This window comes from Streptomyces sp. cmx-18-6 (assembly GCF_046548915.1).
Taxonomy (GTDB): domain Bacteria; phylum Actinomycetota; class Actinomycetes; order Streptomycetales; family Streptomycetaceae; genus Streptomyces.
This window is the reverse complement of sequence record NZ_JAEBEP010000008.1, coordinates 1-55,458: the sequence shown is the minus strand read 5'-3', so window position 1 is coordinate 55,458 and position 55,458 is coordinate 1. Positions and strand designations below refer to the sequence as shown.

Here is a 55,458-nt window from a genome sequence, read left to right as displayed (position 1 = left end):
TCCTCGGTGAACTCGACCCGCTCGCTCTCCAGCAGCGTCACGGCGTCCTTGGACGAGCCCGGGGCGCGCAGCGTCTTCTTCGGGCCGATCGCCGCGTTCATGATGCGCCCGGTCCGCTGATCCACGACCAGCTCGATGCCGCTGTTGGAATACCACTCCTCGGCGAGGATCTGCGGCGTACGGGGCTTGCCCACGAGCACGCCCGGCACCTGGCGCACGCCGGTCCTGGTCGGCTCGACCGTGCCCTTGAACGCGTACCCCTCGTATCCCTGCACCTTCTTCTTGCCGGCGTAGTCGAGCCGGACGACACCGCCGAGGGTGCCGTCCCACCAGCGGTAGGCACGCTTTTCGACGTCGAAGGGGAACTTCAGATAAGCCTCCCCGTCGAACGACGGCGTCTCCTCGCAGCAGTGCACCGGTTCGTTGGTGGACCGGTCGGTCACCCAGCGCTCCAGGGTCCACTGGAGGGCGTCGCGGGGGTCGGAGGCGGGAAGGGTCTTGCTGTGGTCGACGGACGTGGACACGTCCCACACGGCGTTGCCGCTCTTGAGGCTGTCGGCCACGTCACCGCGGACCTGCCGCGTGATCGTGATCTCCTCGCCCTCGACCGTCTTCACCTGCGAGGTGTCGAAGTAGCTTCCCGTCCCGGTGAAGACCGTGGTGGTGTCGATGTCGATGGGGGTGCGCTTGGCCTGCGGCTGGACGTACCAGACGAGCAGTGGCGCGAGTACGAGCAGAAAAACCCCTGCACCCAGCAGGAAAAGGGACAGGGGTGAAGCATTGCGGCGCATCCGGGCACTCCTGAGTCGAAATTCTCTTCGCGGGAGGTGCACGGGCCCCGGGCCGGTCAGCCCTTGATTGGCGTGAACAGTAAGCAAGCCCTTGACGGCATGTCAATGGACTGTCGACACTGTGTGCCAGCCGGAGGGGCCCGGCCATACGGAGTGGGGATCGACTCCAGCAAGGAGCTGACCCGAACCATGCGCAGACTCATCGCCGCTGCCGCCACCTCCCTGGTGGCCGCCGCGCTCGCCGTCGGTGCCGCGATCGGCATCGTGGCCCTGCTCGACGCCACGCCCGAGCAGCCCAATACGCCGTTGATCAGCTACGAGACCGCCTCGGCGGGCTCGTGAAGCCTCGCGCCTGGCAGGAGGTGCCCCGGTCGAAGGTGGAGCGGTTCGCCTCCATCGCCCTGGCCGAGGCGCCGGAGATCGCCCAGACGATCCTCACCGAGATCCGGCAGGACTACCCCTACCTCCAGCTGGTCGAGGACGAGTCCGGCGAGCCGATGGCCCTCGTCGGGATCCGTCGCGCCATCGAGGGCTTCGTACGTCACCTCGGCGCCGGGGCCGCCGACCCCCGGGTGCCGCCGGAGGTGTTCCAGGAGTTCGGCCGGGGCGAGGGCCTGCACGGCCGCAGCCTCGACTCGCTCCAGGCCGTCTACCGGCTCGGGGTCCGGCTCACCTGGCGCAGGTTCGCCGAGATCGGCCAGCAGGTCGACATCGCCGCCCCCGCCATGTACGAGCTCGCCGAATCGGGATTCGAGTATCTGGACGGGCTCGTGGAACAGTCGGTACTGGGCTATGCCGAGGCGGCGGCCCGCCGCGCCAGCGAGCGGCTGCGCCTCCAGCGCCAGCTCATCGACCTGCTGCTGGTGGAGCCCCGGGGCGATTCCGCCCGGACGCTCGCCGAGCGGGCGGCCCGGGTCGGCTGGGAGCTGCCGGAGACCATCGCGGTGGGCGTGCTGATGCGCCCCGCCCGGGAGGCCGTCGCGCCGGCGGTGGGGCAGGGGATCCTGCTGGAGATGGAGAGCGAGCAGCCCCGCATCGTCATCCCCGAACCGGACACGGCGGGCCGGGCGGAGACCCTGCGCCGGGCCACCGCCGGCTGGTCCGGCGCGATCGGCCCGCCGGTGCCGCTGGCCGCCGCGGCCACCTCCCTGCGCTGGGCGGAGACCGCGGTCCAGCTGATCAAGAAGAACCTGCTGCCGCAGGGCGAGGTGCTGCACTGCACCGAACGCACCGAGGAGCTGGTGCTGCTGCCCTCCCGGGAGCTGATCGACGCCGCCGCCCGCCGCTGCCTCGCCCCGCTGGACGGCCTCGGCCCGGCCCAGGCGCGCCGCCTGGCCGAGACCCTCCTCGCCTGGATCGAGACGCCCGGCGGTGCGCCCGAGGTCGCCCAGCGGCTCGGCGTCCACCCCCAGACCGCCCGCTACCGGCTGCGGCAGATCCGGGAGCTGTGGGGCGACGCCATCGACGACCCCGACCAGCGCTTCGAGATGCTGCTGGTGCTCCGCTCGCAGCGGCTGAGGGGAGCACCGGCGCAGGGGGCGGAGTAGCGGCCCCGGGTGCAGCGGAGCAGCGGCTTGGGGGGCGTGCGGGCTCAGACCGGGGTGACGTACGCCCCGGCGATCCCGCCGTCCACCAGGAAGTCCGTCGCGTTGACGAACGAGGAGTCGTCGCTCGCCAGGAACGCCACGGCCGCGGCGATCTCGGTCGGCTCGGCGAACCGCCCCACCGGGATGTGCACCAGCCGCCGCGCGGCCCGCTCCGGGTCCTTCGCGAACAGCTCCTGGAGCAGCGGCGTGTTCACCGGCCCGGGGCACAGCGCGTTGACGCGGATCCCGTCGCGCGCGAACTGCACCCCCAGCTCGCGCGACATCGCCAGCACCCCGCCCTTGGACGCGGTGTACGAGATCTGCGAGGTCGCCGCCCCCATCCGGGCCACGAAGGACGCCGTGTTGATGATGGAGCCCTTGCCCTGGGCGCGCATGTACGGGATGGCGGCCTTGCAGCACAGGTACACGGAGGTCAGGTTGACCTCCTGGACCCGGCGCCAGGCGTCCAGTCCCGTCTCCAGGATGGAGTCGTCGTCGGGCGGCGAGATCCCCGCGTTGTTGAACGCGATGTCGACCGAACCGTAGGTGTCGAACGCGGCCTTGAAGAGGGCGTCGACCTGTTCGGCGTCGGTGACGTCGGTGCGGACGAACAGTCCGGCCGCCTCCACGGCGGCGGCCTTGCCGCGCTCCTCGTCCACGTCGGCGCAGACGACATGCGCGCCCTCGGCGGCCAGCCGCCGCACGGTGGCCAGGCCGATGCCGCTGCCGGCTCCGGTGACGACGGCGGTGCGGCCGACCAGGCGGCGGCAGACAGGGGAAGTGTCGGTCATGGTGCTCATGCCTCCGTGCTGATGAAGACGTTCTTGGTTTCGGTGAAGGCGGCCAGGGCGTCGGGACCGAGCTCACGGCCCAGGCCCGACTGCTTGTAGCCGCCGAAGGGGGTCGAATAGCGCACGCTGGAGTGCGAGTTGACCGAGAGATTGCCCGCCCGCAGGCCCTGGCCGACCCGCAGGGCGCGCCCGACGTCCCGGGACCAGATGGACCCGGCGAGCCCGTAGTCGGTGGCGTTGGCCAGGCGCAGGGCGTCCTCCTCGCCGTCGAACGGCAGCACCACCGCCACCGGCCCGAACACCTCCTCGACGGCCACGGGGGCGTCGGCCGCGACCCCGGCGAGCACGGTCGGCGGATACCAGAACCCGGGCCCCTCGGGGGCGTTGCCGTGCATCGCCCGTACGTCGCCGGCGCCCCGGCCCCCGTCGACGAAGCCCCGCACCCGGTCGAGCTGGAGGGCCGAGATCAGCGGGCCCATCTGCGTCTTCTCGTCGGCCGGGTCGCCCACCACCACGGCCGCGACGGCCGGGGCGAGCAGGTCGAGGAACCGGTCGTACACGGACCGTTCCACCAGGATCCGGGTGCGGGCGCAGCAGTCCTGGCCCGCGTTGTCGAGGAAGGACATCGGGGCGGCCGCCGCCGCGGCCTCCACATCGGCGTCGGCGAACACGATGTTCGGGCTCTTGCCGCCCAGTTCGAGGGTGAGGCGCTTCACGCGCTCCGCGCAGCGGGTCATGATGTGCTTCCCGGTCCGTGTGGAGCCGGTGAACACGATCTTCGCGACGCCCGGGTGCTCCACCAGGGCGCTCCCGGCCACCGGCCCCTCCCCGGGCAGGACCTGGAACAGCCCTTCGGGGAGACCGGCCTCCAGGGCGAGTTCGGCCAGCCGCAGAGCGGTCAGCGGGGTCGTCTCGGCGGGCTTGAGGAGGACGGCGTTGCCCGCGGCGAGCGCCGGCGCCAGACCCCAGGCGGCGATGGGCATCGGGAAGTTCCAGGGCGCGATGACGCCGACGACGCCCAGCGGCTCCAGGACCGTGAAGTCGATGCCGCCCGCCACCGGGATCTGCCGGCCGAGCAGCCGCTCCGCGCCCCCCGCGCTGTAGTCGAGGAGGTCGCGGACGTTGCCCGCCTCCCAGCGGGCGTTGCCGATGGTGTGTCCGGCTTCCCGGACCTCCAACCGGGCCAGTTCCTCGATGTGTTCGTCGACGACGGCGGCGAAGCGGCGCAGCAGCCTGGCCCGGTCGGCGGGCGCTGCGGCGGCCCAGGGGCGCTGCGCGGCGGCGGCGCGGACGACGGCCGCGTCCACGTCGGCGGCCGAGGCGGCGGGCACGGCGGCGATGACCTCGGCGGTCGCCGGGTTCAGGACGTCCAGGGTGGGCTGTGACACGTACGGACCTCGATCAGTGGGCAGCGGGGGTGGTCAGAGGCGTTCGAAGGAGCGGCGCAGCTCCCAGTCGGTCACCGCGGAGTCGTACGCGGCGAGTTCGACCCTGGCCATGTTCAGGTAGTGCGCGACGACCTCCTCGCCGAACGCCTCCTTCGCGATGGGGCTGGCCTCCCACAGCTCGGCCGCCTCGCGCAGGGTCGTCGGCACCTGGTCGTACGCGGCGGTGTAGGCGTTGCCCGTACACGCCTCGGGCAACGGCAGCCGGTGCTCGACCCCGTACAGCCCGGCGGCGACCAGCCCGGCGACGGCGAGATGGGGGTTGACGTCGCCGCCGGGCAGCCGGTTCTCGAAGCGCATCGAGCGGCCGTGGCCGACGACCCGCAGGGCGCAGGTGCGGTTGTCGACGCCCCAGGCGACCGCGGTGGGGGCGAAGGAGCCGGGCTGGAAGCGTTTGTAGGAGTTGATGTTGGGCGCGTAGAGGAGGGAGAAGTCGCGCAGGGCGGCGAGCTGTCCGGCCAGGAAGTGGCGCATCAGCTCGGACATGCCGTCCGGCCCGTCGCCCGCCATCACGTTCTCGCCGTTCTCGTCGGTGAGCGAGAGGTGGATGTGGCACGAGTTGCCCTCGCGCTCGTCGTACTTGGCCATGAAGGTCAGCGAGACGCCCTCCTGGGCCGCGATCTCCTTGGCCCCGGTCTTGTAGACGGCGTGCTGGTCGCAGGTGGTCAGCGCCTCGTCGTAGCGGAAGACGATCTCGTGCTGGCCGGGATTGCACTCGCCCTTGGCGGACTCCACCGTCAGCCCGGCCCGCTGCATCTCGTTGCGGATGCGGCGCAGCAGCGGCTCGATACGGCCGGTGCCGAGGATCGAGTAGTCGATGTTGTACTGGTTGGCCGGGGTCAGCCCCCGGTAGTCGCGGTCCCACGCCTCCTCGTAGCTGTCCCGGAAGACGATGAACTCCAGCTCCGTGCCGACCTGCGCCGTGCAGCCCAGCGAGGCCAGCCGGTCGAGTTGGCGGCGCAGGATCTGGCGGGGCGCGGCCACCACCGGGCTGCCGTCGTGCCAGGCGAGGTCGGCGATCAGGAGGGCGGTGCCCTCGTGCCAGGGGACCGGGCGCAGGGTGGCGGGGTCGGGGACCATGCCGAAGTCGCCGTAGCCGTTCTCCCACGAGGACATCGCGTAACCGTCGACGGTCCGCATCTCGGTGTCCACGGCCAGCAGGTAGTTGCAGCCCTCGGTACCGTGCTCCAGCACCTCGTCGAGGAAGAACCCGGCTGCGAACCGCTTCCCCTGGAGCCGGCCCTGCATATCGGGGAAGGCCAGCACCACAGTGTCTATCGACCCGTCCGCGACGCGTGAGCGGAGCTCGTCGACGGTGAGCGGGGATGTGCGGTCTGCCACGGGATTCCTCCTTGGGTGAACCGGGAGGCTTAAGGTATGACAGAGAACCATTGCTTGGGAAGGGGATCCGCGAGTGGCCACCAGGAGGAGAGCGGACGGCACCCGTCCGGCGGCGGTCGAAGGCGTCCCCGCCGCTGACGACGAGGTGACCGGCGGGGAGGCGGGTGACCGGGAGGCGGCGACGGGCGAGGAGGCGGCGGACACCGGGCCCGGTCCGCTGGTCTCCGTGCTGCGGCCCGTCCGCGCGGGCAACGGCTTCGAGGAGACCCTCGAACAGGTCCTGCAACTGCTCCGCCTCGGCCTCGTCCCGCCCGGCGACCGGCTGCCCGCCGAACGCGAACTCGCCCAGCACCTGGGCGTCAGCCGGGTGACCCTGCGCGAGGTGCTCAAGGTCCTCCAGGACCAGGGCATGGTGGAGAGCCGGCGCGGCCGCTACGGCGGAACGTTCGTCCTGCCGCGCGCCACCGCCCCGGACGGCGGTGACGGCAGCGACGAACTGCGGCGGCGGGTGGCGGCCGTCGACGTGGAGGACACCCTGCGCTTCCGCGAGGTGCTGGAGACCGGGGCCGCCGGGCTGTGCGCCGAAGGACTGGCGGCGGACGGCGCGATGCGGCTGCGGTCGGCGCTGGAGGCCACCCAAGGGGCCCGGCTGGAGGACTACCGCCGCCAGGACACCCTGCTCCACCTCACCCTCGCCGAACTCTCCGGCTCCCCCTCGCTCGCGGCGCGGTACGCCTCCGTGCGCGCCGCCCTCAACGAACTCCTGGACTGCATCCCGCTGCTGGTGCGCAACCTGGAGCACTCCCAGCAGCAGCACGCGGCCGTGGTGGAGGCGGTGCTCGACCGGGACGCGGAGGCGGCGCGCGAGATGATGCGCGAGCACTGCGGCGGCACGGCGGCGCTGCTGCGCGGCTTCCTGGCCTGAGGGACTCCGGTTCCTGGGCGCGGGGCGTCGGTTCCTGACCAGGGGCCCGGTTCCGGGCCCGAGCGGCCGCGAGGACGAATCCGTAACCGCTCTTTAACGCACGCCCCTTGTATTTCGCCCTGACGTTCCACAAAGGTATGCCGACGAACCTTTGATCGAAGCAGTTCCGTCGATGAAGCCGACAGACGTCTGGAGCGCCTCATGCCTCAGGGAACCGAGACCCCCGCCGGACCACCCGATTCCGCGAATCCGGGGGCGTCCGGCACAGCCGCGTACCTCAACCGCCGGACCCTGAGGCGAGGCAGCGCCGGCTGGCTGCTGCTGACCGGACTCGGCGTCGCCTACGTCGTCTCCGGCGACTTCTCCGGCTGGAACATCGGCCTCTCCAAGGGCGGCTTCGGCGGACTCGCGGTGGCGATGCTCCTGATGGGCGTCATGTACGCCTGTCTGGTCTTCGCACTGGCCGAACTCTCCGCCATCCTGCCGACCGCCGGAGGAGGTTACGGCTTCGCCCGGCGCGCGCTCGGCACCTGGGGCGGCTTCCTGACCGGCACGGCCATCCTCATCGAGTACATCCTCGCCCCCGCCGCCATCTCCCTCTTCATCGGCGACTACGTCGAATCGCTCGGCCTGTTCGGGCTGACCTCCGGCTGGCCCGTCTATCTGGCCTGCTTCGCGATCTTCATCGGGATCCACCTCTGGGGCGTCGGCGAGGCGCTGCGCTTCAGCCTGGTCGTGACCGCCATCGCGGTGGCCGCCCTGCTCATCTTCGCCATCGGCGCGTTCACCGAGTTCGACGCGGGCCGCCTCAACGACATCCCGGCGGACACCACCGCCTTCGGCTCCAACTCCTGGCTGCCGTACGGGCTCCTCGGCATCTGGGCGGCGTTCCCGTTCGGCATGTGGTTCTTCCTCGGGGTGGAAGGCGTACCGCTCGCCGCCGAGGAGGCCAAGGACCCGGTCCGCTCGATGCCGAAGGCGCTGGCCATCTCGCTCGCCGTGCTGGTCTTCCTGGCCCTCATCACCTTCGTCTCGGCCACCGGGGCCCAGGGCGCCAACGCCATCAAGGAGGCGGGAAACCCGCTGGTGGTGGCCCTGGAGGGCAGCGGGGAGCCGACCACGCTCAGCCGGTTCGTCAACTACGCGGGGCTCGCCGGACTGGTGGCCTCCTTCTTCTCCCTCATCTTCGCCGGCTCCCGCCAGCTCTTCGCCCTCTCCCGGGCCGGCTACCTGCCGCGCTTCCTCTCCCTCACCAACCGCCGCAAGTCCCCCTACCTCGGCCTGCTGATCCCCGGCGTCATCGGCTTCACCCTGGCCGCCTGGAGCGGCAACGGCGGCCGGATGCTCAACGTCGCCGTCTTCGGGGCCACCATCAGCTACGCCCTGATGGCCCTGTCCCACATCGTGCTGCGCCGCCGTGAGCCGGAACTGCCCCGGCCCTACCGCACCCCGGGCGGCGCGCTCACCTCGTCCGTGGCCTTCGCTCTGGCATGCTCGGCCCTGGTGGCGACCTTCCTGGTGGACCGGAACGCGGCGTTCATCGCGCTCGGCGTGTACGCGGTGGCGCTCGCCTACTTCGCCTTCTACAGCCGCCACCGCCTGGTCGCGGGGGCCCCGGAGGAGGAGTTCGCCGCACTGGCCGCCGCTGAGGCCGAACTCAAGCGCGGCTGACCGCCCGGGCCCCGTCATGACACCACGCACAGCCCGTCGATCCGTAACGAGACAACCGAAGGAGCCGTCCCATGTCCCGGCCCGTCATCGGCATCAGCACCTACCAGGACCCGGCCCGCTGGGGCGTCTGGGAGATGCCCGCCGTGCTGCTGCCCGCCGCCTATCCCCGGCTGGTCCGGGCGGCGGGCGGACTCGCGGTGCTGCTGCCGCCGGACGAAGCGCAGGACGCGGCACGCGAGACCGTCGCCGCCCTGGACGGGGTGGTGATCGCCGGGGGAGCGGACGTCGAACCGTCACGGTACGGAGCCGCGCCCGACCCCCGTACGGGGCCTCCGGCCCGTGAACGCGACGCCTGGGAACTCGCCCTGATCGAGGCGGCGATCGAGCTCCACGTCCCGCTGCTGGGCATCTGCCGGGGCATGCAGCTGCTGAACGTGGCCCTCGGCGGCACCCTGCACCAGCACCTCGACGGCCACACCGGGGGACTGGCCGTCTTCGGCGGCCACCCGGTGACCCCCGTGCCCGGCACGGCGTACGCGGCGGCCGTCCCGGAGCCCGCCACGGTGCCCGCCTACCACCACCAGGCCGTCGACCGCCTGGGCGCCGGTCTGGTCGCCTCCGCCCACGCGCCGGACGGGACCGTGGAGGCGCTGGAACTCCCGGACCGCGACAGCCTGGTGCTCGGGGTCCAGTGGCACCCGGAGATGGGCGACGACCCCCGGGTCATGGCGGCCCTCGTCCGGGCGGCCCGCCACCGCTCGCGCACCCCGGCCGCCGTGGCCGGAGCGGCGGCCGGACCGGCGGAGTACGCGGCGGGCTGAGGGCACGGCCCCGCGAGGGGGAGCCGGGTCAGTCCGCGACGAACGGCTTCAGGTCGATCTCCTCCAGCGAGTCGGCCTGGCCCACCCGATCCGCCAGCTCGGCCAGTGAGGCGTACTGGGCGCGGCTGAGGGACATGCCGAAGTACTCGACGACGTGGCACGCGTCGTCGACGGCGAGCTCCTCCTCGGCGTTTCGCGCCATGTTCAGCGACGAGAGCAGCGCCCCCACCCCCGCGGACCGGGGCTGGCGGGCGATGAGGCCGTGCACGAGAGCGGCGAAGTCCGCGAGCCATGCGTCGTCCGCGCCCGATGTGACCGTCATCCGACCGGCCTTTCCGTCGTCCCCGTACGTCCCCGGCGCGCAGGTCCGCGCCGCAGCCAGCATGCCGGACGCGGTCGCCGGGGTCAGCGGCGGGTGTCGGGGTTCCGCGCCGCCGGGACCGACCCGCTGAGCTCCTGGAGCAGGAAGGGCCTGATCCCCTTGTCGCGCAAGGCCGTTCGCCAGGTCTCCCGGGCGCGGTCGAGGTCGGCCGACCGGTCCACCCCGGGCGGTGCGCCGGGAGCCGACTGGAGCGCGGCGGTGCGGTAGAGGGCGACGATGCTGATCAGGGAGGTGGCCGCCGCGATGGCGAGACTGATCCAGCCGACCCGTACGAGAGTGCCGGACAGCGCCGCCAGACTGCCCGTCAGGCGCAGCCCGTAGCCCAGGACCAGAAAGGTCGCCGCGGCGACGGCTGCCAGGATCGGGGTCAGCACCCCGAGGACCGCCAGCGTCCCCGCGCCCGGCCGCTCCTGGTGCCCGGGCCCGGAAAGGGGCGGGGGCCCGGTGTCGTGGCGTCGGCCGTGGAGCTCGCGCCGCAGGCCCGCGTACGACCGGTACTCCGCCGCCGCGGCCGGCGCCGTGCGCGCCGCCGAGGCCAGGGCCCGGATGCGCAACTGCCCGCTGCTGAGGTCCGATCGCTCCAGCAGACGCTGGATCTCCGCCGAGGCGAGCACATCGTCCAGCACGCTCGCGTAGTCGGATCTGTCTTCGTCCCCGAGCCGGGAAGGACTGCCCATGCTCTCCCTCGATCGATGTGTCGCCGCGATAGGCCGTGGTGCGGGGGGCCGCGGGCTCCCCGTGGAGTTCCCGCGGCCCCCGGGCCGTGAGGACGGCGTTGCTACAGGTGCTGCGAGACGGCGGGCATCAGGTCCTGGAAGGTGCGCCCGTCAGCGGGTGCTCCGATGGCCGTCATCTGCCAGCCCGAGCCGGTCCGCTGGACCTTGGCCATGACCTGCGCGGTGTGCCGCCCGCCGCCGGTCAGCGTGTAACGCGCCAGCTCCTGGCCGTTGCTCTCGTCGACCAGGCGACAGAAGGCGGCCTCGACCTCCTCGAAGGTCTGCCCGGTGAAGGAGTTCACCGTGAAGACGATCTGGTCCACGTGGACGGGCACGCGCCGCAGGTCGACGACGATGGACTCGTCGTCGCCGCCCTGGCCCGCCCCGCCGACCCGGTTGTCGCCGGTGTGCTGCACCGAACCGTCGTCGCTGGTCAGGTGCTGGAAGAAGACGACGTCCTGGGGGTCCTTGCCTGCGAAGAGCACAGCCGAGGCGTCCAGGTCGATGTCACGGGCGGTCAGCCGGGCCAGGAGTCCCTTGCGGGGCGCGGCCTTCCAGCCCAGCCCCATCCGGACGACGCCGAGTTCGCCGCCGCCGGACTTGGTGAGGCTGACCTGCTGGCCCTTGGAGAGGTTGATCGTCATGATTCCGCCTTCGATGACTTCAGTGAGGTGACTTCAGTGAGGAGCGGTCGAGCGGTGCCCGGCTCGGCGCGGGCGGCTCAGAGACCGACGCCGAAGTCGGCGACGATGCCGCTCAGCCCGGAGGCGTAACCCTGGCCCACCGCACGGAACTTCCACTCGGCGCCGTGCCGGTACAGCTCGCCGAAGACCATCGCCGTCTCGGTGGAGGCGTCCTCGCTGAGGTCGTAGCGGGCGATCTCCGCGCCGCCCGCCTGGTTCACCACGCGGATGTACGCGTTGCGGACCTGGCCGAAGCTCTGGCCGCGCCCCTCCGCCTCGTGGATGGAGACGGGGAACACGATCTTGGCGACGGTCGCCGGTACGGCGGAGAGGTCGACCTTGACGATCTCGTCGTCGCCCTCGCCCTCGCCGGTGAGGTTGTCGCCGGTGTGCTCGACCGAACCGTCCGGGCTCTTGAGGTTGTTGTAGAAGACGAAGTGCTCGTTGGACAGGACCTTGCCCGACTCGTCGCAGAGCAGGGCGCTCGCGTCCAGGTCGTAGTCCGTGCCGGTCGTCGTGCGGACGTCCCAGCCGAGGCCCACGAGGATCGCGGTCAGCCCCGGAGCCTCCTTGCTCAGCGAGACGTTTCCGCCCTTGGCCAGGCTCACGCCCATGGTGTTCTCCCTTACGTCGTGACGGGTGCGTGGGTGGTGACGGCGCCGCCACGGGTGACGGTGCGGGCACTCTGCGGCAACACCATGAAATCTACAACACTGTAGATTTTTCCGGGTGGGTGGGAAGCGGTCGAAGGCGTGAGCGGTGGCTCGGCGGCGCGGCGGCTGGATACGCTTTCCCGGCACCCGGCAGGTGAACGGCCATGAGCGGGGCAGCGAAGGGAAAGGGGGCCGGACGGTGGACGCCGAAGGAGCCGGTGACGAGCGGGGAACGCCTGCCCGCAGGCGGGGCCAGGGCGAGCTGGAGGCCCAGGTGCTGTCGGTGCTGGGCGAGGCGAGCGAACCGGTGACCGCCGCCTGGGTGCTGCGACGGCTCGGCAACGGCCTGTCGTACAGCACCGTCATCACCATCCTGACCCGGCTGCACGCCAAGCAGGCCGTCACCCGTACCGGCCCGAAGCGGCCCGTTCTGTGGCAGCCCGTGGCGAACGAGGCCGGCCTCACGGCCCTGCGCATGCGCCGCCTCCTCGACAAGCAGCGGGACCGGGACGCGGTGCTGTCCAGCTTCGTCTCCGTCCTGTCGGCGGACGACGAGGAGCTGTTGCGCTCCCTGCTGGCGGAGAGCGGCCCCGAGGCTCCTGATGCCCTCCTGGCGCCTGATGCCCCCGTGGCTCCGGTCGACCCCCTCGGACCCGTGGACCCCGACGCCTCCCACGGCCCCTTCGGCCCCGACGACCCCCTCACCCTCGACGACCCCCTCGCTCCCGACGATCCCGGCGCTTCGACGGACCGGCCGGAGGGCTGACGATGGGCGTCTTCGTGTATCTGCCCCTGGTCCTGCCGCTGACCGCGCTGCCGATCGCGCGCCTGGCCGAGCAGCACCTGCACCCACGGAGAGCCGCACGCCTGCTGACCACCGTCGCCGTGATCCTCGCCGCGTGCAGCCTGGTCTGTCTCGGGCTGCTGGTCGTGGTCGGCACGGCGCAGCTCCCCGGCAACCCGCTGCCCGACAGCTGGTCCGACGAGGAGGTGCGCGACGCCGTGCCGCACGACGGCTTCGCCGGCAAGGCGTCCATCCTGGCGCTCGTCGCCGTGACGATGGCCTGCGGGATCACCCTTCGACGGCATTACGGCTTCCGTGCCCGGGCCCACCGGACGCTCGCCGGACTGCCCGGCGGAGGCGACCTCGCCGTACTGCCCGACGACGTGCCGTACGCCTACGCGCTGCCCGGCTCACCGGGCCGGGTGATGGTCTCCACGGCCATGCTCGCCTCCCTGGACCCGGCGGAGCGCCGGGCGCTGCTCGCCCACGAACGGGCCCATCTGGAGGGCCGCCACCACCGGCTGCTCCTCGCGACCCGGCTCGCCGGGTGCGTCAACCCGCTGCTGAGACCCCTGCGAGGGGCCCTCGTCTACAGCACGGAGCGCTGGGCGGACGAGGAGGCGGCCCGGATCACGGGCGACCGCCGGCTCACCGCACGCGCGGTCGGCAAGGCGGCGCTCATCTCCCGCGCGAGCCCCGCCGCCGCGGCCGTCGCCGGTTTCGCCGCCGCGGGACCCGTGCCGCGCCGGGTGGCCGCGCTCCTGGGCCCGGTGCCGCCGGACCGGGGCTGGCCGCCCGCGCTGACCCCGGCGGGGGCCGCCGCGTTCGTCGCCGCCGCCGGCACGACCGTCTCGGCGCTGTCCGCGCTGAACGCGGCCGTGGCGCTCTTCGTCGTACTGGAGGCGGCGGCGACACCGCTGTGACCTCCCGCACGGGGGAGGGAGAACGCCCGGCCCGCCGGATCGCTCCGGCGGGCCGATCTCCTGACGCCGGCGGGCCGGCGTCAGGAGATCAGGACGCGCCGGTGACCCGGGGCCGGGCCGTCCCGGGGTCGTGGGTCAGGACGCGCCGGTGTCCAGCGCGGCGAGGGCCTGGGCCCAGCGGACGTACTTCAACTTGGCCAGATCTGCCACCGTCTTCACGCCGAACGCCTCCTGGAGCAGCTCGCCGTCACGGTCCGAGACGCCCTTCAGTGCCGAGACGGGAGCCGCGAGGATGGTGGTCAGGTCCTTGTCCGCGTAAGCCTTGTCGAGCACCTTGTCCAGGTCGATCTGGGCCACTGCTGCCTCCTGAGAGCTTGCTCCTCCGCCATGACGGCGGGTGGCCCCGGGCGGGGCCGCCAGCACAACTGCGCGGGACGGCGCGGGAGTTCCCGAAAGGCCGTGGACCCGCTGGAATCGAGCCACGCGGCCTCCGGCGTCTTGAGGTCTACGGGGCTGTAGAGTTCGGGGGCCCGGCTATGAGGAGATACGCGTTGTCTGCCAGTCCGGGCCCTTCGGGGCCCACGGAGTTCGCACCTCAGGATCTTCGAGATCCTCAGAGGCCCAGCAGTCCCCGGGACCCTCGGAGCACAGAGCCGGTCCCCCACTCGGCGGGTGAGGGATGACCGCCGCCCTGCTCGGCCTCCTGGCCGTGTTCGTCCTGACCCTCGGGACGGGCTACTTCGTGGCCCAGGAGTTCGCCTACGTCTCCGCCGACCGCCTGACGCTCTCCCGGGAGGCCGCGGCCGGCGACAAGCGGGCCGCCCGGGCCGTGAACGTCCTGGAGCGGCTCTCCTTCATGCTCTCGGGCGCCCAGCTCGGCATCACCGTCACCGGGCTGGTCGTCGGCTTTCTCGCCGAACCGTCCGTCTCCACGCTCCTGCGGCCCGTACTGGGCTCCATCGGGCTGCCGGACGGGGCGGTGTCGGCCGTCTCGGTGGTGCTCTCGTTCGTCCTGGCGACCTTCATCCAGATGGTGCTGGGCGAACTCGCGCCCAAGAACCTCGCCCTCGCCGTACCGGAGCGGATGGCGAAGTCCCTGGCCGCCTCCACGCTGGTCTACCTGCGGGTCGTCGGCCCGCTCATCCACGTCTTCGACAGCGCGGCCAACCGGCTGCTGCGCCGCATCGGCATCGAACCGGTGGAGGAGCTCCACCACGGAGCCACCCTCGAAGAGCTCGGCCATCTCATCGGCGAGTCCCACGAGGAGGGCGAACTGCCCGCCGCCACGGCCGAACTCGTCGACCACGCCCTGGAGTTCTCCGAGCGCACCCTGGGCGCGGTGATGGTGCCGCGCGCCGACGTCACCTTCGTACGCCGCGACGCCATGGCCCTGGAGGCGGTCGAGCTGATCGCCCGGCACGGCCACTCGAACTACCCCGTGCTCGGCGACCACCCCGACGACCCCGCCGGAGTGCTGGGCGTACGGGAGCTGATGGGGCTGCCCGCCGCCGACGTCGGCCGCACCACCGCCGGCGAGCTGGCCCGCCGCCCGCTGTTGCTGCCCGAGATCCTGAGACTCCCGGCGGCGGTCGCCCAGATGCGCGAGCGGGACGACGAGTTCGCCGTCGTCCTGGACGAGCACGGCGGTGTCGCCGGCATCGTCACGTACGAGGACATCGCCGAGGAACTGGTCGGGGAGATCGCCGACGAGTCCGACACGGTCGTCGAACTCGCCGTCGCGGACGGCTCCGGCTGGGTGGTCGACGCGGGCCGCCGCCTGGACGAGATCGAGGAGGCCACCGGCATCGTGCTGCCCGAGGAGGGCGACTACGACACGCTCGCCGGACTGATCATCGACCGGCTCGGCCGCTTCCCCACGGTCGGGGACCGCCTCACCGTCTCCGGCGTCCGGATCGACGTCCGAACGCTCGACCGGCACGTGGCCGAGTACGTCCGTATCGAACAGGAGCCGCAGGCATGAGCTTCCCCATGGCGCTCTTCGTGACCGTCCTGCTGCTGATCGGCAGCGGCTTCTTCGTCGCCGCCGAATTCGCCCTGGTCGCCTCCAAGCGGCACCGCATGGAACAGGCGGTCCTGTCCGGGCAGCGCGGCGCCAAGGCGGCGCTCGCCGGGATGCGCGAGCTGTCCCTCATGCTGGCCGGCGCCCAGCTCGGCATCACCGTCTGCACCCTGGGCCTCGGTTCCCTCTCCAAGCCCGCCATCTCCCACGAGCTGGACCCGCTGCTGGAGCGGCTCGGGCTGCCCGCCGGACTGAGCTACGGCATCGCCTTCGCCCTGGCGATGATCATCGTGGTCTTCCTGCACATGGTGGTCGGCGAGATGGCCCCCAAGTCCTGGGCGATCGCCCACCCGGAGCGCTCCGCGATGCTCCTGAGCCCGGCGTTCCGCGCCCTGGTCAAGGTCGTACGTCCGCTGATCCGGTTGCTGAACGCGATCAGCAACGCGCTGGTACGGCTCTGCCGGGTGACCCCGCGCGACGAGCTCACCTCCGTCCACAACCGCGACCAGCTCACCCACCTCATCGAGGAGTCCGAGCGGCTCGGGCTGATCAGCAAGGGCGACTCCGGACTGATGACCCGGTCGCTGACCGAGCCGCAGACCCCGGTGGCCGAGTTCCAGATCCCCGCCGAGCGGATCGTCACCGTGCCCGCGGACGCGGACCTCGACCGGATCCTCGCCGTCGCCGCCGACGCGGGCCGCACCCGGCTGCTCGTACGGGACGGGGAGCACGTCCTCGGATCGGTCCACGCCCGTGACGCCCTGGTGGCCCGCGCCGGCGGCCGGCAGGTGTCGGCGCGCGCCCTGGCCCGGCCCGTACCGGAGCTGGCCCCGGACGAGACGGCCGCGCACGCGGTGGAGCGGCTGCGCGAGCGCCGCGCGACCATCGCCGTCGTCCGCGACGAACAGGGCCGGCTCTCCGGACTGGTCAGCCTCGACGACCTCCTCGCCCGGCTGCTGCATCCGCCGACCGCGTCGTAGGGGCCGCCGGCTCCCGGCCTGCCGGGTCACGACGCGCCCCGGCAGGCCGGGACGTAGCGTGAAGGGCATGGACGAGACGGCGGACCGAGCGGCGGCGGCCGACGACCGGGGGTTCCCGGCCCGGCACGCGCCCTCCTGCACCGGGCTCGCCGAACTCGACGCCCTCGTGTCGCACTGCCGGGCCTGCCCTCGGCTCGTGGCCTGGCGGGAGGAGGTCGGCGAGGTGAAACGCGCCGCCTTCCGCGACCAGGACTACTGGGCGCGACCGGTGCCGGGCTTCGGCCCGGCGGACGCCAGGGTGGCGGTGGTGGGGCTGGCGCCCGCGGCCCACGGCGGCAACAGGACCGGGCGGATGTTCACGGGCGACGCGACCGGCGACTTCCTCTTCGCCGCGCTGCACACGGTGGGCCTCGCCTCCCGGCCGTCCTCCGTCCACGCCGGGGACGGGCTCCGCCTGCACGGCGTACGGCTGACCTCGCCCGTGCACTGCGCGCCGCCGGAGAACCGGCCGACCCCCGGGGAACGGGACACCTGCCGCCCCTGGCTCGCGGCGGAGCTGGACCTGCTGAGTCCGGGGCTGAGCGCGGTGGTCGTCCTCGGCGGGTTCGGCTGGCAGGCGCTGCTGCCGGTCCTCGCGGAGGCGGGATGGGAGCTGCCGCGCCCGCGTCCCGCCTTCGGCCACGGCACCCGGGTCGTGCTGCCCGCCACCGCGCGCCGGCAGGAGTTGCACCTGCTGGGCAGCTACCACCCCAGCCAGCGCAACACGTTCACGGGCCGGCTGACCATGCCCATGCTGGTCGACGTGCTCCAGGAGGCCGCCGAGGTCGCCGGAATCGCGGCGCTTCCGTGAGGCCGATCGCAACGCCCGCCTGAGACCGGCCGATGGCCGCCCTCGCCCGCCCGCCGCGCGCTTTTCAGCGCCGTACACAGGGCCGCAGCGAAGCCGTACGCGGGTCCGTACGCTGGGTCCGTACGCCCCGGCTTCCCCTCAACCCCCGGGCAGCACCCGCACGGTGGCCTCCGGCAGCCGCTTCCACCAGTGGGCATAGCGCCGGTAGACCTCCGGTTCCCGGTCCGCGAGGAACCCCACCAGCGACCGGGCCTCGGCGGCGAGCGCCTCCCACACCCCGTCGGGCAGCGGGTGGAACGCGGTCGCCTCGATGCCCCCGGCGACCGGCCGCCACACCCCGGCCACGTATCCGTCGACCAGCAGTGTCGGCAGAACATCACCGTTCGCGCGGATCACGACCTTGCGGTACGCGTCCGGTATGACCCGGCCGCGATCCGCGTACGCCAGCAGGACGCTGTCCCACATCGCCATCAGCCGGGGCGGCGCAGGCTCCGCCCCGTCCGGCCGAGGGGCGCCCGGCAGATCGACCAGCGCCTCGCCCCCCGGCCCCTCCAACCGCTCCAGCTCCCCGGCGAGTTCCGCCAGCGCCGCCCGCGCCCTGGTCCGCGTGACCAGCGCGAACTGGGCCACGTCCGCCACCGAGGCCGGCCCGAACCCGGAGAGGTAGCGCAGCACCAGCGTCCGCAGGGACACGGCCGACGACTCCGGGTCCGTCCGCGGGGGAGAGGTCCGGGGCGCGATGTACGAGGGACGGTGGCCGAACGACCACGGCGGGGCGGTCGGCGCGTGGAGCAGCGGTGTGTACTGCCGCAGCCCCCACCACGCCCCTTCCTTCGCCGGCACGCCCAACTGCTCGCCCAGCCAGGCTTCGCACTCGGCGTTCGTACGGGGCCGGTCCGCGAACTCCAGCAGCCGGGGGACCAGGGCGTCGGCGTCCCGCGCCGTCAGCCCCGACGCGGTGAAGCGGCTGCCCAGCCGGGACGCGCGCACCACCGGGTGCATGGCCTCCCGGAAAGCCGGGTGGTCGTCCGCGTGCACGGCGTGGAGGGTGAGCCGCATCAAGGTCGCCTTGACCACCTGGTGATCCGTGAACGCCGTGTCGAGGCCGGCCGGGTCGAAGGCGGTGAGCCGGTTCCACAGCGCCACGTACGGCGAGGCCGGCTGCTGGGCCTGGAGCGCGACCACACGCCGTACGCCCTCGGCCGCGTCCAGCGCCTCCCGCCGCAGCAGCAACTGCCGGGCGAGGGTGGAGCGGTTGAGTTCCAGCGCGGTGAGCCTGGCGCGTGTCATCGGTTCGTTCCCCCGTGGTCGTCCATCGCCCGTGCGCGCCCGCGGCGCGGGCGCGGGGGGCCGACAGAACCGGGAGTATGCCACCAGGCTCCCGTCCTTATCCTCTCCTCACCGCCCGCCGGCACGTCCCGGCCTCGGTGCGGGCACGATACGGAACGCGGTGTTGAGGACGTGGTCGATCACATCCCGCGAGGGCTTGTCCGTGAGGTCGGTGAGCAACCGGGCCAGGGTGTTCAGGAGGAACGGCGAGTTCATGACGTACCGGTTCAGCACGGGCTGGAACCCCGAGCGGCTGAAGATCACGTCGGCCGCCGCGTTGCCCAGCCGGTAGTAGCGGCCCCAGCGGCGGTTCATCTCCACCGGGTAGCCGCGCAGCACCTGTTCGCGCCGGGGGCCCTCGGGGTGGGCCAGGGCGAGCGCGGCGGTCCCGGCGGCGACCTCACCGGCCTCCAGGGCCTGGCCGATGCCCTCGCCGTTCCAGGGGCTGACCATGCCGCCGGAGTCGCCGACCAGCAGGAGCCCGCGCGCGTACAGCGGGTGGCGGTTGAAGCCCAGGGGCAGCGCGGCGCTGCGGACCGGGCCCTCGGCGTTCTCCTCGCGCAGCCCCCACTCCTCGGGTGTGCGGGCCAGCCACTGGTCCAGGGTGGCCCGCAGGTCCGCCTTGCCGTGCCGGCGGTGGGGGAGCGCCCCCAGCCCGACGTTGACCCGGCCGTCGCCCATCGGGAAGATCCAGCCGTACCCGGGGAGGTACGGTCCCCTGTCGGGGAAGCGCAGGTCCGCCCAGAGCTCCAGGTACTCCTCCCGCGAGCGCTCCGGGCTGCGGTAGTAGCGGCGGGCGGCGGTCGCGATCTGCCGCCGGGGGTCCCGCTCCAGGCCCAGTGCCAGGGCGAGCCGGGCGGAGGCCCCGTCCGCGGCGATCACGACCGGGGCGAGGAAGCCGGCCGGTTCCGGGTCGTCCGGGGAGTCCGAGGTCGCGGTGACCCCCGTGATCCGGCCCGCCCGGTCCGTCAGCGGCCGTTGCGCCTTCCAGCCGCTGTAGAGGCGGGCCCCGGCCGCCACGGCGTGGTGCGCCAGGATGTCGTCGAAGTCGTGGCGGCTGCGGGAGAGCCCGAAGTCCGGGTAGCGGCCCAGCGCGGGCCAGTCGATCTGCACCCGGTGCTCCCCGGCCACCCACCGCATACCGCGCGAACGCGTCCAGCCCGGCGCGGAGATGTCCACCCCCATCCGGATCAGCTGGTGCACCGCACGCGGGGTGAGGCCGTCTCCGCACACCTTCTCCCGGGGGAAACGGGCCTTCTCCAGCAGGACCACGTCCACACCCGCCCGGGCCAGGTGGTACGCGGCCGACGACCCGGCCGGGCCCGCCCCCACCACGATCACCTGGGCGTCTCTCTCGCCCGAGCGCCCGTTCGCCGCCGCCGGATCCGATGCTGTCTCCCGCATGGAAACCTCTTTCCTGCCCGTCCGGTGCTCTGTTGGTGTTCGGGCGGGGCGACGGCCCCGGGCGACATCATCGACCAGGACGGGCCGGGGCGGAACCACGCGTCGGGCCTGGGCGGTTCCCGGCCGGGGTGGGACGAGGAGCTGTGCGGCCGGGGGGGGGGGGGGCTGTGCGGCCGGGGCGGGACGAGGCGTGGGGCCGGGATGGGCCGGGGCGGGACGAGGCGTGGGGCCGGGATGGGCCGGGGCGGGACGAGGAGTGGGGCCGGGATGGGACCAGGTCTCGGCCTCGGCAGTGTCTACGATCCCGGGGTGACCACACCTCCGCAGGATCCGATCGAGGCCGCTCTCGCCCGCGCCGACGCGGGCCGGCTCGCCCGGAGCCTCGACGCCCGGACCTGCGCCCCGGAGTTGCTCGGCCGGCTGGTCCGGCACGCCGATCCCCGTATGCGCCACCTCGGCCTGAGCCTCCTCGCCGAGCGCACGGACCGCCTGTCCGCCGCCGGGTCGGACCAACAGGAGCTGCTGGCCGTCCTGTTGCCCGACTCCACAGGGGCGACGCCGGAGGAGTCCCTCGCCCTGGCGGAGCTCTACGGGCGGCTGCGCCCCGAGCCGGGCCGCCGCGAGCCTGGCATCCCCGAGCCGGGCCGCCGCGAGCCTGGCATCCCCGAGCCGGGCCGCCGTGAAAGGGAGTTGCCCGACTGGCGTACGGCCGGGTGGCCCGCCCCCGTACGGATCGCCTGGCTGCGGACCGAACTGCTCACCGATCCCGCCGCCATCCGCACCGAACCGGCCGCGGAGCCGCTCTACCGGGCCGTCCACTCCACCGACATCGTGGACGCGCACCGGCCCGAGCGGCTCGTCGCCGAACTCGCCGCCACCGGGGACCCGGTCCTCCAGGACGAGGCGCTGCGTCTGGCCCGTGCCGGTCTGCACGCCGGTCTCCTGGCCCCCGCCTCCGTGCGCGCCCTGCTGCTGCGGCTGCTCGACGCCCTGGACACAGGGGTGGTGAGGGCCGCGCTGCTCGAACTGGCCGAGCCGTGGGCGGTGGTGGCGCCGCTGGACGCGTCGGTCCTGGGCGGGCTGGTGAGGGAGTGGGGTGCGTACGGCTCCGATGAATACGCCTCCCGTGAGGGTGAAGGCGAGGGCGAGGGCGACTTCTCCGACCCCGTGGCCCTCGCCGCCGCCGCGCTCACCACCGCCGCCCGGCACGGCCACCGCGACCTGCTCCTGCACACCGCCGGCGACGGGGCGGCGGCTCCCGCCCTGCGCCGCCGGGCCGTGGAACTCCTCGGCGGCCTGGCGGAACGCACCGACATCGGCCGCCTCCTGGAGCTGGCCGCCCCCGACCCACTGCTGTTCGCCGGGCCCGTACTGACCTGCCTGGGCGGCCTGCACCGGCGCGGCCACTTCCCGACCGCGCCGGACGTCCCAGCGGTGGTCGGCCTGGCCCTGGCCGACCACACGGTTCCGGCCGAGGAGATCGCCACCGTCCTCCACACCTGCCGCCGCACCTTCTTCGCCGCCCTTCTCGACGCACCGCTCACCGCCCCCGACTGGCCGCGCCGCCTCGACCTCCTGGTCGCGCTGGCCGGACAGGGCGCGGCCGACATCCCGGTCGGCGAGGCCGTGGCCCGGCTCCTGCCGGTCGTGCCCGCCCCCGTGCCGTTCCTCGACGCGATCCGGGTCCTGCGCCCCGAGTGCGCCGAGGAAGCGGTGCTCGCCCTGCTGCCCCAGGCCCCCGTCGAGGCGCTGGCCGCACTGGAGGCGACCGGCGGCGACCTGACGGAGGCGGCGCTGGCCAAGGGGCTCGGCGTGGCCGAGGACGGGAGCCGCGCGGGGGACTACGGGGCGGACGTGGCCCGATACGCACCCTGGGCCCAGGCCGGAGCTGGAACCGGAGCCGGAATCGCTCCCGCCCTGCGTGCCGTACGCGGCCGGGCGCTGGAACTCCTGTGGCACCTCACCACCGCCCCCGACCGGCGGCGGAACCTCCTCGCGCGGCTCGACCCGACCGACCTGCCGCCCCGCGTGGCGGCCGACCTCGGCGGTCCCGACGAACAGGAGCTCGCCGTCCTGCGCTCCCGCCCGGACGGGGCCGATCCGGTGGCGGCGCTGTGCCGCATCGCGGAACACGCGGGGACGGGAACCCCGCCCCTGGTCGCCGGCCTCCTCCTGCGCGTCGTGCGCGATCTCGTGGCTCCCCGGGAGCCCGCTCCCGCCGCGGACCGGCGGACCAGGTCGCGTGAGTACGGGCCGCGCCCGGACGGGGAACCGGAGCTGCCCGACGACGTACTCCACGCGATACAGGCACTCGGCCGCCGTCTGTACGCGCGGCGGCGGATCCGGCCCGTCTGCCTGCTGGACGCGGTGGACGCCCCCGACGCGGGCCACGCGTTCCTCGCCACGCTGCTGCTCGACCTGCTCGACCTGCTGCACCCGCTCGAACGGCCCGGACCGTCCGCAGGCGAGCAACCGACCGCCGGCGAGCACCCGCGCGTCAGCGAACAACCGGCCGGCGGCACACCACCGACCGGCGCTGAACAGGCGGTGCTGCTGAGGGCGTTGCTCCGGATACCCGCCACCGTCCACACCCGGCCACGCGTGCACCGCCTGCTGCGCAGCCGCGACCCGCAGGTGCGCAAGCACGTCATAGCGCTGCTGGCCCACGACGCGTCGGGAGACGACGCGCGCGCCCTGTCCGCGACGCTGCTCCCGCTCACCGCGTCGCCCGACATCCGGACCGTACGGCAGGCTCTTCGGGCGCTCGGGGCGGCGCGGGCCGACTGGGCGGCGGAACCGGTCGCCGCCTGCCTCGACCACCCGAACATGAACATCAGGAAGACCGCCGCCGAGACCCTGGTCCACGCGGGCGGACCTGCGGCCGTGCCACGGCTCCTGCGCCGGCTCGGCCGCGACGACAACCCGGGTCTGCGGGACGCGCTGACGCGGGCGCTGCGGGCCGTCCTGGGCGAGGCGTACGCGGCGACCCTCCTCGCCGCCGCCGAGGATGTCCGGGACGAACGGGCCCGCCGTCTGCTGCTGACGGGCCTGGACGGCGTGCTGCCGGCGCGTTCGGTGCTCGCCCTGCACGCCCAGGGGTCGCCGGTCGCGCCCGCCCTTCTGGCGCTCGTCGCCGAGCGCGGTGTCCGCCTCCGCTCGGGTTCCGTCCAGGATCTGGCCGAACCGCTGGCCGACCTGGGCCTCCCGTCGCCCCGGCCCGCCCTGGACGAGGGGCCGAACCCGGCCGACCGGGATGCCGAAGCCCTGCTGCGCGGCGGCTGGGACCCCTCGCTCGCCCTGCGCATCGCCCACCGCCCCGCACCCCCGGACCCGTCCGTGGCTCGCGAACTCCCCGGACTCCGCACCCAGTTGGAGCGCTGGCTCGCCCTGGCCGACAGCTCCCGCCCGGCCGGTCCCCGTGGCCGGCTGCTGCGGTGCGCGCTGCGTCTGTGCCCGGCCCCGTGGACGGCCGACGAGAGGGCGGTGCTCGCCCGGTATGCAGGGCTGGTGAGCGACGCGTTCGAGGAGGCCGTGAGCGGGGGAGGGCCTGAGGAGTTCGGCGTCGAGCTGCTCGACGTCCTGGACGCGGTCGCCCCGGCGCTGTCCGCCGTGCGGCGCTTCACCGTCGTCGAGCAGCTCCGCGCGCTCCCGCCCGCCGCCGTGGCGTTGCGGCGGACCCCCGCCCTCCCCGCCGCCACGGCCGGGCCCGGCACGCCTCCCGAGCCGGGGGCCCTGATGCTGTCCCTGCTGCGGCGCTGCGGGGCGGTGCTCGTCCGCGCCGACCTCGACCGGGCCCTCGCCGCCGTCCACCTGGGCCCGGACCCCTGGCGGGCGGCGCCCGGCGTGCTCCGCGAGGCCCTCGGCGTGACGGAGGGGGCGGCGGACTCCGACCTGCCCGCAGACGCGGCCGGAGCGTTGCGCGAGGCGGTACGGACGCCCGGCGCGCTGGCGGATTTCCGGCGGGGCGGCGTGGACGGCGTGGACGGCGCGTTCAGGAACACGTTCGGAAGTACGCCCGAAGGCACGCCCGGAAGGACGTTCGGGAGCACATTCCCGGGCGCTTCCCGGAACACCCCCGGCGCTCCCCGTTCCCGGCAGGTGCTGCACGCCCTCATCGACGCCTACCCGGCCGCCGGGCCCGACGTACGCGGTCCGCTGCTCGACTGGGTGACCGAGCTCCAGCCGCTCGGCGCACCGCCGTGGACCCTCGCCGGGACCCGGGAGCCCCCGAGCTCCGCCGCGCCGCGTACCGACCGGCCCGACGACCCGGACCAGCCGTACTCGGCCGCCCGGCAGGCCCGGCTGCTGGCCCTGCTGGAGGCCGACGACCCGGACCGCCGGAACACCGCCGCCCGGGCCCTGGCCGGCCGGCCCGAGCCGGAGGCGGCGCTCGCCGTGGTCCGGGCGTATCTGCGCGGCCGCGTCGACCGGGTGCCCGACGCCGGGATCGACCGCATCGCCCGTACGCCGGCCGGCCTGAGCGCGGCGGAGCTGGAGGCCGAAGGGGTGCTGCCGGAGCGGGCGTTGCGCTGTGCGGGACGCCTGGACCCCTGGTACCTGCCGCCGCTGGTCCCGATGCTGCTCGACCGGTGGCAGCACGGCCCGCCCGCCGTGCGCGAGGCCGCCCGTACGGTGCTGGAGCAGGTGCCCGCCGACGCCCTGGCACAGGCGCTGGGCCCGCGCGTCGAGGCGGGCGACCACGGCCTCCTCGACCTGCTGGCGGGCCGTCCCCTGCTGCGTACGCCCGAACTGGACCGCGTACGCCGCCGGTTGCGCGACGAGGGCCGCGACGCCCCGGCCGACCGCATCGTGCTCGTGGACGGCCCCCTGCGCGGGCCCGACGCCGAGGCCGAGGACGCCGCCGCTCTCGGCGTACTCCTGACTGCTCCGTCCCCGAGGGCCCCGGCCGCCCGGGACCACCGCCCGGCTCTGCCGGAACTGCTCGACCTGGCCCGTGAGGGGACGCCCGAGCAGATCCGCCGCGCCCTGGGCCGGCTCGTCGAGGAGTGCGCGCCGACGCCGGGCGGGGAGCCTGACCCGGCGCTGCACACGGTGATCGGGGAACTGCTGCGCCACCCGCGCGCCGGGGTGCGCCTGCACGCCCACCGGGTCTCGCGCGCCCTGTTCGACCGGGCCGCCCACGCCCGGTCGACGACGATCCTGCTCGACGACCCGCTCCCGGACGTCGTGCGCATGGCGGCGCGAACCCTCGGACGGGCGTCGTGGGAGCCCGCCCTGCCCGACCTGGTCCGGCTCCTCGGCTACCCGAAGCCGGCCGTCCGCAACGCCGCACGCGAGGCGGTCACGGGCTTCGGCGCGGCGGCGGTCCCGGCGCTCCGGCAGGCGGCCGCGCACGCCCGCCCCGACCGGCGGAGGCTCTACACGGACGTCCTCGCCGACGTCCTCACCGCCCCCGCCACGGGCGCCGAAGCGGACACCGGCCCCTGACCGAGCACGGACGCCCGTGGAGGAAGCGCCTCCGGCCCGTCACCCCCCGTCCCCCCGCGCCGCCGCCACCGCGACCTGGTGCAGCGTCCGTCCCGTACGCGCGGACCGGGCGTGGTACGGGTCCGGCGAGCCGGGCCGGTCGCGTACGGCCAGACGGTCGTTGGCCTTGATCAGCAGCCACGCCTCCTGGCCGCCGCTCTCCGGCTCATCGCCCACCCGGAAGCGGGTGAGCGCGAACTCGCCGTGCAGCTTGGAGCCGCGGAGCCAGAACGTGGCATGGCCGAGGGCCAGCGAATCGGCGAAGGGGACGGCGTCGCCCTCCCGGTCGTGGCTGAGCGGCTCGTAGGTGCCCTGGTCCCAGACGATGACCGTGCCGCTGCCGGACTCGCCCCGCGGGATGACCCCCTCGAACTCGCGGTACTCCAGCGGGTGGTCCTCCGTCTCCACGGCGAGCCGCCGGTCGCTCGGGTTCTCCGAAGGGCCGCGGGGCACCGCCCACGACTTGAGTACGCCGTCGACCTCCAGGCGGAAGTCGAAGTGCATGCGCCGCGCGTCATGGATCTGCACGACGAAATGAGGTCGCGGTACGCCGTCGAAACGGGGCCGCGGTACGCCGTCGTCCTGCATGCCGTGCTCCCTCCGCCCGCACCCGCCCGGGTCCCGCCGCGCTGTCCGGTGCAGCTCGGCCGCGCCGCCGGGTCGGTACCTCCAACTCTGCCGCCGTCCGGAGGGAACCGCACGGCGGACCCCGCCGCATTCAGATGCATATGCCCGTGGAACGGTCCGTTCGCTCTCCGGTCCGGACCAGGTTATTGACGGCTCCTGCGGCACTCCCTTAAATCAAGAATTGAAATATGCGCCCGAGGTGAGCGCCCCAACCGTTCACCTCTCGGTGTCGATCTGTCATGCGCATGTCCCCCCACGAAGCGATGTGATGACCGTGACCGTGCACCTTCCGCACCAGCCCGACCCCGTCCGTCCTTCCCCCACCCCTCCCGCCCGCGCTCGCTCGAGGCGTCGCCGTACCGCGCTCTACGCGGCCTCCCTGCTCTGCTGCTCCGCGATCCTCACCGCACTGCCCGGCGGAGCCTCCGCTGCACCCGCCCCCGTTCCCGCCCCGGCGGCCGTCTCCTTCGCCGACGAGTTCGACGGGCCGGCCGGATCGGCGGTCGACGGCGGCAAGTGGCAGCTGGAGACCGGCGACAACGTCAACAACCACGAGCGGCAGTACTACACCGGCGGCAACAGCAACGCCGCCCTCGACGGCCAGGGCAATCTGGTGGTCACCGCACGCAAGGAGAACCCCGGCAACTACCAGTGCTGGTACGGGTCCTGCGAGTACACCTCGGCCCGGCTCAACACCGCCGGCAAGTTCTCGGCGGCCTACGGGCACGTCGAGGCCCGGATGAAGGTGCCGGCCGGGCAGGGCATGTGGCCCGCGTTCTGGATGCTGGGCGATGACTTCGGCGACGTCGGCTGGCCGCAGAGCGGCGAGATCGACGTGATGGAGAACGTCGGCTTCGAACCCGGCACCGTCCACGGCACCCTGCACGGACCGGGCTACTCGGGCGCCGAAGGCATCGGCGCCGGCTACACCCTTCCGGGCGGAGCCGCTTTCGCCGACGACTTCCACACCTTCGCCGTCGACTGGGCCCCCGACTCCATCACCTGGTCCGTCGACGGCACGGTCTACCAGCAGCGCACCCCCGCCGACCTGGGCGGCAGGGAATGGGTGTTCAACAAGCCCTTCTTCCTCATCCTCAACCTCGCGGTCGGCGGCTACTGGCCCGGCGACCCCGACGGCTCCACCACCTTCCCGAAGCAACTCGTCGTCGACTACGTCCGCGTGACCACCGACGGCTGATCGGAGCGGCGACGGGCCGGCGAGCTCCTGCGACGTCACCGCCGACGAACCGGCCGTCACGGCGATCCTGGCCCATCCGGACCCGCGCGCCCGGATCGGCTCCGCGATGGGCGCCGGGGCCGGGCCCGCACAGCGGGCCCGGCCCGTGGACGACCCCTCCGCCGAGGTGCGGGCCCGCTCTCGCGTACGGACCCGAGTGGTGGAGCCCGCGTACGGTGGTCGCGCCGCTGCCGGACGCCGTACGCGCCCGCTTGCTCGACGACCCCGACGCCTCCGTGCGAACGGCTCCGCGAGGTCCTGCACCTCCCTGAACCGGCCTCCAGCGCGGGCGCCAACCCCGCGCTCCCCGAGGACGAGACGGCCGCCGTCCTGGACCTGGCCGGCGTTCCCGCACGACCGCCGGCCGGCTGACCCCCGGCAGCCCGCCCCCTGAGGGGCGACCAGGGATGTGGGCCCCCGACCGGAGAAGCGGAATAGCATGATCCTCATGGAACAGCGCACACTCGGCAGGACCGGCCGTGACGTCTCGGTCGTCGGACAGGGCACCTGGCAGCTCGGAGGCGACTGGGGCGAGGTCGAGGAGAACGACGCCTTCGACGTCCTCGACGCCGCCGTCGCATCCGGCGTCACCTTCTTCGACACGGCGGACGTATACGGCGACGGCCGCAGCGAACAGCTCATCGGCCGCTACCTCAAGAACCGCCCGGACGCGGACGTCTTCGTCGCCACCAAGATGGGCCGCCGCGCCGACCAACTGCCGGAGAACTACGTCCTGGACAACTTCCGTACCTGGAACGACCGTTCCCGCGCCCATCTCGGCGTCGACACGCTCGACCTCGTACAACTGCACTGCCCGCCCAGCGGCGTCTACTCCTCCGACGCCGTCTACGACGCGCTGGACACCCTGGTCGACGAGCAGCGGATCGCCGCCTACGCGGTGAGCGTCGAGACCTGCGCCGAGGCGCTGACCGCCATCGCCCGCCCCGGGGTCGCGAGCGTGCAGATCATCCTCAACCCGTTCCGCCTCAAGCCCCTGGACGAGGTCCTTCCGGCGGCAGCGGCGGCGGGCGTCGGCGTCATCGCGCGGGTCCCGCTCGCCTCCGGACTGCTCTCCGGCAAGTACACCGCGAACACGGTCTTCGGCCCCGACGACCACCGTACGTACAACCGCCACGGCGAGGCGTTCGACCAGGGCGAGACGTTCTCCGGCATCGACTACGCGACCGGGATCGCCGCCGCCGCCGAGTTCGCCGCACTGGCCCCCGAGGGCGCCACCCCCGCGCAGACTGCGCTGCGCTGGATCATCCAGCAGCCCGGCGTCACCAGCGTCATCCCCGGCGCCCGCTCGGTGGAACAGGCCCGCGCCAACGCGGCGGCCGCCTCCCTGCCGCCGCTGCCGCAGGCCACGCTGGACGCCGTACGGGAGTTGTACGACCGGTCGATCCGCCCGGAGGTCCACGACCGCTGGTGACGGCGGCCGTGGGTGGCGGCGGCCCCGGGTGGCGGGCGGCCCCGGGGTGACCGGCGGCAAGGCGAGCGGGACTCAGTCGTCCTGCCCGTCCTCTCCGCGGCCCCCGTCCTGCTGCCCGTCGTCCTCGCCGGCGTCCTGCGACGACGGGCTGGAGGAGGGGCCGGGCGTCGGGGTGTCGGCGGAGCTGGGGTCCGGCGAGAACAGGATCATCCCCAGATACACGGCGGCCAGGAACGTCGCCGTACCCGCGATGGCGCTCGCCACCCTCGGGCGTCGCCGGATCGCCTCCCGTGTGGAGCGCCGACGGGCCGGAGCCGACCGGGACGCGGTGCTGCGTCGTCGACCGGTGGGCTGCGGAAGCCGATACGTCGACTGGCCCGCCGGGCCCGCCGGGGCGGCCGGGGACGCGGGCGAGGAAATGGGCGAAGGAGCCCGGCGCGACGCGGACTTGGGCACCGGAAGGGGCTCCGCCCGGCCGCGCCAGGCGTCGGTACGGAACCAGTCGGCGACCTGCTGCGCGGTGGGCCGCTCCTCGGGCTTCTTGGCCAGCAGGCCCAGCAGATACGCGTCGAAGGCGGCCGAGATGTCCACGCCCCGCTGCCGCAGCGGGACCGGCGGGGAGTCGACATGCTGGTACAGCGTGGCGGTCGCCGTGTCGGACTTGAACGGGGGCTGCCCGAGCAGCAGTTGGTAGACGACGCAGCCCAGCGAGTACATGTCGGACGCGGAGTCGGCGGTACGTCCCAGAGCCCGCTCGGGCGCCAGGTAGAGGCTGGTGCCCACGATGTGCCCGGCCGTCGTCAGCGCGGTCGAGGGGTCGTCGACGAACTGGGCGATCCCGAAGTCGCCGATCTTCACCGAACCGTCCACGTCCAGCATCAGGTTGCCCGGCTTGATGTCCCGGTGGACGATGCCCTGGCGGTGCGCGGCGGCGAGACCGGCGGCGGCCTGGCCCGCGATCTGCGCGACCTGTTCGGGGTGGACCCGCTCCTGGGCGGCGAGCAGATCACCGAGGCTCTGCCCCTCGACCAGCTCCATCACCAGGAAGAACCGGTCCTCCCAGGCCCCGAAGTCGAAGACGGCCACCAGATGCGGGTGGCTCAGCCGGGCGGCGGTCTGCGCCTCCAGCCGGAACCGCGCGGTCGAGGAGGCGTCCGCCTGATCCCCCAGGAGCAGCTTCACGGCCACGGCCCGGCCCAGCACCTCGTCCGTGGCGCGCCACACCTCGCCCATGCCGCCACGGCCGATGGGGGATATCAACCGGTACCGACCAGCTACCAGCACCTGTTTCACCTATCTCGAATGGTGGCCCGCTCCGACTGCCGGTCCACCGCGCGTCGGTGGGCCCCTCAGGGCCCCGCACGGCGGGGTGATCGACATGATCAGGATATCGGTCCGCGGGGCCGCCCATGTCCCGAAGGCCCATCGCCGGGCGACGTCTGACGGTCCGGCATGTTCAGGACGCCGTACCCTGCCGGGGCGTCACGGCCCTGAGCGCGGCGCGGCGGTCCTGGCCATCCGGCTCAGCGGGCCTGACCACCCGGCTCGCGGGGGCTCACCGCCCGGCTCAGCGGGCCCAGCCCCCCCGGCTCAGAGGGCCTGCCCGTCCACCGCCCCCGGCTCAGGGGGCCTGGCCGCCCGCCGCCCGCCCCACGGATTCGACCAGCGGCAGCACCCGGTGCGCCACCCGCTCGCGCAGCGCCACGTCCGTCCGGGTCCGTACGACGCCCGGCAGCTGGATCAGCCGCTGGATCACGTCCTCCAGATGCCCGTTGTCCCGGGCCACGACCCGGGTCAGCAGATCCCCGCCGCCGGTGGTCGAGAACGCCTCGATGATCTCGGGGACGGCCGCCAGCGCGTCGCCGACCTCCACCAGATGTCCCTGGGTGACCTCCAGATGCACGAAGGCGAGGACGGGATGGCCGAGGGCGGCGGGGGAGAGGGTCGGCCCCGTACCGGTGATCACGCCGTCCCGCTCCAGCCGGTCCAGCCGGGCCTGCAAGGTGCCGCGGGCGACCCCGAGGATGCGGGCGTACTCCCGCACGCTGGTGCGCGGCTGCTCGATCAGCAGGCGCAGGATCCGGGTGTCGAGCGTGTCCACGGCCATGGTCCGCTGGTCTCCTTCTGCTTCGCGGGGTGCCCCTTTCGACTGTACCGATGGCCCAGTGCCCCGCGTACGGCTCCGAAGAGGCTTGGCAGTGCTGGTCGCTCCTGCCCCTGATCGCGGTCACCCGGTTCCAGGGCGGGCCGCCCCGCACGGGGGTCGTCCCGGCGCTCGCGCTCTCCGCCGGCGTCTTCTCCTACCTGTTCGGGGCCTCCGTCGCCTAGGTCCCAGCCTGCCGCCCGCCCTGCGGCGGCGGTGCTCATCCGGGTGGTCCGATGGCCCCTCCCCGGCCCACGGCGCGCGGAGCGGACTGTGCCATTGGCCCAGGCTTTTCGCCTCCGTTTGATCCATGGGCCTCCTGGATGCTGTGATAGTCCCGTCGATGGCGCTGCGGATCTCCGCGGCGCCTTTTTCATGCGGATCTCTGCAAGAGCCTCCGCGGATCCCGACGAGCATCCGCGGGTCTCCGTGGCTCTCCTCGGGCCTCCGCGGATCGCCTGCGGATCCCGCCGGGACGCGGAAGGGGCACAGTGTGCTGAAGAGGGTGTTCGTGGCGCCGGACCCGGGCCGGGTGCGGCTGCGGTTCGCGGGCCGGGCCGTCATCGGGATCGCGCTCGCGGTCGCGCTGTGCGGGCTCGTCGGCCACTCGCTCGTCGCCGCCATCACCGGCGGCCTCGCGGCGCTGCTCGCCCTCTTCACGGTCACCGACGCCACGATCCGGCAGCAGGCGGTCACGACCGCGCTGCTCCCCGCCGCCGGGCTGCCGGTCCTCGCCGTCGCCGCCGTGCTGCACGACCAGCCCGTCGCCCGCGACCTGGCCTTCCTCGCGGTCATGGGGGCCGGCGTCTACGCCCGGCGCTGGGGGCCGCGCGGGCACTCGCTGGGCGTCTTCGCGTTCATGACCTTCTTCGCCGCCCAGTTCCTGCACACGGTGCCGGGGCAGCTGCCCGAGCTGTACGCCGCCGTCCTGCTGTCCCTGTGCGCCTCCTCCACGGTGCGCTTCGGCGCGTGGTGCTACGAGCGGCGGCTCCCCGTCGTGGCCGCGCCCGCCCCTCCGGAAGGGCGGGGGCTGGCCCGGATCACCACCCGGCAGGCGGTGCAGGCCACACTGGGCGGCGCGTTCGCGCTCGGCCTGGGACAGGTGCTCTCGGACCAGCGGTGGTACTGGGCGGTGGGCGCCACCTGGTGGGTGTTCGTCAACACCACCTCGCGCGGCGAGACCCTCGTACGCGGCTTCCGCCGGGTCCTGGGGACCGTGATCGGCATCGTCGCCGGCTTCCTGGTCGCCATCCCGCTCGACGGCGCGGGCGTGCCGACCGCCGCCCTCGTCGCGGTGAGCGTCTTCGGGATCTTCTACACGGCGGCGGTCTCGTACAGCTGGATGATGTTCTTCGTGACCGTCATGGTCGGCATGCTCTACGGGGTCCTGGGCGTCCTGGACGCCTCGCTGCTGTGGCTGCGGGTCGCCGAGACGGCGGTCGGCGCGCTCGGGGCCGTACTCGCCGTGCTGCTGGTCCTGCCCGTCACGACCCACGCCATCACCGACGCGTGGATCCGCAAGGCCCTGCGGTGCGTCCACGCCTGCGCGGCCGAGGCCGCCGAGCGCCTCGCCGGCTCCCTGACCGCGGACCCCGCCCCCCGGGTCGCGGAACTCGACGTGCTGCTCGGCCGGGTCCGGCTCTCGCTCGCCCCGCTGGTGCACCCCCTGAGCCCGCTGAAGGCCCGCAAGGCGCGGGCGCGGCAGGTGCTGGCCCTGCTCGACGACTGCGTACGCGAAGTGCGCGGCCTGGCCTCCATCGCCGCCGATCCGGCCGCCTCGCACGACGCCCGGCTGTCGGCCGCCTGCTCCCGGGTGGAGTCGACCGTGGAGGAGCTCCTGCGGCAGGAGAGCCGGCAGGCGCGGGGAGCCGTCCGCGCGGGCGTGCAGCCCGCCGCCGCCCCCGACCACCCCGCACTGGCCCATCTGCACGGTCTGGAGCGCGCGCTGGCCGATCTCGCGACGCCCCTGCACAGCCCGCCGCAGGCCCCGATCGCCGCCTGAGCCCGCCCCCGCCCCACCGCCCGCGGATTGGTCCAGACCTGATCCGGGCCGCCTGCTAACGTCGGCCGTGGAGATCACGGCGACGGCGGAAGAGGGGCAGTGCGATGGACGGCAGCAGCGCCGAGCGGGCATTCATGGGGTCGTTCACTTCGGCGGGCGGCCCGGGAGTCACCGTCGCCGCCGTCGACCGGGACACCGGAGCGCTGACCGTGCTCGGAGCGTCGGACGCCGTGGCGGACCCGTCGTTCCTGGCGCTCGCACCGGGCGCGGCGGTCCTGTACGCGGTCGGCGAGAGCGCCCCGGGCTCTGCGGCCGCCTTCGACGTCAGCGGCGACGTACCGGCCCTCCTGGGCCCCGTACGGCCGGTCGAGGCGGACGGGCCCACCCACCTCGCGCTCGCCGCGAACCACCTGGTCACCGCCAACTACGGATCCGGCAGCGTCACCGTCCTGCCCGTGCTCCCGGACGGGTCGCTGGGCGAGGTCGCCTCGGTCGTCCGCCACGAGGGCGGCGGCCCGGACGGCGAACGCCAGGAGGGCTCGCACGCCCACCAGGTGCTCCCGGACCCGTCCGGCCGCTGGGTGATCAGCGTGGACCTCGGCACCGACTCGGTCCGGGTCGGCGCCATCGACCCCGCCACCGGCGTTCTGGAGCCGCACGGCGAGACGGCCCTGCGCCCGGGCTCCGGACCGCGCCACCTGGCCTTCCACCCCGCCGGCCGCCTCGCGTACGTCCTCAACGAACTGGCGCCGACCCTCACCGTGTGCCGCTGGGACGCGGGGGCGGGCCGTCTCGAACCGCTCGGGGAGACGCCGGTGCTGCCCGAATCCGCTGCGGCCGACAGCACCGTACGGACCTATCCGTCCGAGGTGGTCGTCGCGCACGACGGGCGCTTCCTGTGGACCGCGAACCGGGGACACGACAGCATCTCGGTCCTGACCCTCGACGAGAGCGGCGAGAAGGCCGCCCTGGTCGCGACGGTCGGCTGCGGCGGCCACTGGCCGCGCGACCTCACCCTCGCCCCGGGCGGCCAGTGGCTGTACGCGGCCAACGAGCGCTCCGGGAACGTCAGCTGGTTCGCCGTGGACGCGGAGACGGGAATCCCGCGGCACGCGGGCTCCGTCGACATCCCGGGGGCCTCCTGCGTCGTCCTGGGCTGACCCAGGACCGTACGCGCGCCGTCCTCGGCCGACCCGGGGCCGCACGCGGAGAGTCCTCGGCCGACCCGGGACCGTACGCGGGCAGTCCTCGGCCGACCCGGGACCGTACGCGAAGAGTCCGTCGCGAAGATTCCGTACACGGATCGCGCAAAGCCGTGGCCCGGACCGGAGAAGCCTCCGGTCCGGGCCACGGCTCTCGTGCGTCCGCGCCGCCTCCGTGAACCCGGGTCAGTGCGCCTGCGCGCCCTGCGGGGTCGCGGGCGTGATGCCCAGCGCCGTCGCGTACAGGGACAGCACCAGCTTGCCGATCGCCGGGTAGGCGCCCAGCGGCTCGGCGGTCGCGCAGCCCGCCTCCTTGGCGGCGGCGTCCAGCAGCCCGGGGTCGACCTCGGGGCCCACCAGGTACGGCGCCAGCGCGAGCTGCGCGGAGCCGGAGTTCTGGAGCTGCTGGGCGATCGAGGCGACCGAACCCTCCACGTCCAGCGCGGCGGCCATCACCGGCACGGCGAGCCGGGCGGCCAGCAGCATGCCGGTGATCCCGGCGGCCTGCACGGCCTCGTCGCCGCCCACCGTGGCCAGCACGATGCCATCGGCGGCGGTGGCGACGGTGAACAGCCTGGCGCGGTCGGCGCGCGCCAGCCCGGCCTCCGAGAGCCGTACGTGCAGGGCCTCGGCGAGCAGCGGATGCGGACCGAGCACGTCGGTCAGCTCGGCCTGCGTGCCGCTGTCCATCACGGCCTGCCGTATCCGCCGGATCAGCTCGCTGTCAGGACCCGCGAGCAGCGGGACCACGACGGCGGCCGGACCGGCCGGCTCGGCGACCTCACGGCCGGCGGCGAGGGCCTGCTCGTAGCGCGCGACGCGCTCGGCGGCGTTGTGGGCGAGAACAGCGGAAAGAGTGGGGTACTCGGCATCGTCACCGTCGAGATAGCCGATCCGGGCGTTGAGGCCGGGCAGCTCGGAACGGGCGATGCTGATCACCTCTTCGGCCAGGCTGCGCGTGGCCGAGGAGGGGGTACCGGGAACGGCGAGAACGAGCGCGGCAGCGCCCTCAGGCGCGACCACCGGCTCCGGGCGGCGGTGCCGTCCGGACTGGCGAGGTCGCGGCATTCGTACAGGCAGGCCGGAAGCGGGCCCAGTGGGGGTGCTCATGGCGCCGCATGCTACTGGTTTTACCTGCCCCTCTGTTCGGGGAGGGGCCGGTCGAGCGTTAACTATCCGCTTATGTCCGATGAGCGGCGAACCGGTGGAGTGTCCCCATCTGTCGGCGCCTTGGCCGGTGCGTTCGCCGGTCTGTCCTGCGGTACGTCGTCGAGGCCGGGCTCCCCGTTCCCCGCCGCCGCTCCCACGCGGTGCGAGGACTCCCCGCCGGTGGGCACGAACAGCATCGTCGGGTGGCGCGGCAGCCGTAGACCGTCCAGGGCCAGAGCCCGTGCGATCCGCAGTGCGCCGGTCAGCGGATCACCCGTGCCCGTGGTCACGCGCGCCTGCGGAACCCGCCGCGCCAACTCCTCGCGCAGTGGTACGAGCAGGGGCTCGCCCATCCGGAACAGGCCCCCGGTCAGGGCGACTTCGCAGCCCGCGCCGGACCCGTCCCCGGCCGCAGGACAGGCGGCCGCGGCAGCCTCGGCGATATGGGCGGCGGCCTCCCGGAGAATGCCCGCCGCGACCGGGTCCACGCCGGCGCACGCCGCCACTTCCGGAGCGAACGAGGCCAGCACGGCCGGGCGGTCGGAGCGCGGGTACAGCAGCCCCGGAAGCCCCTCGGCGGGGCCGAACACGGCATGCAGCCGGGCCAGCAGGGCGGGGGAGCCGCCGCGTCGTCCGTCGTGGGCGCGCATCGCCGCTTCGAGGCCCGCACGGCCGATCCACGCGCCGCCGCCGCTGTCACCCAGAAGATGACCCCAGCCATCGGTCCTGCGCCACTCCGTGAGGTCCGTGCCGAGGGCGATCATGCCCGTGCCGCCCGCGACGACCACCCCGGGCCCCTGCCCCACCGCCCCCGCGTACGCCGTCACCGCGTCGGCCGCCAGCGCCAGCCGGCGGACGCCCAGCGCGTCGGCGAGCGCACCGGGCAGCTCCGCCCGCAACCGCCCCCCGAGCGTGGCCATCCCGGCGGCGCCGATCGCCAGCGAGGCGACCGTCGCAGGGGCGTCGTCCGCGCCCCCCGCGCCGTCCCGGGCCGCCCGCTCCAGCAACTCCGCCGCCGAGGGCAGCAACTGCTCCAGCAGATGGGCGGCGTCGATCCCGCCCGCACCCGTGCGCACCGGCTCGGCGCAGACGGCCGTGAACAGCGGGCCGTCCGCGTCCACCCGGCCGAGCGCCACCCGGAGCCCCGACCCGCCGGAGTCGACCCCGAGGACATACGCCTCGGGGCCGGCCGGACGGGACGGGCCGTCCGTCACGGCAGACGCCAGTCGACGGGCTGTGCTCCCTGCCGCTCCAGCAGTTCGTTGACACGGCTGAACGGCCGCGAGCCGAAGAATCCGCGGTCGGCCGACATCGGCGAGGGGTGCGAGGACTCGATCGCGGGGAAGTCGCCCAGCAGCGGCCGGAGATTGCGGGCGTCACGCCCCCACAGGACCGACACCAACGGCGTTCCCCGGGCTGCCAGTGCCTTGATCGCCTGCTCGGTCACCTCTTCCCAGCCCTTGCCCCGATGGGCCGCGGGCCGCCGGGGCGCGGTGGTCAGCGCCCGGTTCAGCAGCAGGACCCCCTGCCGGGTCCACGGCGTGAGATCGCCGTTGGACGGCCGGGGCAGACCGAGGTCGGCGTTGAGTTCCCGGAAGATGTTCTCCAGACTGCCCGGCAGCGGCCGGACCTCGGGAGCCACGGCGAAGCTCAGCCCGATCGCGTGCCCGGGAGTGGGATACGGGTCCTGCCCGACGACGAGGACCCGCACCTCCTCGAACGGCTGCTGGAACGCCCGCAGGACATGAGCCCCGGAGGGCAAATACGTGCGTCCCGCGGCGATCTCCGCGCGGAGGAAGTCGCCCATAGCGGCGACGCGTTCGGCGACGGGTTCCAGGGCGTCGGCCCAGCCCGGCTCGATGATCTCTTTCAAAGGTCGTGCTGCCACGCGCCGCACTCTACTGGTGATACGACCACTCCGATCAACTGCGCTCAGCCGATGGCCACCGCCCGCACGCACAGCACGTCCGGCAGGTGCGAGGCGAGCTGCCGCCAGCTGTCGCCGTCGTCCGCGCTCGCGTACAACTCCCCGTTGCGGTTGCCGAAGTAGATCCCGGCGGGGTCGGCGTCGTCCGTGCAGAGCGCGTCGCGCAGCACCGTCCCGTAGTGCTCCCCGTCCGGCAGGCCCGCCGTGAGCGGCTCCCAGGTGCGGCCCGCGTCCCTCGTGCGGAAGACCCGGCAGCGGTGCTCGGCCGGGACCCGGTCGGCGTCGGCGTTGATCGGGAAGACGTACGCCGTGTCACCCCGGTGCGGGTGCGCCGCGGCGGCGAACCCGAAGTCGGACGGCAGGCCCGCGCCGATGTCGCTCCAGCTGTCGCCGGAGTCGTCGCTGCGGAAGACGCCCCAGTGGTTCTGGAGGTAGAGCCGGTCCGGGTCGGCCGCGTCCCGGGCGACCTTGTGGACGCACTGGCCGAACTCCGGGTCCGGATCAGGGAGGAAGACCGCGGAGACGCCCTTGTTCGCCGGGGCCCAGCTCTCCCCGCCGTCCTTCGTCCGGAACACGCCCGCCGTCGAGACCGCGACCGTCACCGCACGGGCGTCCCGGCGGTCGGTGAGGATGGTGTGCAGCCCCTCCCCGCCGCCGCCCGGCTCCCACTTCGAGCGCGTCGGGTGCTCCCAGAGCGGGCGGACCAGCTCGAATGACTCGCCCCGGTCCTCGGAGCGGAACAGGGCGGCCGGTTCGGTGCCCGCGTAGACCACGTCCGGCGCCTCGGGCCCGGCCGGCTGCAACTGCCAGACCCGCTCCAGCGACGCCCCGGTGAACTCGGGGAACCTCACCGCGGGCCGCTGCGGCTCCACCCAGCTCGCGCCGAGGTCGTCGGAGTGGAAGACGGACGGCCCCCAGTGCGCGCTGTCCCCGCCGGCCAGCAGTCTGGGGGTCGGACCACGGGTGTCGACGGCGACCGAGTAGACCGCCTGCGCGTTGAAGTGCGGGCCCTCGATCTCCCAGTCGCCATCGCGCCTGCGGCCGATGAAGAGACCTTTGCGGGTGCCCACGGTGAGGAGTACGTCGGTCATGGCGGAGACCTCCCGATACGCCGTTGTGCCGGATGTGTGCCAGTCTGCACCCGACCACCGACAGCGGCCCCCGCACGCGCCGAGCGCCCCCTCCGCCCTCTCTGTCCTAGCCCCGAACCGCCTGCGCGGCGGTGGACTCCCGGGGGCGTGTCAGCAGCCGCGTGGTGCTGCCGTCCTCCTCCTGGATGTCCCTGACGTGCTCGAAGCCGATCCGGCCCAGCACGGTCAGCGAGGCGGCGTTCTCGGCGGCCACGGTGGCGTGCACCTCCGTCAGCCCGAGGGTGTCGAAGCCGTGCCCGACGAGGGCGAGCGCCAGCTCCGTACCGAGACCCCGGCCCCATGCCCCGGGGGCGAGCGCGTAGATGATCTCGTGGCCGCCGGACGCCTCGGTCGGCTTGATCTCGGCGTGCCCGACGAGTTCGCCGTCGAGCCGGACCGCCCAGACCTCGAAGCGGTTCTCCGCGTAGACCGTGGAGAAGATCCGGCCGAAGAGGGCCCGGTCCTCGGCCTCCGTGGACGGTCCGTCGCCCATCCACCGGGACACCGAGGCGTCCTGGAACAGGGCGACGAACTCTTCCTCGTCGTCGGGCGTGTAGGGGGCGAGCAGCAGGCGGTCGGTACGCAGCAAGGGGTTCACAGGAGGTGAAACTATGGGTGCCCAGGCCGCCCGCACAACCGAATTCGTCCTGGTCACGGCAGGGCGGGCGGTATCCGGAGCGGCTGAGATGCTGGAGAGCGGCACACACTGCCGAACCGGGCACGAGGAGCAGACGATGGACAGCGGGATCACGGACGCAGACGGTCACGACGTGCCGGTGGCGGTGACCCCGGGGGAGGCCGGGCCCGATCCCCGTGTCTCCGTCACGCTGACGCCCCCGGCGGGGGAGCCGGTCAGCTGGACGGGCACCCCGGCCGCGGCCCGGGAGCTGGCCGCCGCGCTGGTCCGGGCCGCCGAGGAGACGGAGAACGCGTCCGCCGGCGGGCCCGTCACGGTCCCGGCGGGCGAGCTGCGCCGGGGTGACGTCCGGGACGGCGCGAGGGCCATGACCGTGGAGGGCGTACGGAGCGACGGGTCCACGGTCCACGTCACCTGGAAGTCCGGGGCCGGCCGCAACTGGACCCAGGGTTACGCCGCCGACGCCGCCATCACCCTCAGGCGCCGGCTGTCCGGCAGCCGCTGAAGCCCTCGCCCGCCGGGTCCGCGCGCCAATGCGCCGTCCGGGGGCGGCGGCAGCGGGCTTCGACGGGCTTCCCGCGTCGGTAGGCTGGCCGCGATGTTCACTCCACAGGGCCCCACCCTCCGCGAACTGGCCGTCCAGGCGCTCTCCTCGACCGAGCGCGGATACGACCTGCTCGCCCCGAAGTTCGACCACACGCCCTACCGGACCCCGGACCGGGTCCTCGACAGCGTCACCCGGGCACTGGCCCCGCTCGGCCCCTTCGACACCGGGCTCGACGTCTGCTGCGGGACCGGCGCGGGCGTGGGCGTGCTGCGGCAGGTGTGCCGGGAGCGGGTGACCGGGGTCGACTTCAGCGCGGGCATGCTGGCCCAGGCCCGTGCGACGCTGCCGCCCGCCGATGGCGGACCCGCGGTCGACTGGGTGCGGGCCGACGCCCTGGCGCTTCCGTTCGCCCCGGCCTTCGATCTGGCCCTGAGCATCGGCGCGTTCGGCCATTTCCTGCCCGCCGACCGCTTCGGGCTCTTCGTCGAGGTGTACGGGTCGCTGCGGCCGGGCGGCCGTTTCGTGTTCCCGATCGGCGCTCCGCCCGCTGTGGGGTCGCGCGCCTACTGGTCGCTCCTCGGCTTCGACGCGGCGATGCGGGTGCGCAACGCGCTGTGGCGCCCGAAGTTCATCATGTACTACCGCACGTTCCGGCTCTCCGACGTGCTCGACGACCTCACCGACGCCGGATTCAGCGTGCGGCTGGCGGCCCTGACCGACCTGGGGCAGCGACCGGACGGCTCCCCGCGCGCCCGTCTCGTGGTGGCGACCCGGGAGTGACGCCGAGGAGCTCCCAGCGGTCCTCGCGCGCCGGCCCCGACGCGGCCCGCGAGGACCGCTGGAAGCTCGGCTCACCGCTCCGGCCCTCACCCGTCCTCGCCCCGTGCCGCCGCCAGCAGCCCCGGCCAGTCGGGGATCTTCACCGGGCCCCTGCCCAGCGAGCGCCCCAGCTCCGCCTCCGCCCGCTCGATCGACAGCCAGCCGTCCCACCCCACCGGCCGCAGCCCCCACCCCCGCAGCACGGCCAGCGGGTCGTCGGCCGCCGGCCGCCGGGCTAGCAGGGGCGCGTCCTCGATCAGTGAGGCGACCGTCTCCTTCGCGCAGGACCGGTTCGAACCGATCACCCCGGTCGGCCCCCGCTTGATCCACCCCGCCACGTACTCGCCGGGCGAGGGCGCCCCGTCCCGCAGGACCCGCCCCGCCTCGTGCGGCACCGTCCCGCGCACCGGGTCGAAGGGCAGCCCCGGCAGCTCCACGCCCCGGTATCCGACAGCCCGCAGCACCAACTGCGCCTCGACGTCCTCGTACCGGCCGGTGTCCTGTACGCCCCCGGCCCCGTCCGGGACCGTACGGGCGAACCGCACCCCGGCGACGCGGCCGCCGCGCTCCAGCAGCTCGGCCGGCCGCAGGAAGAACCGCAGCCGGATGGTGCGTACGGCATCGGGCGCCGCGGATTGCCCCTGGGCCGCCCAGCCGTGCAGCACCTCCAGGTTCCGCCGCACCACCGAGGGCAGCGGCAGCCCGTCCGGGGCCGCGTACGCCGGGTCCAGCGCCAGTTCCGCCGGGTCGACGACGATCCGCGCCCCGGGCAGCGCCCCCAGTTCCCGCAGCTCCTTGGTGGTGAACCGGGCCTGGGAGGGGCCGCGACGGCCCGCGATGTGCACCTCGCGGACCCGGCTCCCGGCGAGCGCCCCGAGCGCGGTGCTCGGCACGTCGGTGGCGCGCAGTTCGTCGGCCCCGCGCGCCAGGATCCGGGCCACGTCGACCGCCACGTTGCCGACCCCGATCACCACGGCCGAGCGGGCCCGCAGCGCGAAGTCGCCGGGGGCGCTGTCCGGATGCGCGCTGTACCAGGAGACGAACCGGGTGGCGGAGCAACTGCCGGGCAGATCCTCGCCCGGCACCGCCAGCGGGCGGTCGGCCGCCGCCCCGACGCAGTACACCACCGCGTGGTACAGCTCCGCCAGACGGCCCGGAGGGACGCCGCCGGGCCCGCCGATCTGCACATGCCCGGCGAAGGTGACCCGCTCGTCCTCCAGGACGGCCCGCAGGCTGTTCTGGAGCGACTTGATCTTCTCGTGGTCGGGGGCGACCCCGTACCGCACCAGGCCGTACGGAGTGGGCAGCCGGTCCAGGACGTGGACGCGGACATCGGGCACGAGCGACTGGTTCAGCAGGGCCTGGGCGGTGTAGACCCCGCTGGGACCGGAACCGACGACGGCGACACGGAGCACGGCGCACCTCTTCCCGGAGGTTCCTTCCAGGATCGCACCGCCGGCCGGGACCGCACGGCGGCCCGGATCCGCGCCGCGGGCCGGGCCCGCACCGCGGGCAGGGTCCCGGCCGGCCCCCCGGGGGTCACTTCAGGAGCGCGCGCATCCGGTTGATCTCCACCGTCTGCTGGGCGGCGACATCGCTCGCCATCTCCTCGACGATCACGTCGTTCCCCTCGGAGAGCGCCTCCGTGGCCATGGTGATCGCCCCCTGGTGATGGGTGATCATCAGCTTCAGGAAGAGCTCGTCGAAGGTCTTGCCCTGGGCGGCGCGCAACTCCTTCAACTGGGCCTCGGTGGCCATACCGGGCATTTCGTCGTGGCTGTGGTGCTGCTTGCGGCCCTCGCCGTCGTTCCTTTTCAGCCACCCTTCCATCGCGCCGATCTCCGGCTTCTGGCCTGCGGATATGCGTTCCGCGAGCCGCTTGACGGCGGCGGCCGAGGCGCGGTCCGGGGCGAGTTCGGTCATCACGAGGGCCTGGCCGTGGTGCTCGATCATCATGTGCGCGTAGCGGAAGTCGGCGGAGTTCGCGGTGTCCCGGCCCGCCTCCTTCGCGGCTTCCTCGGCGGTGAGCGTCCTGGCCGGTTCGCCCGGCCTGCCGGGGGCCACCACGCCCGGACCTGGGTCCTTGCTCGCGGACGCCTTCGTATCGCTGCCGTCGCTGTCGCAGCCGCTCAGGACGAGCACAGCGGCAACCGTCGCCGCCGCGAGGGCGGTTGCGCGCGTACGGGCGGACGGGCGGTGGTTCAACACGGCGACCTCCTGTGCCACATCGGTGTAGTGCAGACCGTTCCTAGCACGCTTCCACAGGCCAAAGATCAAAAACTTTCATTACGTCTCTGTTGCCATCTGTTGATGTGTACATGTGAGGGACGATACTGCCGGGGTCCGTGAACCGTTCGACCCCGAACGGATACAAGGGAGGACGCAGTGATCTCGTTGCACACCACCCGCGTGCGGCGCAGACGTCTGGGCGTGGCAGCAGCCGCGGCCGGCCTCTTCGCCGCGCTGCTGACCGCCTCACCCGCGGCCGCGACGCCCGACCCGGGCGACGCCCCGCTCAAGCGCGGCTCCGTGACCACCAGTCAGCAGGCCGAGGCCCGCGCCGCGATCCGCGGCGGTGACATACCCGGCGTGGACGAGATCGTCCACAGCTCCAACATCAAGCACCTGACGAGCGTGCCGAAGGGGGCCCTGAAGGGCACCAACACGGACCTCGCGTTCCAGGGCAAGTACGCCTACGTCGGCAACTACGACGGCTTCGTCATCTACGACATCAGCAACCCGAAGAAGCCGAAGACCGTCTCCGAAGTCCTCTGCCCCGGCGCGCAGAACGACATCTCGGTCTCGGGGAACCTGCTGTTCCTGTCCACCGACTCCTCGCGCAGTGACGACTCCTGCTCCAGCACCACCCAGCCCGCCACGGAGAAGTCCTCCTGGGAGGGCATGAAGATCTTCGACATCAGCGACAAGCGCCACCCCCGGTACATCAAGTCCGTCGAGACCGCCTGTGGTTCGCACACCCACACCCTGGTGCCGGACGGCAAGAAGAAGAACATCTACATCTACGTCTCCTCGTACTCGCCGAACGAGACGTTCCCCGACTGCCAGCCGCCGCACGACGGCATCTCCATCATCAAGGTGCCGGTCAAGAAGCCCCAGAAGGCCCGGGTCGTGGACTTCCCGGTGCTCTTCCCGGACGGCGGCAACCCGGGAGCGCCCGAGAACCCGGGCGTCTCCAAGACGACCGGCTGCCACGACATCACGGTCCTGCCCTCCAAGGACCTGGCCGCCGGCGCGTGCATGGGTGACGGGATCCTGTTCTCCATCAAGAACCCGGAGCGCCCGAAGATCATCGACCGGGTCCAGGACAACGTGAACTTCGCGTTCTGGCACTCCGCCACCTTCAACCAGGGCGCCGACAAGGTCGTCTTCACCGACGAGCTCGGCGGCGGCGGCGCGGCCACCTGCAACGAGGAGATCGGTCCCAAGCGGGGCGCCGACGGCATCTACGACATCGTGGGCAAGGGCGACCAGCGCAAGCTGGTCTTCCGCAGCTACTTCAAGATCGACCGCCACCAGGCCGACGTCGAGGTCTGCGTCGCCCACAACGGCTCGATCATCCCGGTCAAGGGCCGCGACCTGATGGTCCAGGCGTGGTACCAGGGCGGCATCTCCGTGTGGGACTTCACCAACTCGGCCAAGCCCAAGGAGATCGCCTTCTTCGAGCGCGGCCCGGTCACGCTCGACCAGGTCACCACGGCCGGCCCGTGGTCCGCGTACTACTACAACGGCCACATCTACTCCAGCGACATCGCCAAGGGCTTCGACGTGCTGAAGCTGAACGACCGGCGCACCGACCCGGCGGACCGGGTCAAGCTGGACAGGCTCAACGTGCAGACGCAGCCGGACTACTTCGCCCGCTGACCCGTCAGCAGGCGAGATCCCGCAGGAGCGATCCGTGGGATGCGGTCTCCCGCCCGTCCCGCACTCGGGGGCCGGCGGTCTCCGGGCGGTTCCTCCCGCCCGGCGACCGCCCCCCCGCGCGCGTCACGGAATGCTCATTGACCGATGAGCCGGGCCGGGACATGCTGTACCCCTGTGTCGGCGGACTCCGCACATCCGGTCCCCGACGCGGTCCGCGGCCGTGACCTTGCGAGGTGCGGCCGAGGGGCGCGCCTGGATCCGGCGACGCGGGGGATCGCCGGAGTCAGACGTGTTCCAGGGGGCCGGGCCGGGCTCAGACGGCGGTACGGGAGCCGCCGGCGGTCGCGGCGGCCCACTCCACCAGCAGGCGCTGGTATTCCGCTTCGTCCTGCGGCGACAGGCACTCGCCCGAGCGCTGCCACAGGTCGCGGATGTCCGCGTTGACCTCTGTTGCGGAACGCACGGAAACGGACGACGACGACATCGGGGACATGCCTACAAGGCTACGGCCCCGATCCGGCCTCCGACCCCTTGTGGGACGGGATATCCCTCACACCGCGGAGGCCGTCCCCGACGCCCGGCGAGCCGTGTCCCACGTGTATCCGGCGACCGTGAGGGCCACCACCGCCCCGCCCAGCAGCACCCCGCCCACCACATCGCTCAGCCAGTGCACCCCCAGGTGGAGCCGGGTCAGCCCCACCCCGGCCACCGAGACCACCGCCACGCCCAGCGCCCCGGCCCACAGCACGCGGCCCGCGCCGTACAGCCGCAGGAGCCACACCAGCAGCCCGCAGCTCACGGCCGCCGTCATGGCGTGTCCGGAGGGGAAGGCCGCGTAGTGGGCCGTGTCCACGGGATCGGGCCACTCGGGACGCTCGCGGCCCACAGCGGCCTTCAGCCCCTGTTGGAGGAGGGCGGCCAGCAGGCTCGTCACGGCCACCCAGAGGGCGAGCAGCCGCGCGCCGCGCCACCACAGGGCGACCACCGCCGCCGCGACCAGCGCACGCATGGTGACGGGGTCCCAGGTCCAGTCCGTCATCACCCGGCTGACCCGGACCAGCCCGGGCCCGGCCACCGCGTGCCGGTGCAGGGCATCGGCGAGCGTCCGGTCCAGCGACATCAGGGGGGCCCACCGGGCCGCCACCAGGGCGAGCAGCACCACGAACAGGGCGGCGCAGACGGCTCCGCCCGCCAGGGCGGCCGTGGGGCGGGGGGAGCGGTCCGGTCGGGCGAGGTGGGGGGAGTGCATGAGCCGATACTCGCGGACGCCCCGGCCCCGGGGCTAACCCAGGGCGCGGAGTCCCGGAACGAATGCCACCACCAGGGGAACGACCGGCACCAGGGCGGCAGCCGCCGTCAGCCGCAGCCGGCGGCCCGCCGTCAGCCGGTCGACCGGAGCCAGCAGCCGGTTGACGCGCAGCGGCACCTGGGCGTCCGGCGTGGGGCAGGGGCCGAAGACCCCGCGGTCCTCGTTGAGCCCGACCAGCGCCAGCGCGGTCGTCAGCCGGCCGAAGCGGCGCGAGGCCACGTCGTCGGCGGCCAGTTCGACCAGCCGGTGCATCTCGTCGCGGAACGCGGCGAACACCGGGATCTGCGGGAAACCGACCGCCAGCGCCGACGAGCAGTGCAGCAGCCAGTCGTGCCGGGCCTGGGCGTGACCCTGCTCATGGGCGAGCACGGCGTCCAGTTGACGGCCCTTCAGACGGCCGAGGGCGGCGGTCGTGATGACCAGTTGGGGCGCCGCGCCGGGCAGCCACCAGGCGTCGGGGCGCTCGCCCTCCAGCACCACGAGGCGATCGGCGCCGGGCTCCTCGCCGGGCATCAGCGGTGAACGGACGAGCAGTTCCCTGCGGCGCTGCTTACGCCGCAGACGCGCCCGCCGGATCTCCCGCAGGAGCATCGCGCCGCTCCACAGCCCGCCCAGCGCCAGCAGCACCGCGATGACCGCCGACCAGGGGCCGTACGCCGCCAGGGCGTACGCCTCGACCACGGCGTGCGGGGCGGGGGCGAAGACATGGCCGCGCACCGCCTGCCAGGCGGCGGCCGCGCTGAGCGTCATCGACAGCGCGAACGACACGAGCACCCCGGCCACCACGCACTGCCAGACCCACAGCGCCACCACCGGCTCGCGCTCCGGCCACTCGGCCCGCGCCATCAGTCGCGGGGTCACCAGAGCGGTCAGTGCACCGAGCAGCAGCAGCGCGAGGGAGACCAGCATGGCGTCAGCCTATGAGGGGCGGGCGATCCACGGGTATGGCTGCGCCCGGCAAGTGACGCAGACCACGGCCTGAAGGGCTCGTGTCTCGCGGTTCGTCTCACAGAGTGAGCAACATGGCGAACATGGCGATGCCCATCGTCAGCCGACAGGCCATCGTGAGCTCGCTTCCCCCGCCCGCGGCGCCACCCGTGCCGCCGTCCACCGCGCCGCCCGCGAAGCTCGCGAGGCTCCCGCCCCCGCCCGCCGGTATGAGGCGCCCGGCGGAACGCAGCACATAGAACGCGTAGTAGACGAGCAGCGCCCCCGTGAGCAGCGGCAGCCCCCCGGCTCCTCCCGCGACTCCGGCTCCTCCCGCCACCCCGTGTCCGGCGTGGCCGCCGGCGCCCGCGGCCCCCGGAGCCATCGCCACGGCCATGTAGACCATCGCCAGCGAACCGACGAGGTGGTGGAGGTGATGGGCACTGCTCCGGGCCGACCACAACGCTCGCAGCGCGGCCGCGCCGAACACCACCGCGTACACCGCCCAGGCCCACTCCGGCGGGCTCAGCACCACAGTCGGCAGGGCCATCGCCGTCATGCCGAAGCCCATCAGCGCCTCGCCGCGCGCCGTTCTGCGCTCCTGCGGTGTGCCGCTGCGGGTGCGCAGCAGGCAGTAGGAGCCGCTCACCAAGCACAACGCCGTGAGCAGCCAGCCGGCCAGAGCCCCTCCGTGCACGACGAACCTCCCCCTCGGACGTACGGCAGCGCTGGACGGTCGACTAGTCGATGCCCAGGCCGCGGCGGCCGAATCCGGCGCGCAGGGGCGTGAAGGGGGTGCGCCGGGGCCCACAAGGGGCGCTCCGGGTCGCGTTACGCTCGACCCGCACCCGAGCGCGGCACGCGGAGAGCACCGGTGCGGCCCGCAGACGGCGAGAAGCAGCACGTGAGCAGCGAAGACCGAAGCAGCAAGAGAGCAGCAGAGAACGGAGCGTTCCCCATGGACACCGCCACGCCCCCCGGATCGCCCCGGCTGACCTTCCGTGACGCGACCGAGGAGGACGCCCCGGCGCTGGTCGCGCTCATCGAGTCCGCCTACCGCGGCGACTCCAGCCGCACCGGCTGGACCACCGAGGCCGACATCCTCCAGGGGCAGCGGACCGACGAGCGGGGCGTGCGCGAGGTGATCAACGCGCCGGCGGGCCGACTGCTGGCCGTGGAGCGGGACGGCGAACTGGTCGCCTGCTGCCAGCTGGAACACCGGGGCGAGGCCGCGTACTTCGGGATGTTCGCGGTCCGCCCGGGAGCCCAGGGCGGCGGCCTCGGCAAGGTGATCATCGCGGAGGCGGAGCGCGCGGCCCGGGAGAGCTGGGGCGTCGGCGAGATGCACATGACGGTGATCTCGGTGCGCGAGGAGCTGATCGCCTGGTACGAGCGCCGCGGCTACCGGCGTACGGGGCAGCTCACGCCGTTCCCGTACGGCGACGAGCGCTTCGGCGTCCCGCAGCGCGACGACCTGGCCTTCGAGCTGCTGGTCAAGAACATCGGCGGCGGCTAGGGAAGATCCCGGGCGCGGCCCTCAGGCGGTGAACCGGCACTCCTGGGCAGGAACCCGGGGCGCCGGCCTCAGGCGGTCACCCGCCCGTCGCCCCCTCGGCAGGAACCCGGCCCGGGGGCCTCAGGCGGTGAACCGGCCCGCCCGGCGGATCTCGGGGAAGTCCGTGGTCGCGCCGTCCAGCCCCAGCGCCCGGGCCAGCCGCAGGTGGTCCTGGGTGTTCACCACCCAGCCGAGCACCTTCACCCCCTCGGCGTGCGCCCGCTCCACCACCTCCAGGGTGAGCCTGCGGATGTTCAGCGCGAGCGTCGCCGCGCCCGCCGCCTTCGCCCGGTCCACCACGTCCCCGCCCCAGTGGCTGGCGACGAGGGCCGTGCGCACCCCCGGCACCAGCCGGGCGATCTCGGCGACGGCCTCGTCGTGGAACGAGGAGACCTCCACCCGCCCGACCAGATCGCGCGCCAAGATCACCTCCGCCAGCGCCTTGGCCGCCGCCACGTCCTTGATCTCGGCCTGGAGCGGGGAGGACACGGCGTCCAGCACCTCCTCGAAGACCGGGACCCGCTCGCCCTGGCCGGCGTCCAGCGCGCGCAGCTCCGCCAGGGTCATGCCGGCGATCGGGCCGGTGCCGTCGGTGGTGCGGTCCACGACCGCGTCGTGCATCACGGCCAGCGCGCCGTCCTTGCTGAGGTGGAGATCCAGCTCGATGGCGTCCATCCCCGCCGCTTCCGCGCGGACGAAGGACCTCAGGGTGTTCTCCGGCTCGACGCCCATCACTCCGCGATGACCCAGGGTGAGAAAAGACAAAGCGACCTCGTTTCCGTCTGCGGCTGCCCGCTGACTGCTCCTGCCCGCAGAGAGGTGGGCAATGCGGCACTGCGGAGGGTAATGGCCCTTGCTCCGGATGTCTGCCGTCGTGCGGGCCGGGTTGGCCGGGCACCGCAACGACTGTGAGAAGTACATGCCTGCCCGGCGTACGACAGGAAAAACAGCGGTGACAACCGAGGGTGGCCGCATAATTTTCAGGGCTTCACTTGTGTGAAGGAACCCCCCGCGGCTACGGTGACTGAACGCGAGGTTCTCCCGTGGAGGAAGTGTTATGACGGAAATTCTTGTGCACGATGCCGCCGAAGGCGCGATAGCTACTGCCCCGCGGGTGGTCGAGCACCCGGCGTGGCCCGCGCTCAGGGATGCCGTCGAGGAGCTCCGCCCCTGGCAGTCCAAGGACGGCTCGATCGACTTCGAGGCCGAGGGCGCCCCGTCCCCCGCGACCGTCGAGCGCGTCCTCGAGCGGGTGATCGGCGCGGTGGAGGAGCTCTCCCCGCTGCTGCCCCACGACGCCGCCTACCACCGCGCGCTCGTCGCCGACCTGCGCCGCTGGGCCGCCGACGGCTTCCGCGTACCCGACTTCCTGGACTCGCTGCTCGCCTTCCAGCCCGCTCAGAACCGTGTGGACGGCCTCCAGCACCTGGTCGTCTTCGCGATGTACACGCAGAACGGCAATCCGGACCGCAACCTCGAAGCGGTCGTGCTGAAGATGGTGTGGCCCGAGTGGCTCGCCGACCTCGAAGCCACCCGTTACGACAACCCGCTCTTCTGCGGGATCACCTTCGAGGACTTCACCGCCGGTTACGACACCAACTCCGCGGTCCTCTTCCCCGAGACCATCGCCGTGCGCGAGGCCCCCGAGCGCTTCACCTGGGGCGGCATCTTCTGCGACCGCGAGGCCGCCCGCTTCCGCCGCGTCACCGAGGCGTCCGTCGAGCTGCTCGGCCTGGAGCTGCCCGAGGACATCCGCGAGATGATCGGCGACCAGACCCGCTGCGAGCAGGCGTTCGTCCTGTGGGACATGGTCCACGACCGCACCCACAGCCACGGCGACCTGCCGTTCGACCCGTTCATGATCAAGCAGCGCCAGCCGTTCTGGATGTACGGCCTGGAGGAGCTGCGCTGCGACCTCACCGCCTTCAAGGAGGCCGTGAAGCTGGAGGCCGAGGGCAACGCCCACGGCCGCGACGTCCAGTACGCGGTCCTCTTCGACCGGATGTTCCGCTTCCCGGTCACCGGCGAGCGCGTCCGCAACTACGACGGTCTCGGCGGCCAGCTGCTCTTCGCCTACCTCCACAAGCACGATGTCGTCCGCTGGACCGACAACACCCTGAAGATCGATTGGGAGCTGGCCCCGCAGGTCACCAACCAGCTCTGCGCCGAGATCGAGAAGCTCTACCGCGACGGCATCGACCGCCCCAAGCTGGTCCACTGGTTCGCCGCGTACGACCTCGTCTCCGAGTACCTGGCCCCGCACCCCGGATCCACCTGGGCCAAGGGTCCCGACGCCCTGGACCTCGATCAGCCCCCTCGCAAGCTCGTCGACGACGTGCTTCCGGACGAATTTCCCCTGAGCATGTTCTATGAGGCGCTCGCCAAGAAGCTGAAGCACGTGATTGCCTCCACCAAGGGCATCACCGCAGCGAACGCCGAGCGGGCAGCCGCGTGAACGCATCTTCCGAGGAGGCGGTGGCCATGAACGGAATCGGCAAGGGCGAGGGGACGGGTGTGCTCGAAGGTGCTGTGATCGCGGTCGCCGGAGCGGCGGGGCCCGCGGGCCGCGCGACGCTGCTGCGGCTCGCGGAGGCGGGTGCGACCGTCGTCGGCTGCGACGCCAACCCCGAGCGGCTCGCGGAGGCGGTGGACGCCGCCCGCTACGCCCACGGCGGCGCGACCGTCACCGGGGAGACCGTCGACCTGTTCGACGTCGACGCCGCCCGGGACTGGGCCAAGCGCACCGAGGCCGAGTTCGGCCGGATCGACGGCCTGGTCCACCTCGTCGGCGGCTGGCGCGGCAGCCCCAGCTTCCAGGAGACCAGCCTCGCGGACTGGGACACCCTGGAGAAGCTGCTGATCCGCACCGTCCAGTCCACCTCGCTGGCCTTCCAGGAACCCCTCCAGCGCAGCGACAAGGGCCGCTACCTGCTGATCAGCGCCGCCGGCGCGGGCAAGCCCACCGCCGGCAACGCCGCCTACTCCGCGTCCAAGGCCGCGGCCGAGGCGTGGACCCTCGCGCTCGCCGACGCCTTCCGCAAGGCGGGGGGCGACGACGGCCCCGCGGCCGCTGCTGCGATCCTGGTGGTCAAGGCACTGGTGAACGACGCGATGCGCGCCGAGCGCCCGAATGCGAAGTTCGCGGGCTTCACCGACGTCACGGAGCTGGCCGACGCCATCGCCGGCGTCTGGGACAAGCCCGCCCCCGAAGTGAACGGAAACCGCCTGTGGCTGACCCCGCAAACGTGAGGACCGACGCGCGCCGCCACCACGACCCGCAGGTGCGCGGGTTCGCCAGCGACAACTACGCCGGCGCGCACCCCGAGGTCCTCGCCGCCATCGCCCTCGCCAACGGCGGCCACCAGGTCGCCTACGGCGAGGACGACTACACCGGCCACCTCCAGCGCGTCATGCACAGCCACTTCGGCCCCACCGCCGAGGCGTTCCCGGTCTTCAACGGCACGGGAGCCAACGTGGTGGCCCTCCAGGCGCTCACCGACCGCTGGGGCGCGGTCATCTGCGCCGAGTCCGCGCACATCAACGTGGACGAGGGCGGCGCGCCCGAGCGGATGGGCGGCCTCAAGCTCCTCACCGTACCCACGCCGGACGGCAAGCTCACCCCCGAGCTCATCGACCGGCAGGCGTACGGCTGGGACGACGAGCACCGGGCCATGCCGCAGGTCGTCTCGATCACCCAGAACACCGAACTGGGCACCGTCTACACCCCCGACGAGATCCGCGCCATCTGCGACCACGCCCACGAGCGCGGCATGAAAGTGCACCTCGACGGGGCCCGGATAGCCAACGCCGCCGCGTCCCTGGACGTGCCGATGCGGACGTTCACCAACACGGTCGGCGTCGACGTGCTGTCCTTCGGCGGCACGAAGAACGGCGCGCTGTTCGGCGAGGCCGTCGTCGTGCTGAACCCCGACGCGGTCCGGGCGATGAAGCACCTGCGCAAGCTGTCCATGCAGCTCGCCTCCAAGATGCGCTTCGTCTCCGTCCAGCTGGAGGCGCTGCTCGCCAAGGACCTGTGGCTGCGCAACGCCCGCCACGCCAACGCCATGGCCCAGCGGCTCGCCGAGGGCGTCCGGGCGATCGACGGGGTGGAGATCCTCTACCCGGTCCAGGCCAACGCCGTCTTCGCCCGGCTGCCGCACGCGGTCAGCGAGCGGCTTCAGGAACGCTTCCGCTTCTACTTCTGGGACGAGACCGCCGGGGACGTCCGCTGGATGTGCGCGTTCGACACCCGCGAAGACGATGTGGACGCCTTCCTTCAGGCGCTGAAGGAAGAGATGGCGCGGTAGCGAACGCCCTCCTTAGTTGCCTCTGCGCTGTATGAGTATGCGGCTGACCGGAAATCGATTGATCTCCGGTCGGCCGCTTCATACGCTCCGGTGCCATGGAACTGATCCAGCGATCCCCGGACATCGCCGCCTACCTGGCCGCTGATGAGGTCATCGACCACGAACACCCCAGGGTGAGGGAGACGGCGGCCGACCTGGCGCGCACAAACGCCGACGCATACACATACGCCCGTGCCGCCTTCGAGTACGTACGCGACACCATCCCGCACTCCGCCGACTCGGGCGATCCACGCGTCCCCTGGCGCGCCTCCGACGTCCTCGCCACCCGCAACGGCATCTGCTACGCCAAGTCCATCGCGCTCACCGCCCTGCTGCGGGCCCAGGCCATCCCGGCCGGGCTCTGCTACCAGCGGCTCACCGACGACGACGGCACGAACCCGGGGGTGCACGGCCTGGTGGCGCTGCGGCTTCCCGGCCACGGCCGCTGGGCCCGGGTGGACCCCCGGGGCAACAAACCGGGCGTCGACGCGCAGTTCTCCCTGGAGGTCGAGCGGCTGGCCTGGGCGGTACGCGAGGAGATCGGCGAGGTGGACTATCCGACGCTCCACGCCACGCCGCCCGCCAAGGTCCTCCGCGCCCTGCGCGGCGCCCGCGACCGCGCCGAGCTCTGGCGGATCCTGCCCACACAGCTCTGAGCCCCCCGGCGGGACGCACCGGAGGGCTCAGGGGGGCGGGGGGCCGGTCAGCCGCGCTCGCGCACCTCGGCGGGGGTCGGGGCCGTGCCGCCGAGATGGGCGGGCACCCACCACGTGTCGCTCGCGTCCTTCGGGCGCACCGGGTACGCCCGCTGGGCGGCCTCCAGCAGCTCCTGCACGCGCTCCCGCAGCCGCCGGGTGATCGCCCCCGCGTACTGGTCGGCGGGGGCCTCCACCGGCTCGCCGACCCGGATGGTGATCGGGATGTGGCTGCGCTTGAAGTTGCGCGGCCGCCCCTTGGTCCAGATCCGCTGCGTGCCCCACAGCGCCATCGGGATCAGCGGGACCCCGGCCTCCTGGGCGAGGCGCGCGGCGCCCGACTTGAAGCTCTTGAGCGTGAACGACTGCGAGATCGTCGCCTCGGGGAAGACGCCGACGATCTCACCGGAGCGCAGCGACCGCAGCGCGTGCGCGTACGCGTCCTCGCCCTGGTCGCGGTCGACCGGGATGTGCTTCATCCCGCGCATCAGCGGCCCGGAGATCTTGTGCCGGAAGACCGATTCCTTCGCCATGAAGCGGACGAGCCGCTTCTGCGGCAGGGCGCCCAGGCCGGTGAAGATGAAGTCGAGGTAGCTGATGTGGTTGCTGACCAGCACCGCGCCACCGGTCTTCGGGATGTGCTCCGAACCCTGTGTGTCGATCTTCAGGTCGAGCGCCTTGAACAGAGTGCGAGCGGCGCCGACGACCGGTCGATAGACGAGTTCTGCCATCTGGGGAAGACCCTTCTTCAGTGCCTGGGGAGGGTTCTCCCGGCGGAAGTTACGCAGCCGTAGGTTTTCGGCATTGTGGCGATGGTGCCCCATGGACGAGTCCCTGGCCAGTCCCGGTGAGCCCGCAGCGCGAGATTCTCATCACGTGCGCGTCGCCCCCAAGCTGCGGGAATGTCCTGCGGCCGACCGGTGCTGACATCCTGCGAGAAGCTCTGATCAGGAGGCGGCAGTGGACGGCGGAATATCCCGGCAGCGGCTCGACGCGTCCCAACTCGGTGCGGAACTGGGCGAAAGGGCGACGCTCGTCCAGTTCTCCAGCGCCTTCTGCCAGCCGTGCCGGGCCACCCGACGCACCCTCGGGCAGGTGGCCGCCATGGTCGAAGGGGTCGCGCACATCGAGATCGACGCCGAGGCGCATCTCACGCTCGTACGCCGACTCGACATCACGAAGACGCCCACCGTGCTCGTGCTCGACGGCACGGGCGAAGTGGTCCGCCGCGCATCCGGTCAGCCGCGCACCGCCGACGTCGTCGCGGCGCTGGGGCGGGCCCTGTGACGGGCCGTGACGCATCTCCCACATTGCGGGACGCCCCTTGACCGCACCCACCACGCATCGTCAGTCTGACGCTATGCCGCCGGAACTCCTTCTCTACGGCCGGGTCCACGTGGACCTCGTACGCCACGCGAGCGCGCGCTGTCCGGGTGCCTGAGCAACCACGGCCCCGTACGCCCCTCCCGCAGAAGGACACCCCCGTGACGGCTTCGCCCGAACTCGCCCCCTCCCTCAAGGCCACGCCCGAGCTCCTGCGCTCCGTCTTCCGCCGCCACGCCGCGGGCGTCGCGGTGATCACCGCGACCGGCGACCGGCCGGTCGGCTTCACGGCCACCTCGCTGAACTCCGTTGCCGCCGAGCCCCCGCTCATCTCCTTCGGCATCGGCACGTCCTCCTCCAGCTGGCCGGTGCTGGCCGAGGCCGAGCACGTCGGCGTCCACATACTCGGCGAGCACCAGCGGGAGCTGGCCGCCACCTTCGCCCGCAGCGGGGCCGACCGCTTCGGCCCGTCCACCGAGTGGAGCAGCGGCCCGGAGGGCGTTCCCCTGCTGGCCGACGTCTCGGCGTGGCTGGTCTGCCGCGTGGTGGCCCGCGTCCCCGCCGGGGACCACCGCATCGTGATCGCCGAGGTCGTGGCCGGCGACCCGTCCGGGGCCGGCCGCCCGCTGGTCTACCACCAGGGACGGTTCACGGCTCTGCGAGACTGAGGGCGAGCGGGCCGCGCGCGGGGCATGTCTGCGCCGTAGGCAAGGTCACAGTGCGGGGCGCTTGCTCAAGGGTGAGAGACTGGGTGTACTGGCGAGTAATATCGGCCCGGAGCCCGGTCGCCCCGACCGGAAACGGCCCTGTAAGGCGCCTATGCTGCGTGCAACAAGGCAGCCCAGAAATGACGATGCAGTAGGAGAGCCGGCGTGAGCTTGAGGATCGTTGTCTGTGTGAAGTATGTGCCCGACGCGACCGGTGACCGGCGTTTCGCCGATGACCTGACGGTGGACCGTGAGGATGTCGATGGTCTGTTGTCGGAGC

Annotated in this window: 52 protein-coding genes and 2 pseudogenes (1 of these 54 only partly in view); 27 read left to right on the top strand and 27 right to left on the bottom strand. The window is 73.2% G+C overall.

Annotation, left to right across the window (positions count from 1 at the left end; genetic code table 11):
• Positions 1-791, bottom strand: partial view of a DUF3068 domain-containing protein gene (locus ACLJPL_RS19940; protein WP_411082203.1) — the 5' portion only. It extends 193 nt beyond the left edge of the window; 791 of the gene's 984 nt are visible here — the first part of the coding sequence; its start codon is at positions 789-791; the stop codon falls past the left edge of the window.
• A gap of 189 nt (positions 792-980) precedes the next feature.
• On the opposite strand from ACLJPL_RS19940, the gene ACLJPL_RS19935 reads away from it, so the two are divergent.
• Positions 981-1,133: a hypothetical protein gene (locus ACLJPL_RS19935; RefSeq protein ID WP_411082202.1), complete on the top strand. Its 153-nt coding sequence runs from the start codon at positions 981-983 to the stop codon at positions 1,131-1,133.
• Complete coding sequence (locus tag ACLJPL_RS19930) at positions 1,130-2,338, top strand: helix-turn-helix domain-containing protein (RefSeq protein WP_411082201.1); 1,209 nt, start codon at positions 1,130-1,132, stop codon at positions 2,336-2,338. Before ACLJPL_RS19935 ends, ACLJPL_RS19930 begins: the two co-directional genes overlap by 4 nt.
• A 44-nt stretch (positions 2,339-2,382) precedes the next feature.
• Here ACLJPL_RS19930 and ACLJPL_RS19925 read toward each other — a convergent pair whose 3' ends face one another.
• The 3 genes from ACLJPL_RS19925 to ACLJPL_RS19915 are packed head-to-tail and all read right to left on the bottom strand — an operon-like array spanning position 2,383 to position 5,954.
• The gene (locus ACLJPL_RS19925; RefSeq protein WP_411082200.1) at positions 2,383-3,168 is read right to left on the bottom strand and encodes a 3-oxoacyl-ACP reductase; all 786 of its coding nucleotides are present in this window, start codon (positions 3,166-3,168) and stop codon (positions 2,383-2,385) included.
• Positions 3,169-3,173: 5 nt separating this feature from the next.
• Positions 3,174-4,556 (bottom strand): aldehyde dehydrogenase family protein, encoded by a 1,383-nt coding sequence (locus tag ACLJPL_RS19920; RefSeq protein WP_411082199.1) that lies wholly within the window; start codon positions 4,554-4,556, stop codon positions 3,174-3,176.
• A gap of 33 nt (positions 4,557-4,589) precedes the next feature.
• On the bottom strand, positions 4,590-5,954 hold the full coding sequence (locus tag ACLJPL_RS19915; RefSeq protein WP_411082198.1) for a glutamine synthetase family protein: 1,365 nt from the start codon (positions 5,952-5,954) through the stop codon (positions 4,590-4,592).
• A 73-nt stretch (positions 5,955-6,027) separates the two neighbouring features.
• Between ACLJPL_RS19915 and ACLJPL_RS19910 the strand changes: the two genes are divergently transcribed.
• The 3 genes from ACLJPL_RS19910 to ACLJPL_RS19900 all read left to right on the top strand — a co-directional run bounded on the left by ACLJPL_RS19910 (position 6,028) and on the right by ACLJPL_RS19900 (position 9,371).
• On the top strand, positions 6,028-6,879 hold the full coding sequence (locus tag ACLJPL_RS19910; RefSeq protein WP_411082197.1) for a FadR/GntR family transcriptional regulator: 852 nt from the start codon (positions 6,028-6,030) through the stop codon (positions 6,877-6,879).
• 201 nt (positions 6,880-7,080) lie between these two features.
• Positions 7,081-8,550, top strand: coding sequence for an ethanolamine permease (eat, locus tag ACLJPL_RS19905; RefSeq protein ID WP_411082196.1), 1,470 nt, complete (start codon positions 7,081-7,083; stop codon positions 8,548-8,550).
• 71 nt (positions 8,551-8,621) lie between these two features.
• On the top strand, positions 8,622-9,371 hold the full coding sequence (locus ACLJPL_RS19900; RefSeq protein ID WP_411082195.1) for a gamma-glutamyl-gamma-aminobutyrate hydrolase family protein: 750 nt from the start codon (positions 8,622-8,624) through the stop codon (positions 9,369-9,371).
• A gap of 28 nt (positions 9,372-9,399) precedes the next feature.
• Here ACLJPL_RS19900 and ACLJPL_RS19895 read toward each other — a convergent pair whose 3' ends face one another.
• The 4 genes from ACLJPL_RS19895 to ACLJPL_RS19880 all read right to left on the bottom strand — a co-directional run bounded on the left by ACLJPL_RS19895 (position 9,400) and on the right by ACLJPL_RS19880 (position 11,766).
• On the bottom strand, positions 9,400-9,693 hold the full coding sequence (locus ACLJPL_RS19895) for a hypothetical protein (protein ID WP_411082194.1): 294 nt from the start codon (positions 9,691-9,693) through the stop codon (positions 9,400-9,402).
• 83 nt (positions 9,694-9,776) lie between these two features.
• On the bottom strand, positions 9,777-10,430 hold the full coding sequence (locus ACLJPL_RS19890; RefSeq protein WP_411082193.1) for a hypothetical protein: 654 nt from the start codon (positions 10,428-10,430) through the stop codon (positions 9,777-9,779).
• A gap of 101 nt (positions 10,431-10,531) precedes the next feature.
• Positions 10,532-11,113 carry a TerD family protein gene (locus ACLJPL_RS19885; protein WP_411082192.1) on the bottom strand — a complete coding sequence of 194 codons (582 nt, stop codon included), beginning with the start codon at positions 11,111-11,113 and terminating at the stop codon, positions 10,532-10,534.
• Positions 11,114-11,190: 77 nt separating this feature from the next.
• Positions 11,191-11,766, bottom strand: a complete 576-nt coding sequence (locus tag ACLJPL_RS19880; protein WP_411082191.1) for a TerD family protein — start codon at positions 11,764-11,766, stop codon at positions 11,191-11,193.
• Between the two features lie 238 nt (positions 11,767-12,004).
• On the opposite strand from ACLJPL_RS19880, the pseudogene ACLJPL_RS19875 reads away from it, so the two are divergent.
• Together ACLJPL_RS19875 and ACLJPL_RS19870 are read left to right on the top strand one after the other, a co-directional pair.
• Positions 12,005-12,433 (top strand): annotated as a pseudogene (locus tag ACLJPL_RS19875) (BlaI/MecI/CopY family transcriptional regulator); the annotation flags it as partial.
• Positions 12,434-12,573: 140 nt separating this feature from the next.
• The gene (locus ACLJPL_RS19870; protein ID WP_411082190.1) at positions 12,574-13,512 is read left to right on the top strand and encodes a M56 family metallopeptidase; all 939 of its coding nucleotides are present in this window, start codon (positions 12,574-12,576) and stop codon (positions 13,510-13,512) included.
• A 135-nt stretch (positions 13,513-13,647) separates the two neighbouring features.
• Here ACLJPL_RS19870 and ACLJPL_RS19865 read toward each other — a convergent pair whose 3' ends face one another.
• Complete coding sequence (locus ACLJPL_RS19865; RefSeq protein WP_411082189.1) at positions 13,648-13,869, bottom strand: hypothetical protein; 222 nt, start codon at positions 13,867-13,869, stop codon at positions 13,648-13,650.
• Positions 13,870-14,191: 322 nt separating this feature from the next.
• Here ACLJPL_RS19865 and ACLJPL_RS19860 point away from each other — a divergent pair, with 322 nt between their 5' ends.
• The 3 genes from ACLJPL_RS19860 (at position 14,192) to ACLJPL_RS19850 (ending at position 17,362) form a co-directional block, all read left to right on the top strand.
• Positions 14,192-15,493, top strand: coding sequence for a hemolysin family protein (locus ACLJPL_RS19860; protein ID WP_411082188.1), 1,302 nt, complete (start codon positions 14,192-14,194; stop codon positions 15,491-15,493).
• Positions 15,490-16,512, top strand: a complete 1,023-nt coding sequence (locus tag ACLJPL_RS19855; RefSeq protein WP_411082187.1) for a hemolysin family protein — start codon at positions 15,490-15,492, stop codon at positions 16,510-16,512. Before ACLJPL_RS19860 ends, ACLJPL_RS19855 begins: the two co-directional genes overlap by 4 nt.
• A gap of 67 nt (positions 16,513-16,579) precedes the next feature.
• Positions 16,580-17,362: a uracil-DNA glycosylase gene (locus ACLJPL_RS19850; protein WP_411082186.1), complete on the top strand. Its 783-nt coding sequence runs from the start codon at positions 16,580-16,582 to the stop codon at positions 17,360-17,362.
• A gap of 138 nt (positions 17,363-17,500) precedes the next feature.
• Here the strand turns inward: ACLJPL_RS19850 and ACLJPL_RS19845 are convergent, their stop codons facing one another.
• Entirely contained in the window at positions 17,501-18,652 is a 1,152-nt protein-coding gene (locus tag ACLJPL_RS19845; RefSeq protein ID WP_411082185.1) for a winged helix DNA-binding domain-containing protein, read from the bottom strand.
• A 108-nt stretch (positions 18,653-18,760) separates the two neighbouring features.
• Positions 18,761-20,095 (bottom strand): geranylgeranyl reductase family protein, encoded by a 1,335-nt coding sequence (locus ACLJPL_RS19840; RefSeq protein ID WP_411082184.1) that lies wholly within the window; start codon positions 20,093-20,095, stop codon positions 18,761-18,763.
• Positions 20,096-20,404: 309 nt separating this feature from the next.
• Here ACLJPL_RS19840 and ACLJPL_RS19835 point away from each other — a divergent pair, with 309 nt between their 5' ends.
• Entirely contained in the window at positions 20,405-25,543 is a 5,139-nt protein-coding gene (locus ACLJPL_RS19835; RefSeq protein ID WP_411082183.1) for a HEAT repeat domain-containing protein, read from the top strand.
• A 39-nt stretch (positions 25,544-25,582) separates the two neighbouring features.
• On the opposite strand, the gene ACLJPL_RS19830 is transcribed toward ACLJPL_RS19835, so the two are convergent.
• Complete coding sequence (locus ACLJPL_RS19830) at positions 25,583-26,170, bottom strand: DNA polymerase ligase N-terminal domain-containing protein (RefSeq protein ID WP_411082182.1); 588 nt, start codon at positions 26,168-26,170, stop codon at positions 25,583-25,585.
• Positions 26,171-26,477: 307 nt separating this feature from the next.
• Between ACLJPL_RS19830 and ACLJPL_RS19825 the strand changes: the two genes are divergently transcribed.
• Both ACLJPL_RS19825 and ACLJPL_RS19820 read left to right on the top strand, forming a co-directional pair.
• Positions 26,478-27,407, top strand: coding sequence for a family 16 glycosylhydrolase (locus ACLJPL_RS19825; RefSeq protein ID WP_411082181.1), 930 nt, complete (start codon positions 26,478-26,480; stop codon positions 27,405-27,407).
• A gap of 478 nt (positions 27,408-27,885) precedes the next feature.
• Positions 27,886-28,878, top strand: a complete 993-nt coding sequence (locus ACLJPL_RS19820; RefSeq protein ID WP_411082180.1) for an aldo/keto reductase — start codon at positions 27,886-27,888, stop codon at positions 28,876-28,878.
• A 72-nt stretch (positions 28,879-28,950) separates the two neighbouring features.
• On the opposite strand, the gene ACLJPL_RS19815 is transcribed toward ACLJPL_RS19820, so the two are convergent.
• A complete protein-coding gene (locus tag ACLJPL_RS19815) occupies positions 28,951-30,111 on the bottom strand; it encodes a serine/threonine-protein kinase (protein WP_411082471.1) in 1,161 nt (386 codons plus the stop codon).
• Positions 30,112-30,499: 388 nt separating this feature from the next.
• A complete protein-coding gene (locus ACLJPL_RS19810) occupies positions 30,500-30,985 on the bottom strand; it encodes an Lrp/AsnC family transcriptional regulator (protein WP_411082179.1) in 486 nt (161 codons plus the stop codon).
• A 50-nt stretch (positions 30,986-31,035) separates the two neighbouring features.
• On the opposite strand from ACLJPL_RS19810, the gene ACLJPL_RS19805 reads away from it, so the two are divergent.
• The 3 genes from ACLJPL_RS19805 to ACLJPL_RS19795 all read left to right on the top strand — a co-directional run bounded on the left by ACLJPL_RS19805 (position 31,036) and on the right by ACLJPL_RS19795 (position 34,183).
• Entirely contained in the window at positions 31,036-31,206 is a 171-nt protein-coding gene (locus ACLJPL_RS19805; RefSeq protein WP_411082178.1) for a hypothetical protein, read from the top strand.
• A 308-nt stretch (positions 31,207-31,514) separates the two neighbouring features.
• A complete protein-coding gene (locus ACLJPL_RS19800; protein ID WP_411082177.1) occupies positions 31,515-33,023 on the top strand; it encodes an FUSC family protein in 1,509 nt (502 codons plus the stop codon).
• 104 nt (positions 33,024-33,127) lie between these two features.
• On the top strand, positions 33,128-34,183 hold the full coding sequence (locus tag ACLJPL_RS19795) for a lactonase family protein (protein ID WP_411082176.1): 1,056 nt from the start codon (positions 33,128-33,130) through the stop codon (positions 34,181-34,183).
• A gap of 228 nt (positions 34,184-34,411) precedes the next feature.
• Here the strand turns inward: ACLJPL_RS19795 and ACLJPL_RS19790 are convergent, their stop codons facing one another.
• The 5 genes from ACLJPL_RS19790 to ACLJPL_RS19770 all read right to left on the bottom strand — a co-directional run bounded on the left by ACLJPL_RS19790 (position 34,412) and on the right by ACLJPL_RS19770 (position 39,029).
• Positions 34,412-35,335 carry a sirohydrochlorin chelatase gene (locus tag ACLJPL_RS19790; protein WP_411082175.1) on the bottom strand — a complete coding sequence of 308 codons (924 nt, stop codon included), beginning with the start codon at positions 35,333-35,335 and terminating at the stop codon, positions 34,412-34,414.
• A 62-nt stretch (positions 35,336-35,397) separates the two neighbouring features.
• Positions 35,398-36,588, bottom strand: a complete 1,191-nt coding sequence (locus ACLJPL_RS19785; RefSeq protein WP_411082174.1) for an N-acetylglucosamine kinase — start codon at positions 36,586-36,588, stop codon at positions 35,398-35,400.
• A complete protein-coding gene (locus tag ACLJPL_RS19780) occupies positions 36,585-37,262 on the bottom strand; it encodes a uracil-DNA glycosylase (RefSeq protein WP_411082173.1) in 678 nt (225 codons plus the stop codon). Before ACLJPL_RS19780 ends, ACLJPL_RS19785 begins: the two co-directional genes overlap by 4 nt.
• 44 nt (positions 37,263-37,306) lie before the next feature.
• Entirely contained in the window at positions 37,307-38,392 is a 1,086-nt protein-coding gene (locus tag ACLJPL_RS19775) for a WD40/YVTN/BNR-like repeat-containing protein (RefSeq protein ID WP_411082172.1), read from the bottom strand.
• A gap of 106 nt (positions 38,393-38,498) precedes the next feature.
• The gene (locus ACLJPL_RS19770; RefSeq protein WP_411082171.1) at positions 38,499-39,029 is read right to left on the bottom strand and encodes a GNAT family N-acetyltransferase; all 531 of its coding nucleotides are present in this window, start codon (positions 39,027-39,029) and stop codon (positions 38,499-38,501) included.
• Positions 39,030-39,165: 136 nt separating this feature from the next.
• Here ACLJPL_RS19770 and ACLJPL_RS19765 point away from each other — a divergent pair, with 136 nt between their 5' ends.
• Positions 39,166-39,573 (top strand): hypothetical protein, encoded by a 408-nt coding sequence (locus ACLJPL_RS19765; RefSeq protein WP_411082170.1) that lies wholly within the window; start codon positions 39,166-39,168, stop codon positions 39,571-39,573.
• 93 nt (positions 39,574-39,666) lie between these two features.
• Entirely contained in the window at positions 39,667-40,395 is a 729-nt protein-coding gene (locus tag ACLJPL_RS19760; protein WP_411082169.1) for a class I SAM-dependent methyltransferase, read from the top strand.
• Positions 40,396-40,481: 86 nt separating this feature from the next.
• On the opposite strand, the gene ACLJPL_RS19755 is transcribed toward ACLJPL_RS19760, so the two are convergent.
• Together ACLJPL_RS19755 and ACLJPL_RS19750 are read right to left on the bottom strand one after the other, a co-directional pair.
• A complete protein-coding gene (locus ACLJPL_RS19755) occupies positions 40,482-41,849 on the bottom strand; it encodes an FAD-dependent oxidoreductase (RefSeq protein ID WP_411082168.1) in 1,368 nt (455 codons plus the stop codon).
• 124 nt (positions 41,850-41,973) lie between these two features.
• Positions 41,974-42,660, bottom strand: a complete 687-nt coding sequence (locus ACLJPL_RS19750) for a DUF305 domain-containing protein (RefSeq protein WP_411082470.1) — start codon at positions 42,658-42,660, stop codon at positions 41,974-41,976.
• Positions 42,661-42,819: 159 nt separating this feature from the next.
• Here ACLJPL_RS19750 and ACLJPL_RS19745 point away from each other — a divergent pair, with 159 nt between their 5' ends.
• Entirely contained in the window at positions 42,820-44,316 is a 1,497-nt protein-coding gene (locus ACLJPL_RS19745) for an LVIVD repeat-containing protein (RefSeq protein ID WP_411082167.1), read from the top strand.
• 313 nt (positions 44,317-44,629) lie between these two features.
• On the opposite strand, the gene ACLJPL_RS19740 is transcribed toward ACLJPL_RS19745, so the two are convergent.
• The 4 genes from ACLJPL_RS19740 to ACLJPL_RS19725 all read right to left on the bottom strand — a co-directional run bounded on the left by ACLJPL_RS19740 (position 44,630) and on the right by ACLJPL_RS19725 (position 47,249).
• The gene (locus tag ACLJPL_RS19740) at positions 44,630-44,809 is read right to left on the bottom strand and encodes a hypothetical protein (protein ID WP_411082482.1); all 180 of its coding nucleotides are present in this window, start codon (positions 44,807-44,809) and stop codon (positions 44,630-44,632) included.
• Between the two features lie 57 nt (positions 44,810-44,866).
• A complete protein-coding gene (locus ACLJPL_RS19735; protein ID WP_411082166.1) occupies positions 44,867-45,565 on the bottom strand; it encodes a phosphatase PAP2 family protein in 699 nt (232 codons plus the stop codon).
• Between the two features lie 33 nt (positions 45,566-45,598).
• Entirely contained in the window at positions 45,599-46,534 is a 936-nt protein-coding gene (locus ACLJPL_RS19730; RefSeq protein WP_411082165.1) for a M56 family metallopeptidase, read from the bottom strand.
• A 97-nt stretch (positions 46,535-46,631) separates the two neighbouring features.
• The gene (locus ACLJPL_RS19725) at positions 46,632-47,249 is read right to left on the bottom strand and encodes a DUF5134 domain-containing protein (RefSeq protein WP_411082164.1); all 618 of its coding nucleotides are present in this window, start codon (positions 47,247-47,249) and stop codon (positions 46,632-46,634) included.
• 261 nt (positions 47,250-47,510) lie between these two features.
• Here ACLJPL_RS19725 and ACLJPL_RS19720 point away from each other — a divergent pair, with 261 nt between their 5' ends.
• Entirely contained in the window at positions 47,511-48,068 is a 558-nt protein-coding gene (locus ACLJPL_RS19720; protein ID WP_411082163.1) for a GNAT family N-acetyltransferase, read from the top strand.
• Positions 48,069-48,188: 120 nt separating this feature from the next.
• Here the strand turns inward: ACLJPL_RS19720 and ACLJPL_RS19715 are convergent, their stop codons facing one another.
• A complete protein-coding gene (locus tag ACLJPL_RS19715) occupies positions 48,189-48,872 on the bottom strand; it encodes a glycerophosphodiester phosphodiesterase (protein ID WP_411082162.1) in 684 nt (227 codons plus the stop codon).
• A 292-nt stretch (positions 48,873-49,164) separates the two neighbouring features.
• Here ACLJPL_RS19715 and ACLJPL_RS19710 point away from each other — a divergent pair, with 292 nt between their 5' ends.
• The 4 genes from ACLJPL_RS19710 (at position 49,165) to ACLJPL_RS19695 (ending at position 53,109) form a co-directional block, all read left to right on the top strand.
• On the top strand, positions 49,165-50,562 hold the full coding sequence (locus tag ACLJPL_RS19710) for a DUF6421 family protein (protein WP_411082161.1): 1,398 nt from the start codon (positions 49,165-49,167) through the stop codon (positions 50,560-50,562).
• 26 nt (positions 50,563-50,588) lie between these two features.
• Positions 50,589-51,356 (top strand): SDR family NAD(P)-dependent oxidoreductase, encoded by a 768-nt coding sequence (locus tag ACLJPL_RS19705; RefSeq protein ID WP_411082160.1) that lies wholly within the window; start codon positions 50,589-50,591, stop codon positions 51,354-51,356.
• Positions 51,353-52,414: a threonine aldolase family protein gene (locus tag ACLJPL_RS19700; protein WP_411082469.1), complete on the top strand. Its 1,062-nt coding sequence runs from the start codon at positions 51,353-51,355 to the stop codon at positions 52,412-52,414. The genes ACLJPL_RS19705 and ACLJPL_RS19700 overlap by 4 nt, the downstream gene beginning before the upstream one ends.
• 95 nt (positions 52,415-52,509) lie before the next feature.
• Positions 52,510-53,109: a transglutaminase-like domain-containing protein gene (locus ACLJPL_RS19695; RefSeq protein WP_411082159.1), complete on the top strand. Its 600-nt coding sequence runs from the start codon at positions 52,510-52,512 to the stop codon at positions 53,107-53,109.
• Between the two features lie 47 nt (positions 53,110-53,156).
• On the opposite strand, the gene ACLJPL_RS19690 is transcribed toward ACLJPL_RS19695, so the two are convergent.
• Positions 53,157-53,879, bottom strand: coding sequence for a lysophospholipid acyltransferase family protein (locus tag ACLJPL_RS19690; RefSeq protein WP_411082158.1), 723 nt, complete (start codon positions 53,877-53,879; stop codon positions 53,157-53,159).
• Positions 53,880-54,108: 229 nt separating this feature from the next.
• On the opposite strand from ACLJPL_RS19690, the gene ACLJPL_RS19685 reads away from it, so the two are divergent.
• From ACLJPL_RS19685 to ACLJPL_RS19675, 3 genes and pseudogenes are all read left to right on the top strand, one after another.
• The gene (locus tag ACLJPL_RS19685; protein WP_411082157.1) at positions 54,109-54,435 is read left to right on the top strand and encodes a TlpA family protein disulfide reductase; all 327 of its coding nucleotides are present in this window, start codon (positions 54,109-54,111) and stop codon (positions 54,433-54,435) included.
• Between the two features lie 197 nt (positions 54,436-54,632).
• Entirely contained in the window at positions 54,633-55,139 is a 507-nt protein-coding gene (locus ACLJPL_RS19680) for a flavin reductase family protein (RefSeq protein WP_411082156.1), read from the top strand.
• 204 nt (positions 55,140-55,343) lie between these two features.
• Positions 55,344-55,458: pseudogene (locus tag ACLJPL_RS19675) on the top strand (electron transfer flavoprotein subunit beta); the annotation flags it as partial.

What these genes read in the sequence shown, in the direction of transcription:
- ACLJPL_RS19820 (WP_411082180.1), top strand. Translation starts at nt 27,886, where the DNA reads ATGATCCTCATGGAACAGCGCACACTCGGCAGGACCGGCCGTGACGTC.
- ACLJPL_RS19740 (WP_411082482.1), bottom strand. Translation starts at nt 44,809, where the DNA reads ATGTCCCCGATGTCGTCGTCGTCCGTTTCCGTGCGTTCCGCAACAGAG.
- ACLJPL_RS19880 (WP_411082191.1), bottom strand. Translation starts at nt 11,766, where the DNA reads ATGGGCGTGAGCCTGGCCAAGGGCGGAAACGTCTCGCTGAGCAAGGAG.
- ACLJPL_RS19860 (WP_411082188.1), top strand. Translation starts at nt 14,192, where the DNA reads ATGACCGCCGCCCTGCTCGGCCTCCTGGCCGTGTTCGTCCTGACCCTC.
- ACLJPL_RS19730 (WP_411082165.1), bottom strand. Translation starts at nt 46,534, where the DNA reads ATGCTGGTCTCCCTCGCGCTGCTGCTGCTCGGTGCACTGACCGCTCTG.
- ACLJPL_RS19710 (WP_411082161.1), top strand. Translation starts at nt 49,165, where the DNA reads ATGACGGAAATTCTTGTGCACGATGCCGCCGAAGGCGCGATAGCTACT.
- ACLJPL_RS19890 (WP_411082193.1), bottom strand. Translation starts at nt 10,430, where the DNA reads ATGGGCAGTCCTTCCCGGCTCGGGGACGAAGACAGATCCGACTACGCG.
- ACLJPL_RS19690 (WP_411082158.1), bottom strand. Translation starts at nt 53,879, where the DNA reads ATGGCAGAACTCGTCTATCGACCGGTCGTCGGCGCCGCTCGCACTCTG.
- ACLJPL_RS19790 (WP_411082175.1), bottom strand. Translation starts at nt 35,335, where the DNA reads ATGAGCACCCCCACTGGGCCCGCTTCCGGCCTGCCTGTACGAATGCCG.
- ACLJPL_RS19720 (WP_411082163.1), top strand. Translation starts at nt 47,511, where the DNA reads ATGGACACCGCCACGCCCCCCGGATCGCCCCGGCTGACCTTCCGTGAC.
- eat (WP_411082196.1), top strand. Translation starts at nt 7,081, where the DNA reads ATGCCTCAGGGAACCGAGACCCCCGCCGGACCACCCGATTCCGCGAAT.
- ACLJPL_RS19775 (WP_411082172.1), bottom strand. Translation starts at nt 38,392, where the DNA reads ATGACCGACGTACTCCTCACCGTGGGCACCCGCAAAGGTCTCTTCATC.
- ACLJPL_RS19840 (WP_411082184.1), bottom strand. Translation starts at nt 20,095, where the DNA reads ATGCGGGAGACAGCATCGGATCCGGCGGCGGCGAACGGGCGCTCGGGC.
- ACLJPL_RS19765 (WP_411082170.1), top strand. Translation starts at nt 39,166, where the DNA reads ATGGACAGCGGGATCACGGACGCAGACGGTCACGACGTGCCGGTGGCG.
- ACLJPL_RS19810 (WP_411082179.1), bottom strand. Translation starts at nt 30,985, where the DNA reads ATGGCCGTGGACACGCTCGACACCCGGATCCTGCGCCTGCTGATCGAG.
- ACLJPL_RS19845 (WP_411082185.1), bottom strand. Translation starts at nt 18,652, where the DNA reads ATGACACGCGCCAGGCTCACCGCGCTGGAACTCAACCGCTCCACCCTC.
- ACLJPL_RS19735 (WP_411082166.1), bottom strand. Translation starts at nt 45,565, where the DNA reads ATGCACTCCCCCCACCTCGCCCGACCGGACCGCTCCCCCCGCCCCACG.
- ACLJPL_RS19705 (WP_411082160.1), top strand. Translation starts at nt 50,589, where the DNA reads ATGAACGGAATCGGCAAGGGCGAGGGGACGGGTGTGCTCGAAGGTGCT.
- ACLJPL_RS19795 (WP_411082176.1), top strand. Translation starts at nt 33,128, where the DNA reads ATGGACGGCAGCAGCGCCGAGCGGGCATTCATGGGGTCGTTCACTTCG.
- ACLJPL_RS19870 (WP_411082190.1), top strand. Translation starts at nt 12,574, where the DNA reads ATGGGCGTCTTCGTGTATCTGCCCCTGGTCCTGCCGCTGACCGCGCTG.
- ACLJPL_RS19885 (WP_411082192.1), bottom strand. Translation starts at nt 11,113, where the DNA reads ATGACGATCAACCTCTCCAAGGGCCAGCAGGTCAGCCTCACCAAGTCC.
- ACLJPL_RS19825 (WP_411082181.1), top strand. Translation starts at nt 26,478, where the DNA reads ATGACCGTGACCGTGCACCTTCCGCACCAGCCCGACCCCGTCCGTCCT.
- ACLJPL_RS19760 (WP_411082169.1), top strand. Translation starts at nt 39,667, where the DNA reads ATGTTCACTCCACAGGGCCCCACCCTCCGCGAACTGGCCGTCCAGGCG.
- ACLJPL_RS19900 (WP_411082195.1), top strand. Translation starts at nt 8,622, where the DNA reads ATGTCCCGGCCCGTCATCGGCATCAGCACCTACCAGGACCCGGCCCGC.
- ACLJPL_RS19695 (WP_411082159.1), top strand. Translation starts at nt 52,510, where the DNA reads ATGGAACTGATCCAGCGATCCCCGGACATCGCCGCCTACCTGGCCGCT.
- ACLJPL_RS19830 (WP_411082182.1), bottom strand. Translation starts at nt 26,170, where the DNA reads ATGCAGGACGACGGCGTACCGCGGCCCCGTTTCGACGGCGTACCGCGA.
- ACLJPL_RS19815 (WP_411082471.1), bottom strand. Translation starts at nt 30,111, where the DNA reads ATGGGCGAGGTGTGGCGCGCCACGGACGAGGTGCTGGGCCGGGCCGTG.
- ACLJPL_RS19895 (WP_411082194.1), bottom strand. Translation starts at nt 9,693, where the DNA reads ATGACGGTCACATCGGGCGCGGACGACGCATGGCTCGCGGACTTCGCC.
- ACLJPL_RS19805 (WP_411082178.1), top strand. Translation starts at nt 31,036, where the DNA reads ATGGCCCAGTGCCCCGCGTACGGCTCCGAAGAGGCTTGGCAGTGCTGG.
- ACLJPL_RS19935 (WP_411082202.1), top strand. Translation starts at nt 981, where the DNA reads ATGCGCAGACTCATCGCCGCTGCCGCCACCTCCCTGGTGGCCGCCGCG.
- ACLJPL_RS19855 (WP_411082187.1), top strand. Translation starts at nt 15,490, where the DNA reads ATGAGCTTCCCCATGGCGCTCTTCGTGACCGTCCTGCTGCTGATCGGC.
- ACLJPL_RS19925 (WP_411082200.1), bottom strand. Translation starts at nt 3,168, where the DNA reads ATGACCGACACTTCCCCTGTCTGCCGCCGCCTGGTCGGCCGCACCGCC.
- ACLJPL_RS19850 (WP_411082186.1), top strand. Translation starts at nt 16,580, where the DNA reads ATGGACGAGACGGCGGACCGAGCGGCGGCGGCCGACGACCGGGGGTTC.